Annotated in this window: 50 protein-coding genes, 1 tRNA gene and 3 pseudogenes (1 of these 54 running past the window's edge); 22 read left to right on the top strand and 32 right to left on the bottom strand. The window is 44.6% G+C overall.

Features of this window, described 5'->3' with window-relative positions:
• The 5 genes from F6K38_RS02635 to rimI form a co-directional block, all read right to left on the bottom strand.
• Positions 1–254: the 5' end (the start) of a glycoside hydrolase family 3 N-terminal domain-containing protein gene (locus F6K38_RS02635; RefSeq protein WP_008179932.1), read on the bottom strand. It extends 1,507 nt beyond the left edge of the window; only the first 254 of its 1,761 coding nucleotides appear in the window; its start codon is at positions 252–254; its stop codon lies beyond the left edge, outside the window.
• Positions 251–649, bottom strand: a complete 399-nt coding sequence (rbfA, locus tag F6K38_RS02630) for a 30S ribosome-binding factor RbfA (RefSeq protein WP_071106699.1) — start codon at positions 647–649, stop codon at positions 251–253. Before rbfA ends, F6K38_RS02635 begins: the two co-directional genes overlap by 4 nt.
• An 85-nt stretch (positions 650–734) precedes the next feature.
• Positions 735–938 carry a DUF751 family protein gene (locus F6K38_RS02625; protein ID WP_071106700.1) on the bottom strand — a complete coding sequence of 68 codons (204 nt, stop codon included), beginning with the start codon at positions 936–938 and terminating at the stop codon, positions 735–737.
• A 354-nt stretch (positions 939–1,292) separates the two neighbouring features.
• On the bottom strand, positions 1,293–3,761 hold the full coding sequence (locus tag F6K38_RS02620; RefSeq protein ID WP_287265798.1) for an ATP-dependent Clp protease ATP-binding subunit: 2,469 nt from the start codon (positions 3,759–3,761) through the stop codon (positions 1,293–1,295).
• A 140-nt stretch (positions 3,762–3,901) separates the two neighbouring features.
• On the bottom strand, positions 3,902–4,495 hold the full coding sequence (gene rimI, locus F6K38_RS02615) for a ribosomal protein S18-alanine N-acetyltransferase (RefSeq protein ID WP_229420234.1): 594 nt from the start codon (positions 4,493–4,495) through the stop codon (positions 3,902–3,904).
• A gap of 73 nt (positions 4,496–4,568) precedes the next feature.
• Here rimI and lysA point away from each other — a divergent pair, with 73 nt between their 5' ends.
• The 3 genes from lysA to uppS all read left to right on the top strand — a co-directional run bounded on the left by lysA (position 4,569) and on the right by uppS (position 7,840).
• Positions 4,569–5,990: a diaminopimelate decarboxylase gene (gene lysA, locus F6K38_RS02610; RefSeq protein ID WP_287296166.1), complete on the top strand. Its 1,422-nt coding sequence runs from the start codon at positions 4,569–4,571 to the stop codon at positions 5,988–5,990.
• A gap of 183 nt (positions 5,991–6,173) precedes the next feature.
• On the top strand, positions 6,174–7,094 hold the full coding sequence (gene cdaA, locus F6K38_RS02605; RefSeq protein ID WP_008179944.1) for a diadenylate cyclase CdaA: 921 nt from the start codon (positions 6,174–6,176) through the stop codon (positions 7,092–7,094).
• Positions 7,091–7,840, top strand: a complete 750-nt coding sequence (uppS, locus tag F6K38_RS02600; protein ID WP_044492301.1) for an undecaprenyl pyrophosphate synthase — start codon at positions 7,091–7,093, stop codon at positions 7,838–7,840. The genes cdaA and uppS overlap by 4 nt, the downstream gene beginning before the upstream one ends.
• Before the next feature lie 45 nt (positions 7,841–7,885).
• On the opposite strand, the pseudogene F6K38_RS44010 reads toward uppS, so the two are convergent.
• Positions 7,886–9,148 (bottom strand): annotated as a pseudogene (locus tag F6K38_RS44010) (RNA-guided endonuclease InsQ/TnpB family protein).
• Positions 9,149–9,697: 549 nt separating this feature from the next.
• On the opposite strand from F6K38_RS44010, the gene F6K38_RS02585 reads away from it, so the two are divergent.
• Entirely contained in the window at positions 9,698–9,895 is a 198-nt protein-coding gene (locus F6K38_RS02585) for a hypothetical protein (RefSeq protein ID WP_131827220.1), read from the top strand.
• On the opposite strand, the gene F6K38_RS02580 is transcribed toward F6K38_RS02585, so the two are convergent.
• From F6K38_RS02580 to F6K38_RS02570, 3 genes and pseudogenes are all read right to left on the bottom strand, one after another.
• Positions 9,892–10,164, bottom strand: coding sequence for a DUF3143 domain-containing protein (locus F6K38_RS02580; protein WP_008179948.1), 273 nt, complete (start codon positions 10,162–10,164; stop codon positions 9,892–9,894). The genes F6K38_RS02585 and F6K38_RS02580 overlap by 4 nt on opposite strands.
• Before the next feature lie 198 nt (positions 10,165–10,362).
• Entirely contained in the window at positions 10,363–10,977 is a 615-nt protein-coding gene (locus F6K38_RS02575) for a J domain-containing protein (protein ID WP_287356006.1), read from the bottom strand.
• 218 nt (positions 10,978–11,195) lie between these two features.
• Positions 11,196–11,573, bottom strand: a pseudogene (locus F6K38_RS02570) (O-antigen ligase family protein); the annotation flags it as partial.
• A gap of 341 nt (positions 11,574–11,914) precedes the next feature.
• Between F6K38_RS02570 and F6K38_RS02565 the strand changes: the two are divergent.
• The 6 genes from F6K38_RS02565 to F6K38_RS02540 all read left to right on the top strand — a co-directional run bounded on the left by F6K38_RS02565 (position 11,915) and on the right by F6K38_RS02540 (position 22,263).
• Positions 11,915–12,370: a DUF6335 family protein gene (locus F6K38_RS02565; RefSeq protein ID WP_008177584.1), complete on the top strand. Its 456-nt coding sequence runs from the start codon at positions 11,915–11,917 to the stop codon at positions 12,368–12,370.
• 350 nt (positions 12,371–12,720) lie between these two features.
• Positions 12,721–13,560: an excalibur calcium-binding domain-containing protein gene (locus tag F6K38_RS02560; protein WP_287250374.1), complete on the top strand. Its 840-nt coding sequence runs from the start codon at positions 12,721–12,723 to the stop codon at positions 13,558–13,560.
• Positions 13,561–13,841: 281 nt separating this feature from the next.
• Positions 13,842–15,011 (top strand): RNA-guided endonuclease InsQ/TnpB family protein, encoded by a 1,170-nt coding sequence (locus F6K38_RS02555; RefSeq protein WP_287356005.1) that lies wholly within the window; start codon positions 13,842–13,844, stop codon positions 15,009–15,011.
• 177 nt (positions 15,012–15,188) lie between these two features.
• A complete protein-coding gene (locus F6K38_RS02550; protein WP_287356003.1) occupies positions 15,189–20,945 on the top strand; it encodes an alpha-2-macroglobulin family protein in 5,757 nt (1,918 codons plus the stop codon).
• Between the two features lie 187 nt (positions 20,946–21,132).
• Positions 21,133–21,945, top strand: a complete 813-nt coding sequence (locus F6K38_RS02545; RefSeq protein ID WP_131827032.1) for a hypothetical protein — start codon at positions 21,133–21,135, stop codon at positions 21,943–21,945.
• Between the two features lie 84 nt (positions 21,946–22,029).
• Positions 22,030–22,263: a hypothetical protein gene (locus tag F6K38_RS02540; RefSeq protein ID WP_143764178.1), complete on the top strand. Its 234-nt coding sequence runs from the start codon at positions 22,030–22,032 to the stop codon at positions 22,261–22,263.
• A gap of 124 nt (positions 22,264–22,387) precedes the next feature.
• Here the strand turns inward: F6K38_RS02540 and thrC are convergent, their stop codons facing one another.
• The 6 genes and pseudogenes from thrC to F6K38_RS02510 form a co-directional block, all read right to left on the bottom strand.
• Positions 22,388–23,506, bottom strand: coding sequence for a threonine synthase (gene thrC / locus F6K38_RS02535; RefSeq protein WP_438941752.1), 1,119 nt, complete (start codon positions 23,504–23,506; stop codon positions 22,388–22,390).
• A 200-nt stretch (positions 23,507–23,706) separates the two neighbouring features.
• The gene (locus F6K38_RS02530) at positions 23,707–25,116 is read right to left on the bottom strand and encodes a DEAD/DEAH box helicase (protein ID WP_287310492.1); all 1,410 of its coding nucleotides are present in this window, start codon (positions 25,114–25,116) and stop codon (positions 23,707–23,709) included.
• Positions 25,117–25,518: 402 nt separating this feature from the next.
• Positions 25,519–25,650, bottom strand: a complete 132-nt coding sequence (locus F6K38_RS02525) for a hypothetical protein (protein ID WP_287310490.1) — start codon at positions 25,648–25,650, stop codon at positions 25,519–25,521.
• A gap of 521 nt (positions 25,651–26,171) precedes the next feature.
• A complete protein-coding gene (rimO, locus tag F6K38_RS02520; RefSeq protein ID WP_008177602.1) occupies positions 26,172–27,494 on the bottom strand; it encodes a 30S ribosomal protein S12 methylthiotransferase RimO in 1,323 nt (440 codons plus the stop codon).
• Between the two features lie 29 nt (positions 27,495–27,523).
• Positions 27,524–27,625, bottom strand: a pseudogene (locus F6K38_RS43190) (hypothetical protein); the annotation flags it as partial.
• A gap of 700 nt (positions 27,626–28,325) precedes the next feature.
• Positions 28,326–28,766 carry a hypothetical protein gene (locus F6K38_RS02510; protein ID WP_131827034.1) on the bottom strand — a complete coding sequence of 147 codons (441 nt, stop codon included), beginning with the start codon at positions 28,764–28,766 and terminating at the stop codon, positions 28,326–28,328.
• 95 nt (positions 28,767–28,861) lie between these two features.
• On the opposite strand from F6K38_RS02510, the gene btpA reads away from it, so the two are divergent.
• Positions 28,862–29,692, top strand: coding sequence for a photosystem I biogenesis protein BtpA (gene btpA, locus F6K38_RS02505; protein ID WP_008177609.1), 831 nt, complete (start codon positions 28,862–28,864; stop codon positions 29,690–29,692).
• Between the two features lie 361 nt (positions 29,693–30,053).
• Positions 30,054–31,046, top strand: a complete 993-nt coding sequence (locus F6K38_RS02500; protein WP_008177610.1) for a vitamin K epoxide reductase family protein — start codon at positions 30,054–30,056, stop codon at positions 31,044–31,046.
• On the opposite strand, the gene F6K38_RS02495 is transcribed toward F6K38_RS02500, so the two are convergent.
• Positions 31,018–31,245, bottom strand: coding sequence for a hypothetical protein (locus tag F6K38_RS02495; protein ID WP_071986764.1), 228 nt, complete (start codon positions 31,243–31,245; stop codon positions 31,018–31,020). The two genes, F6K38_RS02500 and F6K38_RS02495, sit on opposite strands and share 29 nt — an antisense overlap.
• Here F6K38_RS02495 and F6K38_RS02490 point away from each other — a divergent pair.
• Complete coding sequence (locus F6K38_RS02490; protein WP_008177613.1) at positions 31,233–32,510, top strand: BaiN/RdsA family NAD(P)/FAD-dependent oxidoreductase; 1,278 nt, start codon at positions 31,233–31,235, stop codon at positions 32,508–32,510. The genes F6K38_RS02495 and F6K38_RS02490 overlap by 13 nt on opposite strands.
• Before the next feature lie 271 nt (positions 32,511–32,781).
• On the opposite strand, the gene F6K38_RS02485 is transcribed toward F6K38_RS02490, so the two are convergent.
• On the bottom strand, positions 32,782–33,621 hold the full coding sequence (locus tag F6K38_RS02485; RefSeq protein ID WP_008177615.1) for a prephenate/arogenate dehydrogenase: 840 nt from the start codon (positions 33,619–33,621) through the stop codon (positions 32,782–32,784).
• A gap of 58 nt (positions 33,622–33,679) precedes the next feature.
• Between F6K38_RS02485 and F6K38_RS02480 the strand changes: the two genes are divergently transcribed.
• Complete coding sequence (locus F6K38_RS02480; RefSeq protein WP_287356001.1) at positions 33,680–35,242, top strand: pentapeptide repeat-containing protein; 1,563 nt, start codon at positions 33,680–33,682, stop codon at positions 35,240–35,242.
• 399 nt (positions 35,243–35,641) lie between these two features.
• Here F6K38_RS02480 and F6K38_RS02475 read toward each other — a convergent pair whose 3' ends face one another.
• The 3 genes from F6K38_RS02475 to F6K38_RS02465 all read right to left on the bottom strand — a co-directional run bounded on the left by F6K38_RS02475 (position 35,642) and on the right by F6K38_RS02465 (position 39,257).
• On the bottom strand, positions 35,642–37,324 hold the full coding sequence (locus F6K38_RS02475; RefSeq protein ID WP_008177620.1) for a trypsin-like peptidase domain-containing protein: 1,683 nt from the start codon (positions 37,322–37,324) through the stop codon (positions 35,642–35,644).
• Positions 37,325–37,385: 61 nt separating this feature from the next.
• On the bottom strand, positions 37,386–38,297 hold the full coding sequence (locus F6K38_RS02470; protein WP_287355999.1) for a sialate O-acetylesterase: 912 nt from the start codon (positions 38,295–38,297) through the stop codon (positions 37,386–37,388).
• Between the two features lie 48 nt (positions 38,298–38,345).
• On the bottom strand, positions 38,346–39,257 hold the full coding sequence (locus tag F6K38_RS02465; RefSeq protein WP_008177625.1) for a sialate O-acetylesterase: 912 nt from the start codon (positions 39,255–39,257) through the stop codon (positions 38,346–38,348).
• A gap of 196 nt (positions 39,258–39,453) precedes the next feature.
• Here F6K38_RS02465 and F6K38_RS02460 point away from each other — a divergent pair, with 196 nt between their 5' ends.
• Positions 39,454–39,729, top strand: coding sequence for an HNH endonuclease (locus F6K38_RS02460; RefSeq protein WP_008177627.1), 276 nt, complete (start codon positions 39,454–39,456; stop codon positions 39,727–39,729).
• A 478-nt stretch (positions 39,730–40,207) separates the two neighbouring features.
• On the opposite strand, the gene F6K38_RS02455 is transcribed toward F6K38_RS02460, so the two are convergent.
• On the bottom strand, positions 40,208–40,624 hold the full coding sequence (locus F6K38_RS02455) for a helix-turn-helix domain-containing protein (RefSeq protein WP_008177630.1): 417 nt from the start codon (positions 40,622–40,624) through the stop codon (positions 40,208–40,210).
• 872 nt (positions 40,625–41,496) lie between these two features.
• Between F6K38_RS02455 and F6K38_RS02450 the strand changes: the two genes are divergently transcribed.
• The gene (locus F6K38_RS02450; protein WP_287355997.1) at positions 41,497–42,840 is read left to right on the top strand and encodes a lamin tail domain-containing protein; all 1,344 of its coding nucleotides are present in this window, start codon (positions 41,497–41,499) and stop codon (positions 42,838–42,840) included.
• 154 nt (positions 42,841–42,994) lie between these two features.
• On the opposite strand, the gene F6K38_RS02445 is transcribed toward F6K38_RS02450, so the two are convergent.
• Positions 42,995–44,263, bottom strand: coding sequence for a serine/threonine-protein kinase (locus tag F6K38_RS02445; RefSeq protein ID WP_287248001.1), 1,269 nt, complete (start codon positions 44,261–44,263; stop codon positions 42,995–42,997).
• A 417-nt stretch (positions 44,264–44,680) separates the two neighbouring features.
• On the opposite strand from F6K38_RS02445, the gene F6K38_RS02440 reads away from it, so the two are divergent.
• From F6K38_RS02440 to F6K38_RS02430, 3 genes are all read left to right on the top strand, one after another.
• Positions 44,681–46,852: a protein kinase domain-containing protein gene (locus tag F6K38_RS02440; protein ID WP_287355994.1), complete on the top strand. Its 2,172-nt coding sequence runs from the start codon at positions 44,681–44,683 to the stop codon at positions 46,850–46,852.
• A 203-nt stretch (positions 46,853–47,055) separates the two neighbouring features.
• Positions 47,056–47,127: transfer RNA gene (locus tag F6K38_RS02435), tRNA-Asn, on the top strand.
• Between the two features lie 409 nt (positions 47,128–47,536).
• Positions 47,537–47,968 (top strand): NUDIX domain-containing protein, encoded by a 432-nt coding sequence (locus tag F6K38_RS02430; protein WP_044493200.1) that lies wholly within the window; start codon positions 47,537–47,539, stop codon positions 47,966–47,968.
• Positions 47,969–47,980: 12 nt separating this feature from the next.
• Here the strand turns inward: F6K38_RS02430 and F6K38_RS02425 are convergent, their stop codons facing one another.
• From F6K38_RS02425 to folK, 5 genes are all read right to left on the bottom strand, one after another.
• Positions 47,981–48,160: a hypothetical protein gene (locus tag F6K38_RS02425; protein ID WP_287247995.1), complete on the bottom strand. Its 180-nt coding sequence runs from the start codon at positions 48,158–48,160 to the stop codon at positions 47,981–47,983.
• A gap of 102 nt (positions 48,161–48,262) precedes the next feature.
• Positions 48,263–48,937: a dihydropteroate synthase gene (locus F6K38_RS02420; protein WP_287310478.1), complete on the bottom strand. Its 675-nt coding sequence runs from the start codon at positions 48,935–48,937 to the stop codon at positions 48,263–48,265.
• Positions 48,925–49,305 carry a dihydropteroate synthase gene (locus F6K38_RS02415; protein ID WP_008184318.1) on the bottom strand — a complete coding sequence of 127 codons (381 nt, stop codon included), beginning with the start codon at positions 49,303–49,305 and terminating at the stop codon, positions 48,925–48,927. Before F6K38_RS02415 ends, F6K38_RS02420 begins: the two co-directional genes overlap by 13 nt.
• Before the next feature lie 89 nt (positions 49,306–49,394).
• The gene (gene tmpR, locus F6K38_RS02410; RefSeq protein WP_008184320.1) at positions 49,395–50,126 is read right to left on the bottom strand and encodes a bifunctional dihydropteridine reductase/dihydrofolate reductase TmpR; all 732 of its coding nucleotides are present in this window, start codon (positions 50,124–50,126) and stop codon (positions 49,395–49,397) included.
• A 192-nt stretch (positions 50,127–50,318) separates the two neighbouring features.
• On the bottom strand, positions 50,319–50,831 hold the full coding sequence (gene folK, locus F6K38_RS02405) for a 2-amino-4-hydroxy-6-hydroxymethyldihydropteridine diphosphokinase (RefSeq protein ID WP_008184322.1): 513 nt from the start codon (positions 50,829–50,831) through the stop codon (positions 50,319–50,321).
• A 98-nt stretch (positions 50,832–50,929) separates the two neighbouring features.
• Between folK and F6K38_RS02400 the strand changes: the two genes are divergently transcribed.
• Positions 50,930–51,574, top strand: a complete 645-nt coding sequence (locus F6K38_RS02400; protein ID WP_008184324.1) for an L-threonylcarbamoyladenylate synthase — start codon at positions 50,930–50,932, stop codon at positions 51,572–51,574.
• Here the strand turns inward: F6K38_RS02400 and F6K38_RS02395 are convergent.
• From F6K38_RS02395 to F6K38_RS02380, 4 genes are all read right to left on the bottom strand, one after another.
• Positions 51,558–52,742 (bottom strand): TauD/TfdA family dioxygenase, encoded by a 1,185-nt coding sequence (locus F6K38_RS02395; RefSeq protein ID WP_008184327.1) that lies wholly within the window; start codon positions 52,740–52,742, stop codon positions 51,558–51,560. The two genes, F6K38_RS02400 and F6K38_RS02395, sit on opposite strands and share 17 nt — an antisense overlap.
• 16 nt (positions 52,743–52,758) lie before the next feature.
• A complete protein-coding gene (locus F6K38_RS02390) occupies positions 52,759–53,610 on the bottom strand; it encodes an NAD(P)-dependent oxidoreductase (RefSeq protein WP_287355992.1) in 852 nt (283 codons plus the stop codon).
• Positions 53,611–53,657: 47 nt separating this feature from the next.
• Entirely contained in the window at positions 53,658–55,019 is a 1,362-nt protein-coding gene (locus tag F6K38_RS02385) for an aminotransferase class III-fold pyridoxal phosphate-dependent enzyme (protein WP_287355990.1), read from the bottom strand.
• A 232-nt stretch (positions 55,020–55,251) separates the two neighbouring features.
• Positions 55,252–56,112 carry an SAM-dependent methyltransferase gene (locus tag F6K38_RS02380; protein ID WP_008184334.1) on the bottom strand — a complete coding sequence of 287 codons (861 nt, stop codon included), beginning with the start codon at positions 56,110–56,112 and terminating at the stop codon, positions 55,252–55,254.
• Between the two features lie 105 nt (positions 56,113–56,217).
• On the opposite strand from F6K38_RS02380, the gene F6K38_RS02375 reads away from it, so the two are divergent.
• A complete protein-coding gene (locus F6K38_RS02375) occupies positions 56,218–56,466 on the top strand; it encodes a hypothetical protein (RefSeq protein ID WP_287251727.1) in 249 nt (82 codons plus the stop codon).
• Between the two features lie 212 nt (positions 56,467–56,678).
• Complete coding sequence (locus tag F6K38_RS02370) at positions 56,679–56,834, top strand: hypothetical protein (protein ID WP_287251726.1); 156 nt, start codon at positions 56,679–56,681, stop codon at positions 56,832–56,834.
• 5 nt (positions 56,835–56,839) lie between these two features.
• On the opposite strand, the gene glyA is transcribed toward F6K38_RS02370, so the two are convergent.
• A complete protein-coding gene (glyA, locus tag F6K38_RS02365) occupies positions 56,840–57,538 on the bottom strand; it encodes a serine hydroxymethyltransferase (protein WP_287355989.1) in 699 nt (232 codons plus the stop codon).
• Positions 57,539–57,671 lie beyond the last annotated feature (133 nt).

Below are 57,671 nucleotides of genomic sequence, written 5' to 3'. Positions count from 1 at the left end.
GGAATTTTTGCCCACTCTTGGAGTTGTTTCGACCTAAGGGCGAGTTCCACAGCACTCCCGCCTAGTAAAATAACACCCCCAATACCCAACTCTTGCAACCAACGCTGCAATTGCTGGGCTGGGGGTTCCCAAATCGGATACTGAATTTGGTGATCAAATAGGTAGCCGGATGCTCGAACCACTACCATTTGCGCCACCTGTTCTGCTAGGGAAAGGTTATTTAGATCAGGCAGTGACTTTGGGAGAGAATTCAAGCTTGTGCTCCAGAAATATCGTCTTCGAGTTGCTTGCTCTGGCGTTCTTGAGAAAGCTGATTCAGTAAGTTCAGCATCTGATCGCCTCCTTCGAGACCACGGTCTTCAATAAACATGACCTCTGGTGTGCGGCGCAGGCGAATCCGCCGACCTAGTTCTCGGCGGACATAACCTGTAGCTGATTTTAATCCAGCCATTGTTTTAGATCTTGCCTCATCAGTGCCATAGATACTGACATAGATCTTAGCGTGCTGCAGGTCGCCAGAGACATCAACGTTGGTAATGCTAACCATCCCACTACCGACCCGGTCATCTTTGATATCGTTAAGCAACATGTGACTAACCTCCTGTTGAATTAGGGAGGAAACCCGATAAACACGGCGATTTGTAGTCATGACGTTCCCTTTGTTAAAGTATGGGCATCATCGAAAGCTGCGCGCACCTAGTCTAAACCTAGTCTAAACCTAGTCTAAACCTAATCTAAACCGGACTGAAGCCGAGCATGCCACGTAGGGTGAAAACCAAGAATAGAGAAACTCCCACGACTATGCCAATTAATGCGATCGCAGTTAGGGGGCGGTTCAGTAGTGGTTTTACCAGCAAAAACAGGGAATAGAATATCCCTAGAGTAATACTGATTAGATAGCGTGGGTAACGAGATACATTTTTAAAAAAGTCTTCCATTATCCTATAAACTATTATCGTGCCATTTTTAATACGTAAGCATTCAGCTATCAACCCTTAGCTATCATGACTCATCAACAGGAGGTAGTAAACAAGCTGGGGGGTGCTGGTATCGCTGGTTGAAAATCCCTGTTCGTTTTACTCATCCGACCCCGTGTAGTTAAAGCGCTTGCTAGCTGATAGCTGATAGCTGACGGCTGATAGCTTACTTTAATACTGGTAGCACTTTTTTAGCTTCTTCCGTACTTATTCTGGTAATTTGTAATAAACAATGCCAAAAATTTCCCCCCTCTTAGTAAGGGGGGATTAAGGGGAGTTAGCACAGGATAATTAGGGGCTTTACCCTACAATCACTTACTCAACTCCTTGAGGCAAAAGCTCTCGGTTTTCCTTACGACTGACTTGCACCTTACCTTCTTCATTGACATCAACAAAGGCAATATCTCCTTCCTTAATGCGACTGGACAGAATTTCTTCTGCCAGCACATCCTCCAACAACCGCATGATTGCTCGGCGTAATGGTCTGGCACCGTAGCTGGGGTTGTAACCCTCTTCGATCAAACGGTCTTTGAATTTATCGCTTACTTCTAGAGTAATGCCTTGTTCGTACAGACGACCAAACACTTCTTTTAACAGAATCTTGGCAATGTCCTTGACTTCTTCTTTGGTCAACTGACGGAAGACGATAATCTCATCTAAACGATTCAGAAACTCTGGGCGGAAGTACTGTTTAAGTTCTTCGTTCACTAGATTCCGAATTCGATTGTATTGGGATTCTGCTTGATTATCGCTGAACTCGAAGCCCAGTTGTCCGCCACCCTTTTCAATAACCTTGGAACCGATATTCGAGGTCATGATCAGCAGGGTGTTCTTAAAGTCTACCGTCCGACCCTTGGAGTCAGTCAACCTGCCATCCTCTAGGATTTGCAGTAGCATATTGAACACATCTGGGTGTGCCTTTTCAATTTCATCGAACAGCACTACTGTGTAAGGACGACGTCGCACTGCCTCAGTTAGTTGACCACCTTCGTTGTAGCCCACATATCCAGGAGGCGAACCTACCAACTTACTTACCGTATGGCGCTCCATGTATTCGGACATATCTAGGCGAACCATGGCTTCTTCAGACCCGAAGAAGTAAGCTGCCAATGACTTAGCTAATTCTGTCTTACCAACCCCTGTAGGTCCAGAGAAGACAAAACTGGCAATAGGACGGTTGGGATTCTTTAAGCCTACCCTTGCTCGACGAATTGCTCGGGAAACGGCTTTAACCGCATCTTCCTGACCAATCAGGCGCTGATGCAGGGTATCTTCCATGTGCAGTAGTTTCTCTGACTCTGATTCAGTCAGTTTTTGTACCGGCACACCAGTCCAAGAGGCAACGATGTGAGCAATGTCCTCTTCATCTACAACTGGGCTTTCATCAGTACCCCGAGATTCGCTCTTCTTGCTTTGGGCAATTGAGCGAATTTCCGCCTTTATTTCCATTTCGCGATCGCGCAGTTCCCCAGCTCGATCAAAGTCCTGGGAGCGTACCGCATCATCTTTTTCTTTGAGGACCTGACGCAGTTCTTTATCTAGCTCTTTTGCTGCTGGGGGCAACTGGGAGTTAATCAAACGCACTCGGCTTCCTGCTTCATCGATCAGGTCAATGGCCTTATCTGGCAGGTAACGGTCGGAAATATAACGGTCTGAGAGGTTTGCTGCTGCTTCGAGAGCCTCATCGGAAATTTTCAATTTGTGGTGTTGCTCGTAGCGCTCCCGCAAGCCGTATAGAATCTCAATAGTTTCTTCTACTGACGGTTCACCGACCATTACTGGTTGGAAACGACGTTCTAGGGCTGCATCCCGCTCAATGTGTTTGCGGTACTCATCCAAAGTTGTCGCTCCAATGCACTGCAATTCTCCCCTTGCTAAGGCTGGTTTGAGGATATTTGCCGCATCAATTGCCCCTTCAGCTGCACCTGCACCAATCAGGGTATGAACCTCGTCAATCACCAGGATTACGTTAGATGCCTGACGAATTTCATCCATAATTTTTTTCAGGCGTTCTTCAAACTCACCCCGGTATTTGGTTCCAGCAACCAGTAAGCCAATATCGAGGGTAACGACTCGCTTTTCTTCCAAAATGTCTGGAACATCATTGTTAGCGATTCGTTGGGCTAAGCCTTCTGCGATCGCAGTTTTTCCTACCCCTGGTTCTCCGATCAATACTGGGTTATTCTTGGTACGGCGTCCCAATATCTGGATTACCCGTTCTATTTCCTTTTCCCGTCCTACTACTGGATCTAGCTTGCCTTCACTAGCCATCTGGGTTAGGTTCGAGCCAAACTCATCGAGAGTAGGAGTCTTTGTACGACCTTGAGAGGCTCCTGCTGTGACTTCCGCCGTTTCACCCAACATTCTGATAACTTGGGTTCTGACTTTAGACAGGTCTACTCCTAGGTTTTCCAAAACCCTAGCCGCTACGCCTTCTCCCTCCCGTATTAGCCCAAGTAGCAGATGTTCTGTACCAATGTAGTTATGGCCTAGCTGGCGAGCTTCTTCTAGGGATAGCTCCAGAACCCGCTTTGCTCTGGGGGTAAAGGGGATTTCGACAGCAACGAAGCCGGAACCCCTGCCAATAATTTTCTCAACTTCAATCCGAGCGTCTTTGAGATTTACGCCCATAGATTTGAGGACCTTGGCAGCTACGCCAGTTCCTTCTCCAATCAAACCCAGGAGGATTTGCTCTGTGCCTACGAAATTATGACCTAGGCGACGTGCTTCTTCCTGAGCCAGCATGATCACCTTAATGGCTTTTTCTGTAAAGCGTTCAAACATGGCGTATTCCCATCACCTGTTGCATGCCCGTGTAAGCTGATTCTAGCACAGGTAAATCAGCCCACTGTTGATTTTTACACAACTCGCAGCAATTGAAACAGTTATTTACTTACTTCCCAGCCATTTCTGGCGATTAGCCATTAACCAATTTCCAGGTCAATCTCTGCCAAGCGCTGTTTAATTTCCTCGTAACAATCGGCCATTGTTTTTTCAAATTCAGGGGTTTTCAGACCCCCTCGCCATAAAATCAGAGCATCCTCCCCAGTATCTTTATAATATTTCCTACGTCGTCCAGCTTCAGTAAAGCCGAACTTTTGGTAAAGAGCCAGTGCTGCTTGATTAGATGGTTTCACCTCTAAGGTTGCCCACTCTAAATTACGCTGTTTAGCATCTTGTAGCAATGAATAAAGCAGTAATTGACCCAAACCTTGACGTTGGTAGTCAGGATGCACTGCCAGAATAATAATATGGGCTTCCTCCAAAATTGACCAAAAACAACCTAAGCCTACCAGGCAATTGGGTAATGAGGTGATGGGAACACCTGTGCCTTCAAGCAAAGTTGGTTTTTTGCCCCCTTTTGGAGGAGCTTCCAAAGCCAACAACTGACTGTTGGGGCTATCCAACTCTCGCTCGTAACCCGACCGAGTCCAAAGTCCACCAAAACACAGCTGATCTAGTGCCACTGCGGCACTTAGGTGCTCTGCTTTGAGGGGTTTAAGTTTTAAGACAGTCACAGCCTTCAATTGTACACTGATTAACGAGACGCAAGTTCCAACTGTAAAGCAAAATCAGGAAAATAATTACATAATGCTATCGACTCAACCCATTGAGGTTCACAATTCAGGGCTTCAGTATCTCGATTCATCTATCACTCCAGACTCAAACAATGGTGGATCAAACCCCTCACCGAATCAGCAACTGCTACCTCTAACCGCCAAAGTCAACAGCCGTGACTGCTTGGAAATTGGTGGTTGCGATGTGACGACTCTAGTCGAGCAATTTGGCTCCCCCCTTTACATTGTGGACGAAGTAACCTTTAGAACTGCTTGCCATCAGTATCGGGAAGCCTTTGCTAACTACTACCCCGGAGAATCCCTGGTTCTCTACGCTTCTAAAGCCTGGAATTGTTTAGCAATTTGTGCGATCGCAAACTCTGAAAGCCTCGGAATCGATGTGGTTTCTGGTGGTGAACTCTACACTGCTCTACAAGCTGGTGTTAGTGCTGACAAACTCTATTTCCATGGCAATAATAAATCTACCAGTGAACTGGAACTAGCTACCGAGAGTGGCTGCACCATCGTAGTGGATAACTGGCTGGAGTTAAAATCCCTGGCTTCTTTACCACAAGAGAATATCCGGATCATGATTCGCTTGACCCCAGGGATCGAGTGTCACACCCACGATTACATCCGCACTGGTCACCTAGACAGTAAGTTTGGCTTTGATCCCGATACCTGGGATCAAGTTTTTACCTTTATCAGCCAACACCCAACCCTCAACTTTGTTGGTTTACACGCCCACATTGGCTCTCAGATTTTTGAGAGGCAACCCCATCAAGATCTGGCGAAAGTGCTAGTGGAGTGTATTGTTAAAGCGGCTGACTACGATTTGCCAGTACAAGAGATAAATGTAGGAGGAGGCTTAGGGATTTGTTATCTAGAATCCGATGACCCCCCTAGTATTGATGATTGGGTCAAGGGAGTCTGTGACTCCGTTGTTGCTGCTTGCACTTCTCGGCAACTCGTCCTACCGAAACTGCTATCGGAACCCGGGCGTTCCATTGTTGGTCCAGCCTGTGTCACCGCCTACACTTTGGGTAGTTCTAAAGTCATCCCCGAAATCCGGACTTACTTGACAGTTGATGGAGGTATGTCAGATAATCCGCGTCCCATTACCTACCAATCCGTTTATCGCTCTGTCGTTGCCAACCGGATGTCAGCTCCCCTGACCGAAAAAATCACAATTGCTGGTAAACATTGTGAATCAGGGGACATTCTGATTAAAGATGCCACCCTACCTCAAACTCAGCCAGGAGATATTTTGGTGGTAATGGCTACTGGTGCCTACAATTACAGCATGGCATCTAATTACAATCGGTTACCCAGACCAGCAGCAGTTTTAGTCAAGGACGGAGAAGCCCAAGTGATTGTGCAGCGGGAAACTTACCAAGATTTAATTCGCCTAGATCGTTTGCCCGAACGACTCAGACCCAGAGCAGAAATTAGCTAAAAGCTAAAAGCTAAAAGCTAAAAGCTATTGGTTGTTGGTTGTTGGTGGTTGACTTTTGGGTAACCGCCAATCATTAACCATTAACCATTAACCATTAACTTTTTAAGAGCTAATCACTTGGCTGACGCTAAAATCAAGCCAGTTCGACTCCATCTCCATCCTTAATTCTTTCCTGAACGTTCAATGCCTCCGTTGCCGGGTCCTGTTACTGACCATAGCTGGGCTCAGTCATTGTTGCTTCACAGCATCGATGTTGGGTTGGTTCTAGCCCTTACTTATCTTGTGCTCCTCATCATTGGGGAGCGCCGCACATTATGGATGGTTCGAGGGCTAATTGTCCTGATGTTAGCCGCAGCAGTAAGTAATAGGTTAGGGTTGACGCTATTGAGTTTTGTGCTAGAAAAGTTGGTGGTTGGCTCAGCTGTGGCAATGGCTGTCATCTTCCAATCAGAGTTTCGTCGATTTCTTGAACAGTTAGGTAGAGGAGAGATTGTGCAGTTGTTTCAAGGACAACGACGTCCCACTCCTAAGCCTGACAGTGTAATCAATGAAATCGTAGACGCGGTCAAAGAGTTGTCTCAAAATCGAGTTGGCGCTTTGATAACTTTAGAAACTAATGGTCCAATTGATGAGCGGGATGTTTCTGTACCGGGTGTTCAGCTAAATGCTGAAATTTCTAAAGAACTACTGCAAACCATTTTCCAAACAACTACGTTGTTACACGATGGAGCGGTATTAATTCGTGGCTCTCGGGTTGTAGCTGCGGGGGTAATTTTGCCTCTTTCTGAGCGCACAGCCTCTCGGAAGCTGGGGACCCGCCATCGGGCTGCGATGGGAATTACAGAACGTGTCGAAAATTGCCTTTGTATTGTTGTATCTGAAGAGACGGGTTCAATTTCTTTGGCGGAAAAAGGAGGATTGTACCGACCACTAACTAGCACAAAACTCAAACAATTGCTAGAGGAACGATTTTCCCCAGTCGTGGATCGTGAGGTAGTTGCTCCAGGTCTACGCAACCTAGGTCGCCAATTCAAGTCCCAGGGACGGGTGCTAGTTTCACGTTTCCTCCGTCTTCCATCATCAACGTCTCAAGAGAAAAAATAACTGCTATGCAAACTATCCTAAACAAATTACCAAGCGACCTTTCACCAGACCGTTTGCCTAGGCATGTGGCAGTGATTATGGATGGCAATGGTCGCTGGGCAAAACGCCGAGGACTACCTCGGGTTATAGGACATCGGCAAGGGGTGGAGGCTCTCAAAAAACTACTTCGTTGTTGTGATGATTGGGGAATCAAAGCCCTGACCGCCTATGCATTTTCTACAGAAAACTGGGGACGCCCCTTAGAAGAGGTGGAGTTTCTGATGACCTTGTTTGAGCGGGTTTTGGCTAGAGAACTTCAAGAAATGATGGAGGAGAATGTTCGGATTCAGTTTGTGGGAAATTTGACCGCCTTACCGCAATCGTTGCAAGCACAAATTGAGCACTCTATGAATGAAACTCTCAATAATACTGGCATTCAGTTTACTGTGGCTACTAACTACGGAGCACGCCAGGAAATTATACAAGCCTGTCGAGCCATTGCTACTCAGGTACAGCTTGGTCACATCCAACCAGATGACATTGACGAAGCCCTATTTTCACGCCATCTCTACACTGCCAATGTCTGTGACCCAGACTTGCTAATTCGCACTAGTGGGGAAATGCGCTTGAGCAATTTCCTGCTTTGGCAAATGGCTTATGGGGAACTTTACATCACAGATACCCTATGGCCGGATTTTGACCGTGGACAGTTTCACCGTGCTTTGTCTACTTATCAGCAGCGCGAACGTCGGTTTGGAAAAGTCTAAGATTGACACTCCCTCACTAAATCACGCGATTATAGTGAGGGATTCTTAAGAGCATAAAACTCTTAATGGCTGAGCCAAACAGCCTCTAAACCCTCCAATAAAATCATCAGGCTTACTTGTATGTTTACGAATTATGTTTAATGCTCCGTTGCAATCGGCGTTGATCAGCCAACCTTTACTAGTCCGGTATAATCCACGCTTTATTCTTTTCCCACTGAATGTGTAACTTTTGGGGTTATCAGCATTCCATACAGGCAATTCATCTTTATCCAAGCTAGATGCTTTACTGGTGTAAGATTCCTCCTGTTCGATCAACTCAATCCCATACCGTTGACAGAGGCTTTCCAGCTTGTATTTGAACATATAAATCGGAATTTGGGTGAATTTTTGATTGTTTCGCTTGCCCATATTGACCCTCTGTTTTAGGTCAGGGTTGTACCCGATAACAATCTTGCTGATTTTGTTCTGTCTGCACCAACTTACAACATATCTAGCGGCTTTTTTGGTAAAATCTCTGATTTTGTGATTACGTTTTCTTAATAGCCTAGCCTGTCGATTGGTTAAGGTTTTAATACCTTGCAAGTCCTTAATAGACTGAAGTTTGGCGTTGCGTTTGTTATAGAACTGATTCTCAGACTTGATTCTTTTACCGTCAATAATAAATGACTTCTGAGTAGTACTAACACACGTAGCAAAATTATCAAGCCCCAAATCTATTCCTAAGACCTCACCAGTTTGCTCAACTTGGGTTTCAGGGTCATCCTCATAGCAATAGCAAACATCGAAGTACCTAGCGTTCTACTTAGGAAGAACTCGGATTTCTTTAACTGTTTTAGATCTAAGCCTTTCTGGAATAGTAAACTGAACTATTCCATAGTCTTTTTTGAACTGGCGAGACATAGGGACAGTAAATACCCAGTTTTTTTCCGGCAGTTTACTCCAGTCACGCTTCCTTATAGGGATAACAAGAATGAAGTACCCGTCTTTGGGAAGGTAATTTGGAATCTTGACTTTTTTCTGGTAACCGACCTTAGATTTAAGTTTGATCAGACCAAAGAAAGACTTAAAGGATCTATCAACAATCTTTAAGGTCTGTTGAGCAATATCAGTCGGCAATAATTTGTAGTTTTCATTATCTTTTGAGTGGTGATAATTACTTTCGTATCGTAGATGTTTCCGTTCTTGAAAAAAGTATTGACGGACATTATAAAGTCCCACATTGAACATATTTTTGCTCAAGTGACACATCTGCCTGAGAGGATCAGACTGTTGCTTGTCCAAACGAAGATTATTAACTTGAGTTATCATTCAGTATTCCCGCTCCCGACACTACTATTATAGCGGGAATCTACAGAACACGCAACAGATCCAGTCTCCAATTCCCAAGGGTCAGAAGTTACCCCAGCGAGCAATCCCTCGCTGGGGCAGCCTTTATGGTTGGGAGGCTTGGCTGAAAAGGGTTAAAACTTTGAGGCGCGACCCATGGCGAATTTAATTCGCCTATGGAAAGCGCGCCTCCATGATTAAGGCTGCCTTATTTTAAGGTTTCGTCTCCGGGCTGTTTGGGTCACCTGCGGGAGCACTTTATACGCCCCGTCTCCCGCGCATGAAGCGCGGGTATAACGGGAGTCCCCTTGGAGTTGAACGATGGTTATAGGTTTTTTAGTTGCTCGCCTTTGGCGTCCCTTGTAGGGTAGGTTTTTTCGTTAAAGGTTTTTTAGTTGTTCGCCTTTGGCGTTACCGTAGAGTAGGTTTCAGGTTCAAGGTTATAGCTGATAAAAGCTATAGCATTTCTCATAGTTATGAGGTACATTCAATTTTCATTGACCCGACTCCCTACTCCCTCAAACCCAAAGGGTGGGGTACCTCACCCCATTGAAAACTGCTATAGTTGGAACATTCAACCTTCAACCTTCTAACCTTCTAACCTTCAACATTAAACCTTCAACATTAAACCTTCAACCTTCAACCTTCAACCTTCTAACCTTCGCCTTTCGGCCACGCTACGCGAACAACCTTCTAACTTTCAACTCAAGCAGACCCTTCACCGACTAAGGACCACAGAAAACTGCATCTTCTATATCTTTGCGGCTGAGGGAATACTTGAACGATCGTTGAATATCTTGTCCATCTTCCCCAGACTTGAGGTAGCGCACGATTAACTCCTCTACCTCAAGGCAAAGTTCTGCTTTCCAGGTAGGTCGATCAACACGCCAGCAATGTAGATCCTTACTGTCTTGTTCACATCCTAGTCTTTTCAGCCACCTCTCTATTTCAGGTAGAGGGTGGTTATACAAGGGGGTATCACCTGGCGGAAGTGTCATATCGAGTCCGATTAACTATTTATAATTATTGGTGGTACATCAGTATAAAATTTAAAATTGTCAATGGTCACCTGACAATTTTAAATTAACAATTAACACAATTAAAATTTATGGTATCAACCCTATTATAAGGGATTAACCATAATTATAAGGGATTAACTATAATTAATATTCTAAGTTATTCTTGATCAGTTATTCTTAGGAATGGTTTATCTGGAGATTTTGGGCTGATTGGTTATTAACCGGTATTTGACTATCCAACTTAGCAGGTTTCGCCTGTTGAATAGAATTAATCTGGGGTACGGTAAGCAAATCATGACCACTGGGTTTAGAAATTAGCAGAGCAGATTCACCTTGGGTTAATCCAATAGCTATCGCTAGTAGTAAGCAGCCTAAAAAGGTTACTCCTAAAATGAATAAGACAAAAATCTCCCCAGCTGAAAGGGGGCGGTCAGTGGGATCAAGGTAAGCTGAGGACGAGGATCTTGGTGGCTTTTGATTAACTGGATTGTTTAAACTAGGGGGTGGCTGAATAACATTGAGGCGGGAATAACCAATTTTTTGGTCATACATTGCTCGTCGCTCTGGATTACTCAGGGTAGCATAGGCTTCGTTCAGCTTTTGGAATTTAATCGTGGCAGTTTCAGTGGGTAAGTCGGTTGTATCAGGATGATAGCGCTTACTGAGTTGCCGATAGGCACGTCGGATAGCTATGGGTGATGCACTAGGGTGCAATCCCAGTATTTCGTAATAGCTCGTGGGGTTTGAGCTTTGGGGATTCCTAATGTTTTGTCTGACCCGATCTTTTGCCACCGCAGTTTTATCCTAACTGGTTAGACAACGCTTTCGATTATTGTGACATCTGGAAGGATGCTGAGCTTTTAATCCTCACACAAAACCCGACAATTCCGGTAAACCAAGGTTAACTTCGTGTATTCTAAGGAGCATGGGAGCGGTTATCCTGACTCGTGCTTAGACGACTCCTTTTCAACTAAGGTTTAGCCAATTCCCTTATATAGAACTCAGGTAGGTTAAATGTGACATGCCACGCCACGAATTGCTGACAACAACAGCCACCCCAAGGTATTAACCCGAAAATCAAACAGAGTTACATCCAGCAGATTGAATAGAGTACAGCTGCCAAAAGCCACCAGATAACTGAACAAAATTAACTTGTCTTGATGCCAATCTTGTCTAGTGGTAGGGGTCGCAACGGTTGACCAAAGCCTTAATAGTTGGATACCTTGAACCATAATCGAGCCAACTAATCCACTCAAGATCAGTGTGCCTGGGATGCCAGTTTCAGCAGTCAACATTAGAGGTAGATTATGGGGATGACCAAGCCAGACTTCCATTTGTGACTGGTAAAGAGGAGTGAAATTGCGTAACCCCCAACCCAACCAGGATTTTAACCTAAAAAAAACTCCTAATTTTCAATGCTTAAGCTAAGCTTTAAACAAAGCGATCCATCACGTTTTTAAAACGTTAATGTTCAGGGGAAGCAGCCATGATTTCTAGGTGGCCACCATTGTAGCTAAGGGCTAAGCAGCGATAAGTTTACAATTTATTGAGTAATGTTTCATAGTTTTGCTAACTGATAGCATAGCGTTATATTCCTGATAATGCTGGGGTGAAGGGAGTGATGGTGATGGGGAGAGTGCTTGTGAATTTTAATTATTTTAGCAGTATAATTTAATTATAAGGAGAATTTTAATGAATCAAACAATGACACTAATCAGGAGTAACGATTATGAAAGATTACAAGAACAACGATGTAGTCAACTCTTATGAAATTGTCAACCGAGAGGAAGGGTATACTCACAACCGTAATACTGAAGAAGTCTTGTTAGCAGACCTGACTGGAATAGAAGACCCTGACCGGATTTTTGAGGGTGTGGTTGACCGTGACACTGGGATGGGACGCACCTTGGAGAAGTTGAGAATTAGCAAACTATCCGGTGGCAATGTGACCGGTGGCGATATTTATGATAATTGGTATCAGGCTGAAGTAGTGGGGGAAGAAGCAGTTGGAGGACAAACGCCCACTCCTGACCAAAATGTAACTGAAGACTTGCTGGAGTCCATGGGGATTTCTTCAGTTGATGGTGAAGCTGTGCAAACTCGAGACAAGTTAGAGGTTCGTGATCACCTCCGCTGGGAGCTGAACCCTGAATCTTCTGAAGATTACTCCGAGCACTCGAAATAAGGTACTGTTGGCAACGGATGGCTTAACGGATGTCAGGGATAGGGAGAGGGATTGATGTTTTTTTGGGGATTATTTTGGGAATTGATTAGTTTGGGAATATCGGGACTTAAACCATAAAAAACGTCTAAAAGAGGGGATATTTGCTGCCAACCTTAGTTTTCCCCTCTAGTTCAATCCCGATGAATCAGACAACTACCGCAAAGGAAACAATGATGATTTATACTAAAAAAAATTCTGGTAATTTCCTGGCGGTTTTTGTGTGACAAAATACTACAATTGAATTATGTAAGGGGCTTGAAAAATTAGACAAATTCACGTAAAGTCATTAAAGTAATCTCAACCATAGAATAGTGAAACAAATTTTCCTGAGAAGCTTTCAAGCTTTTGTGATGACAGTTCTGTTGATGCTTTCGATAGTAGCATCACTGACTAGTTACCCCGATATAGCCCTAGCCCAAACAGATTCTAACATCTCCAGCCCTGGTTCTCAGGTTGAAATCCTACATCCAACTGCTTTTGTTAACCTAAATAATGGCTCGTTCACACCTAATTTTGGAGCTGTAGCTAACATTTTCAATGGCAATGGACTGACTGGTAGCGGCACGGAACTGGATCAACTCCACGTAGCTGGAGGAAATTCAGCTAACTTTCTCTCAGCTAAGCTAAATCATTGTGCAACCGCAGCTGATGTCAACTTTGACTTTGACTTTGGCAGCCCAGTCCTATTCAATACACTAGCCCTCTGGAATTACAATGCTTTCAATACAACGGCAACTAATCGGGGCATCAAAGACTTTATCTTAGTTCTCTCTAACAATTCAGATTTTAGTGATCCAGTTTTTGAATCTTCAACCCTAACTCTGCCTAAAGGACCTGCAACCAATATTCCGGCTACTATCTTCTCTTTTCCTAATGTGGAAGCTCAGTTTGCCAGAATCGATGTTGTCTCCAACTATGGACCGACAAGTCTGATTGGCTTATCTGAGGTTCGTTTTGCCAAGATGGTTAGTAACACAACACCTATCTCGTCTCCTGTACAACCTGAATTGCCCAATTGCGTGAATTCAGATTGCAATTGTTCAGATTTCAGTACTCAAGCTGAAGCCCAACAGGTGCTTGATGCCTTTCCCGGCGACCCCCACCGGCTAGACCGTGATAAAGATGGTATCGCTTGTGAGTCACTGCCGTAAACAAAGTGATTGTATTTTGGGTTTTCGGGAGTTTCACAGTGACTTAATGTGATCCGGAGGCACCCCACCAAAAAGCCCTAACCTACTACACCAGCACTACCCCGACGAGTTAACTTTTGGGGGGTTTGGCGGGCTATAAGTCCGCGCGCGAAATCTTTGATTTGGCGTTGGGATACATGGACAAGCCAAGCCAATTGAAACCCTCGATGGGGTGATAATTGGCAATCGGATAAATAGTCTAACAAGACGGCAATATTTGTTAGACTATTTGTATGGAAAGCATGACTTACACATATCGCATTCATCCAGATATCGACCAAGAAGCAAAGATGCTTGATTGGCTCGAACAATGTCGGCGTGTTTATAATTACGCACTACGACAAAGAAAAGACTGGATCAATAGCCGTAAGTGTAGAGTTGACGCTTGTAGTCTCAGGCAGGAATATATTATCTCTGCTGACGAACCATATCCTGACTACTACAAACAACAGAACGCACTGACAGTCGCCAAGAAAAGCATTCGTGAATTTCAGGCTGTACATTCTCAAGTCCTTCAAGATGCTCTCAAGAGACTTGATAGAGCATTTAAGATTAGACAACAGAGACAGTTTGGGTTTCCACGCTTCAAGAAGGTTGGACGTTATCGTTCGTTTGTATTCCCTCAGTTCAAATCGAATCCGATTACTGGGTGGCAAATCAAACTCCCTAAGATTGGTAAGATGCCGATTGTTCTGCATCGAGCTATTCCAAAAGGATTTGTTATCAAGCAGGTTCGAGTCCTGATGAAAGCTTCGGGGTGGTATGCTCAACTGATTTTGCATTCTGACATATCTATCCCCGATCCGATGCCTCATGGTGAACCCTTGGGTATTGATTGGGGGATTTCCAGTTTTGTCGCTACCAGCCAAGGTGAATTGATTGATAATCCTCGGTTCTACATTCAGTCTCAAAGCAAGCTTAAATGGCTGCAACGCAGATTGAGTAAGAAACAAAAAGGAAGTAAATCTTATCAAGCTTTGACACACAAAATATCTTTGCTGCACGAAAAGATTGGTAATCAGCGAAAAGATTTTCACTACAAAGTTAGCCATCATCTTTGCCGTCAGGCAGGAAGGATCTTTGCTGAAGATTTGAACATTTTGGGATTGAGCAAAGGTATGCTTGCCAAGCACGTCTTGGATAGTGCGCCTGGTCAATTCTTGAATATCTTGGATTGGGTTTGTCGCAAGACTGGGACTTACTATCAAAAAGTTGATGCTAAAGGCAGTAGTCAACTTTGTCCTGAATGTGGGGCTGATGTGCCTAAAGACTTGAGTGTCAGAATACATAGTTGTCCAGAATGTCAGATCGTCATGCCTCGCGATGTGGCTAGTGGCAAAATTATCGTAAATAGAGGTATTGCAGCCGTTGAAGGTCTAGCGGTCAAGCTGGGTGTGGAGGAAGAATCGTAGGATTACCAATGAAGCACCAAGTTCTCGCAAGTTGAGAAGCCCAGGCTATATTACGTAGCGATAGCGAAGTAATTAGCGTTGGGAGTATGTCACGGAAACTTAGCACAATCCTGCCAAATTAAAAAATCTGAGCTTTAATCAATAGTGGAAGCTGCAAGAGGAAAATCTAGGCACGCCATGGGTAGGGTAATTAAAACAGCCATAGGGTTATTACTGGGATTATCTCTCATCCTAGGTATAATAAGCTGTGATAGCGCTAAACTAACTTCAGGGTTTGAACCCTTACCAGCAGTAGCTCCCCTACCGATGCCTCAAATCCCAGAGTGGATTGAGCAAATTAGTCCCATCGGCATAGCTGAGCCCCTCTCTCAAATTCGGATTCGCTTCAAAGACCCCTTGATTCCCGTTGAACGCTTGGGAAGTCCGAATCAGCGGGAAATATTACAGAAATTTGAAATCATACCCCCTATCCCTGGGCAATTTCGTTTCTTAACCCCACGGATGGTAGGATTCCAAGCTGACCAAGCTCTGCCTCTAGCCACTCGTGTCCAAGTTACCCTCAAAGCTGGATTAACTGACCTAAACAATCATAGTCTAGAACAAGACTTAGCCTGGACCTTCAATACTGCCCCGATCCAGTTAACCAATCTGCCAGCAACTCAGAGGAATCCAGAAGCCGAACCACAACCGATTGCCCTGGAGCCTAAGTTAGAGTTTACCTCCAATACTCAATTGGATCTCGCTTCAGTAAACGAGCACTTGACCATGACACCAAAAGGTCAGACTCAGAGTGTCAAGCTAGATGTAGCCCTTAAAGAACAAGAGGATGTTTCCTCAGAGTATAGGCAACCCGCTCAGGAATTTAACCCCTCCTTGCGGCCATGGATTTATACGATCACCCCTAAGCAACCCCTAACTAAAGCTACCGATTACAAATTAGCCTTTGCCCCTGGTGTGCGTCCCGCTCGCGGCAATATCGCGACCGAAACCCCTTTCGTTAGTCAAGTCAAAACCTTTGACCCCTTGACCTATCAGGAAACCACATTTTACGGACAGCCAGAGGCGGGAGGCGCTTATGGACGGTTTGTGAAAGGGGCAGCTCGGTTGGAATTTAATAATGGTTTGCTGGCCTCTTCCGCCATGGAGAATATTACGGTTGAGCCTGCTCCCAAGGAAGCTCCCAAATTGGTGCAAGCTTATGATGGCAATCGATTCGTTAACCTTAATCCTTGGGCATTAGAACCAGAAACTACCTATACCGTTACTCTCGGTGCTAATCTCACTGACCAATTTGGGCAAACCTTGGGTGAACCAATAACCTTTAAGTACGAAACAGGGGATTTAGCAGGGGATATCTGGGCTCCCTCGGATTTGCATATCTTTCCCTCTACCCTAAAACGCAATTCCGAGTCCCTACAGTTGAATATTTCTACAGTCAATTTACCGCAACCGGAGTATAAAGCCGCTTATCGCATTGTTCAACCTACTGACTTGGTCTATAAAGATTCCGCTTATCCGAGTGGCAAGAGCAATGATTTATTACCGAAGCCAACTCAATGGGAACGTTTCCGGGTAGCGGGAAAGAAAAATAAAACCACTAATATCGCGGTTTCCCTGAGGAAACGACTGGGAGGTCCAACGGGAATGTTGGCCTATGGGGTGCAAGCGAAAACCAATCGCTATCAGGATGGCAATGGAAACGAAAAGTGGTGGGAACCAACCTTTTATGGCATGGTGCAGCTGACCAATTTGGGAGTGTTTGCGCAATGGTTCCCTGATTCCGGTTTGGTGCAAGTGAATCATCTGTCCGATGGCTCACCAGCAGCAGCAACGGTAGAGATATATAAGTCTGAGCTCAATGCTTCCTATCGAGGCTCACCAAAACCCTGTGCGATCGCAAAAACTGACAGAACTGGCACCATCGCCCTAAACAGCCAAGCTCTACGTCAATGTATGAATGGGGCAACGCGCTTCACTAAAGGTCCGCAATTACTGGTAATTGCTAAAGAAGGCAAAGACTGGGCATTTACTCGAACCAATGAATATAGTGGGTATTATGGCTACGGGATTTATTCAGACTGGGACAATGGCAAACCAAAATCCCGAGGCACTATTTTCTCAGACAGACAGCTTTACCAACCAGGAGAAAAGGCTTGGTTCACTGCAGCAGCCTATTATCTAGAAAAAGATAACCTCACCCAAGACAAAAATGCCTCCTATCAGGTCACCCTGGTAGAACCCAATGGTAAGAAGACAGGTTTAGGCACTAAGAAAACCAATGAATTTGGTACCTTTTCCCTAGAATTACCCCTGAAAGAGAATCAACCCCTAGGTTTCTATACCGTCCAGGCCAGGGGAAGCAATGGCAGAGAAATCTCAGGTGGTTTCCGAGTAGCTGAGTTTAATCCTCCTAATTTCAAAGTTGATCTTACCCTTGCTCAAAAATTTGCTAACATGGGCGAGAAGGTGGACGCTAATGTCCAAGGAAATTATTGGTTTGGTTCAAATGTAGATGGGGGAAAGGTTGCCTATTATGTCACCCGGACCCCCGTCTACTTTTCTCCAGAAGGATGGGAAGAGTTTTCCTTTGGTCAGCAATGGTTTTGGCCCCAGGAAAGACCGCAAGTTACCAGTGATGTCCTCCAAACTAATCAAACCTTGAGTGAGTCTGGGGAAAGTAGTCTAACTATTCCGGTGACGAAAGACCTGCCCTATCCCATGACTTACCGGGTAGATTCCCAAGTTACCGATGTCTCGAATCTGTCGGTATCCGATTCTAAAACATTTACAGCTTTACCTAGCGATAAACTAATTGGATTAAAAGGGGATTGGGTGGCGGATGCCGGAAAACCATTCCCTGTAGAAGTGATTGTTACTGACCCCACCGGTAAATTAATTAAAGGACAATCAGTACGCCTGGAACTGCAAGAAATGAAATACAGCAGTGTTACCCAGGTGTTGGCAGGGAGTCAGCGAGAAAAGAATCAGGTAGAATACAAAACCGTTAAAGAGGTAACTGTCCGTTCCGGTAGTAGTCCGAAATCCATCAAGCTCACTCCTCCCTCATCCGGTTCATATCGAATTCGCGCTAATTTTGCTAAAGGTAAAAATGACTTAGCAGCAACAGACTTACAAATTTGGGCAACCGGTGGAAACTCAGTGTACTGGGGGTCTCGCTATGATAACTCTCGCCTGGATATCAAACTAGACCAGGATAGCTATAAGCCGGGGGAAACAGCTACAGCCTTGATTCAATCTCCCTATCCTGAAGGGGAATTGTATTTTTCAGTAGTTCGGAACAATACTCTCTATCGCAAAGTAGTAAAAGTTAAAGGGGGTGCGCCAGAGATTAAGTTCAAAGTCACTCCCGAGATGGTACCTAATGCAGCAGTAGAAGCAGTAGTAGTGCGCCAAGGCAAACCCCTATCCCAAGTGGAGCCAGGGAGTGTAGAAAATCTGGTGCGGATTGGTTTTGCTCCCTTTAATACCAGCTTGGATGATAACTATCTCAAGGTAACAGAGACATTGCAGTCTAAGTCCATTGAACCTGGTGCTAAGCAAACAGTGGAATTATCATTGCAAAATTCTAAGGGTAAACCAGTAAAGGGACAGTTTACCGTGATGGTTGTCAATGAAGCCATCTTGCAACTGAGTGGCTACCAAGTACCGGATTTAGTAGAGACCGTGTATGCTCAGCAAGATATTTCCACTCGCTTCAGTGATAACCGTCCTAAGGTGGTGCTAGAAAAGCTAGCGATGCGAATGATGGACAAAGGCTGGGGCTATGGTGGAGGAAGGTCTTCTGGCGCAGCTAGTACTCGGATTCGCACGGAATTTAAACCATTAGCCTACTACAATGGTTCACTGGTAACAGATGCCAATGGTAAAGCAAGGGTAACCTTTAAACTACCAGATAACTTAACCACTTGGCGGGTGATGGCAGTAGCAACGGATGGCAACCTACATTTTGGGAATGGCCAGGCTACCTTTATCACCACCAAGCGGCTGATGGCTAATCCAGTATTACCTCAATTTGCTCGTCCAGGCGATCGCTTTAAAGCTGGGATAGCGCTAATTAATAATACTGGGAAAACGGGAGATTTACAGATTAATGCACAACTGACCGGTGGGGTTCAGTTTGATGGTGGTAAAGGGCCTACGCTGAATCAAAAAACCTCAGCCAAGACCGGAACCAGTGGTTATCGTTTTCCGATGGTAGCCAATAACTTGGGTAAAGCTAAAGTCAAGTTTACGACTAAGCTCAATGGTAATCAAGATGGGTTTGAAGTGCCTTTAGCTGTCAAACCCGTTGACATTACTGAGCAAGTGGTGGAATCGGGAGTAACCAGGAATCAAGTAAAAATCCCAGTGAATATAGCTAGTAACGTGGTACCTGACAGCGGAGGGTTAGAGATTTCCCTGGCTAGTACTCTGATTCCTGAAATTACTGCTCCGGCTAAGCAAGTCTTGGGTAACGAAGACTTACCCTTCTTAGAACCGGTAGCAAGTAAATTAGCGATCGCATCCAATTTGGAAATACTCGGCAAACAATATGGTCAGACCTTTGCTGAGTTTAACCCTAGCCAAAAAGGCACTGACGCTATCAAACAGTTACAAAAACTTCAGCGACCAGATGGTGGCTTTGCCAGATGGCCCGGACAAAAATCCTCAGACCCCTTCGTCTCTCCCTATGCTGCTACTGCTCTAGCTCGGGCAAAAGCAGCAGGATTATCAGTAGATTCCGGGATGGTGAGCCGTCTCCAGAACTACTTGCAGAAAATATTGGCCAATCCTGGTCAGTATGATTATTGCAAGAGCGTAGTGTGTAAGAGTAAGGTCCGATTGGAAGCACTGATGGGATTAGCAGAACTCGGTCAAACCCGCAGTGACTTCCTAGGATACCTTTATGAACAAAGCAGTAACTTCGACCGGGTCACTCAGATTAAATTAGCGCGTTACTTATTACAGTTTCGTCAGTGGCGGAGCCAAGCCCAAACTCTAGTTAATCAGTTTCAGGAAAGCATCTATCAAACTGGGCGTTCAGCTCGGATAAATTTACCCCAAAGCTGGCGTTGGCTGGATTCGTCTACTACTGCACAAGCTCAAGCCTTGCGTCTATTTATTGCCCAAAACAGTTCAGCCGAGGTTCGCAGTAAACTATTACAAGGGTTATTAGAGTTACGGCGAGATGGCACTTGGCAAACTAGCTACGATAATGCCCAAGCCTTGAGTGCCTTAGTAGACTATAGTCGATTACAGCCTACACCCCCCAGCTTTGGAGCAACGGTGCAACTAGCAGGGAAAAAACTTGGCTCAGCCCAGTTCCAGGGGTATAAGAAACCTAGTCAATCGATTCAGGTTACCATGGATAACTTACCCCGAGGTCGCCATGACCTGATTGTCAAAAAATCTGGTTCAGGGACTCTACACTACTTAACCAGCTATCGTTATCGCTTACAAGGCAATCAACCCGGTCGGTTTAATGGATTACGAGTAAACAAGACCATACGTCCCGCTAATCAGGAAAAGGTGTTGCGAAAGATTGGACTGTATGCTCTCAAAGACCCATTAACAGTACCAGCAGGACAAGTGTTTGATATTGGCGTGGAGGTGATTACCGATCATCCAGTGGATCATGTCGTGATCGAAGATCCCTTACCAGCTGGGTTGGAAGCAGTGGATACTAGTTTCCAAACTGCTACTCCTTACTTCCAAGCTCAACAGGATAGCTGGCAAATAGATTATCAGAAAATCCATCGCGATCGCATTGTGGCTTATGCCGATCGATTGGAGGCTGGTGTCTATAATTTACATTATCTGGTGCGCTCAGTTACACCAGGAACCTATTTATGGCCCCCTGCCCAAGCACACCTCAACTATGCCCCAGAAGAATTTGGCAGGTCGGCTTCCTCTACGTTAGTGATTAATGATTAGTGATTAGTGATTAGTAATTAGTTAATTGTTAATTGTTAATTGTTAATTACCATTATGCCTTTGCCTTAAATTGACAAACGAGTAGTGATTGAATACCCTTTTAAAGTTGATGGTGCTAAATCCATATCCGAATCAAAAAACGAATCCCAATAAAAAACCAAATGTCCGCCCCTTGGAGGTCAAGCTAATGTTAGAGTTTAATAAATCTTCAGCTATCGACATCGAGAAAGGAAATTCGACAACAACTCATAATCATGAAACCATTGAAACCGTTGTCAAAACGGAGAATCAGGAAACTAATAAAATAGGCTTAACTCAGCCAAAATTTTGGTCTAAGCCACTGATTGGACATATCGCCTTAACTTCTGTATTGGTTTTACTGATTACTGTAGGAGTAATCTTTCTCTATTCCTTAGGTAACTACCAAACCCAAAAGTGGTTGTTACCCCCAAGAGCACCAGTTGCCTATACTGAGACCATCGCTGAGGCTGCTCCCCTTGAACAAGAAAGAATTAGTGACCAAATCCAAGAAATCCAAGCGCGAGACCAAAGGCATTTTAAAATGATGACATTCTTCTACAACAATTACTATATGTCTAAGTTAATGACCTATGGTACAGCGATTGTAGCAGGAATTTGTTTACTCTTTATTATTCGAGCAGGTTGGAATAGTACTCACCCTTATGTGATTAATATCTTCGTAGTGGTTTCAGCATCAGCTATTATGTTTGGAAATCTTCCTGGATTATTCCGGTATGAGGACAGTATTGTCAATAACAAACAGTTATACCTGAACTATGCATCTCTAAAGAATGAGGTAAATAGCTACTTGGTCACAGGTCAAGATATCCATGGCAATCCTAGAGAAATGAAGTACTTCATTAATCACATTGATCAGGAATTAAGTCGATTAAATCAACTACCAATTGGGTTTGAGAGAACTCGACTCTTAGATTATCCCAATTTATATAGCAGCTCTCAATTGGATCAGGGACTTTAGTCCTGGGTTATAGGGAGTAGGGAGTAGGGAGTAGGGAGTAGGGAGTAGGGATGCAGTTGCTGTTTCCGTGTTCAATTTAGTCTAATGATATTTTGGCTGAAATGGATTTTACTAGGTGTTATGCTAGCAGTGAGCATCCTACTCCTAAGGCAAGTCCTCTATGACCGTTGCTCAAGAATCTACTTAGGTCTGAAATATCCAGCACCAGGTAAATTGGTAGATGTGGGCGCTAAACCTTGGCCAATAGGCACGCGCGTCGCGTTCAACCAACCGGTTAATCTACCCTACACCGAACGCCAAAGGCGAACAAGCAAATAACCTTTAACCTAACAACTAACCTAACAACCGGTTAACCTTCAACTAAATAACCTTCAACCAAATAACCTTGGCCAATAGGCCAAGCGATCGCGTTCAACCTAACCACCGAAGTTACGACCCATCCCTAACCCTCTGTTGGCTTTAACCCGATCACCTCTGCCACAGCAGCAGTTGTCGGCTCAATCCCTTCTGTCAATGGGTTGTTGCTGTGTTCGATTGCAGTATCTGGATCTTTGAGACCATTACCTGTCAGTACACAAACCACGGTTGCTCCTGTGGGTACCTGGTCTTTTACTTTCAACAAACCAGCTACTGATGTAGCGCTCGCTGGTTCACAAAAAATTCCTTCTTGGGATGCCAATAACCGATAGGCATCTAAAATTTCTTGATCGGTAACGCTATTAAATGCCCCTTTACTAGCTTCTTGGGCTGCGATCGCTTTTTCCCAGCTAGCTGGGTTGCCCACCCGAATTGCGGTTGCAATGGTTTCGGGATGCTCTAGGACTTTGCCAGCGACAATCGGAGATGCTCCAGATGCTTGAAATCCCATCATTTGGGGTAAGCGATCGCATTTCCCGTGTTCATGGTACTCGCAAAATCCCATCCAGTAGGCACAAATATTGCCAGCATTCCCCACTGGTATGCACAGCCAATCAGGAGCATCACCTAAGTTGTCCACTATTTCAAACGCAGCTGTCTTTTGACCTTCTAAGCGATAAGGATTGACGGAATTGACCAAGGTCACGGGATACTTTGATGCCATTTTCCGGACAATTTTCAAGCAGTCATCAAAATTTCCCTTAATCGCTATTACTGTTGCTCCATATACCAACGCTTGGGCTAATTTCCCCAGAGCCACATAACCATCAGGAACAATCACAAATGCCCGCATTCCCCCCCGACTAGCGTAGGCTGCTGCTGATGCCGAGGTATTTCCGGTACTAGCACAGATTACCGCCTGGTCTCCTGCTTCCTTAGCTTTTGAAATCGCCATGGTCATTCCCCGGTCTTTAAAACTACCGGTAGGATTGAGACCGTCATATTTCACCAGTACCTTTACTCCTCTGCCAATAATTTTGGCAATAGTGGGCACAGGAATTAGGGGAGTATTACCTTCGAGTAAGGTTACCACTGGTGTGGAGTCAGTGACTGGCAAATAAGGACGGTAAGCCTCAACTAAGCCAGGCCAGTTGAGTGAAGTAGAAATGCCACCACTCACAGTAGACGAATCAGAAACAGACAGACTTGAAGCCACGTTTGGTTAGGGAAGTATTAAGGGTGAAGTATCAAGTGTGAAGTGTGAAGTATGAAGCATGAAGCATGAAGCATGAAGGTTATGAGATGTCAACCCTTCCATTGATTTTTATTGCTTACTCAGCAACTGGTATATTTGGCTACTTCATCCAATACGCCTTCATCCTTTACACTTCATCTTTGTCTATCTTATCTTGACTGATTCTGAATCACAGGCTTTCTGGGTTTTTCTGTGCGATGGCGTTTATCTGTGTTAAGCCGCAGTTTGGGACGTTCCACCATTCGTTCTTCGAGATCGTCACTAATGGGGGGTTGAGTTTTGTCATAGAACAATTGCAATGCTGCCGCTGCGATCGCATGAGCATCATATTCTTCTTCCAACTCCCGTACAACTGGCAAGAAAGAAGCCATCCGTTCCCCTGATAAAGCTTCCTGTAACTCTGCCTGAAGTCTTTCTAAGCGCCGGGCCTCAATTTGTGAGCGGGTCGGAATCCGGGTAACTTCCAACCGTTGCCGCACCTTGCGCTCAATCTGGTAGAGTTTACGGCGTTCAAAAGGTTGAATCAGGGTAATTGCTGTTCCTGTCTTACCAGCACGACCGGTACGACCAATGCGGTGAATGTAGCTTTCGACTTGATCTGGCAGGTCAAAATTGATCACGTGGGTGAGATGATCCACATCTAGACCACGAGCAGCAATATCGGTTGCTACTACCCAACGCACTTGATTTTTCCGGAACCGATATAATAACCGCTCCCGCTGACTCTGACTCAAATCACCGTGGTACTCATCTACACTGTGACCAGCCGCTTGTAATTGGTTCGTTAGTTCAGCAGCAGCTTTTCGTGTCCGCACAAAAATGATTGAAGCTTCTGGGTCTTCCAGTTCCAGAATCGGATGGAGAGCCCTGATTTTTGAGCAGCCACGGGGTACCATGTAAACTCGCTGTTCAATGCGCGCTGGTGCTGCTTTCGATTGCTGAACTTTAACAGTGACCGGGGATTTCAGGAACTTGCTGACTAGGTCCTGAATTGGCCGGGGCATAGTTGCTGAGAAGCAAGTAGTCTGACGATCTTCGGGAGTCTGTTGCAGGATTTTCTTAACATCATCGATAAAGCCCATGCTTAACATTTCATCGGCTTCATCAAGTACCACCCAGCTCAGGTTTTCCAGCTTAAGGTCTCCCCGGTCTAGCAAGTCAATCACCCGTCCGGGAGTTCCTACCACAATCTGAGCGCCTTTGTACAGCATCCGAATTTGCCGCTCAATGGACTGACCACCGCAGACGGTTAGTATATGCAATCGACGGTCCTCACTGAAGTCCCGAATCGCTTGGTTAACTTGCTGGGCTAACTCTCGGGTTGGGGTTAGAATTAAGGCTTGTACGGTTCGCTTGTCCAAGTCAATGCGATCTAGCATTGGTAGGGAAAACGCTGCTGTTTTGCCAGTACCGGTTTGAGACATACCGAGTACATCATGGCCATTGAGCAGTTCAGGAATAGCTTGGGCTTGGATAGTAGTAGGTGTAGTGAAGCCGATTTTTTCGAGTTGGCTTACACAAGATTCAGACAATCCCAGGCTTTGGAAAGAAACGGTCATAAGTTATTTTTCGATTTTTCGTTGGTTAGTTGTGGTTTTTTTTCTGGTAAGTCAGAAAGTTAAGTTAGTAGTTGAACGTGTCAGGAAACATTGTCATGGCTATAAAGACAGTGAGCCATCAAGTTTGACTCACCATGGCTTTTGCCTTGAGACACCTATGATGAGATTACATGAGTAGAAAGCGGTTTAGTTTCCACCCATTTGGTGTTGATAGGCATCAACTCCGCGCGTTGCACCTTGTCTTGATGCAGTCGCGCTTTGGGTTAACCCCCCTCAGGTCGGTAATGGTGCGTTTGACCTTGGCGAATTAAATTCGCCACGGGTCGCACCTCTGCATGGCTGTCACCATCAGCTGGGGTCTGTTGCGACCTATTTAGTGTGCCTAAAAGCTTGAGAGTAGGTTCATCCCACAAGAACACGTCTTACAGACGCAATGGTTAATGCCCTAGACACAGTGTCTTGATGCAATAGCGAGTGGGGGAAACCCCCAAGACCGCTTAGGTGCGCTTTCCGTTGGCGAATTAAATTCGCCACGGGTCGCACCTCTGCATCGCTTGTCAGGTTGAGGGTGGCTCCTTGTCTTGATGCAATAGCGAGTGGGGGAAACCACGGCAGTCGCTCATGGGGGGAACCCCCAAGACCGCGCTGCCTCCCCAAGACCGTAATGGTGCGTTTGACCTTGGCGAATTAAATTCGCCACGGGTCGCACCTCTGCATCGCTAGCTAGGTATTGCCCGTTGGATTCGGGTGGGGTAAATCATCCCAAATTTGACCCTCAAAGCTGAATTGATGCACCGCTCAGCTAGTTTTTACCCCCTAAGCAGGTCTTTTAAGTGTGCCGTTTACTGTGCCGTTTAGTCTGCCGTTTAGTCTGCCATTACTATGGGCGACAGAACTATGGGCGACAGACACCGGCTTTTCACAAGGCTAGACACCTTGTCTACAGCTCCATAATCTAAAAGACCTTGGATCAGGTCTGGTTCAGGATTGACCAGATTACTTCCCCTAGTGGTGGAGTGTTTAATTCCAGCCCCTAGTTAAAGCCTGTAGCTTTTTTAAGGAGGTAGTACTACAGAACCATACAAGTCGTAGACATCACTATCAGTAATTTCTACTGATACTATGGTTCCTAAAGAGGCATCACCTTGAACGTAGACCAATCCATCCACCTCAGGAGCAAACCTGGCACTACGACCAATTAATTCACCCGTTAAGGGATTTTCTTGTTCTATGAGAACATCAACTATCTTGCCCAGACAGTTTTGATTTTTTTTTAAGGAAATCGGTTGCTGAACTGCCATCAGGGCATCCCGTCTGGCATCCATCACCCCTTGGGGCAACTGATTAGGCAATTTGTATGCTGCTGTTCCCTCCTCCGCAGAAAAGGTAAACACTCCAACATGGTCACATTCATGATGCTGGACAAATTCCAGCAAGTGTTCAAAGTGCTGCTCTGTCTCGCCGGGAAACCCGACAATAAAGGTGGTTCGCAACACTGCATCAGGAAGTGCAGTTTTGAGTTGCTTGATGATAGCGTCATTTACTCGTCCCTGCCAAGGACGGTTCATGGAGCGGAGGATTTCTGGATGGGAGTGCTGTAGAGGCAAATCGAGATAAGGAAGAACATTATGAGTTTCCTGAATGGCTTTAATGACGGATGGGGTTAAACCGGTGGGATAGGCGTAGTGGATCCGAATCCAGGGGATGTCTACTTCACCTAATGCTCTCAACAGTTCTGCCAGTTTTGGTTCACTGTATATGTCTAAACCATAGTTGGTGGTGATTTGCGAAATTAAAATCAGCTCTTGAACCCCTTGAGATGCCAACTGCTCGGCTTCCGCAACAATGGATTCTATGGTACGCGATCGCTGCTTTCCCCGGAGGTGCGGAATGATACAGAAGGAACAGCGGTAATCACACCCTTCTGCCACCCGCAGGTAAGCAACCCCTTCAGAAGTTGTTCGGTAGCGTGGCGTTGTTTCGTCAGCAATGTAGCTTGGTTCAGTAGAAACCTCTTGAACGCGATCGCCTGTTTCTACTCTTTGGATTACATCTACTATTTTATGGTAGTCCCCGGTTCCCACCACTGCCACTGCCTCAGGCAACTCTTCCAGTAGTTGGCTTTGGAAGTGTTGAGCCATACAGCCGGTGATCACAATTTTTTGATTAGCTTCCGCCAGTTCTACCAGCGTCCGGACTGATTCTCGCCGCGCTTCTTCTATAAAACTACAGGTATTTACAATAACATAGTCAGCTAATTCTTCATTGGCATCAACCTGGTATCCTGCCTGAACCAGCAGACCCAGCATATGTTCGGTATCAATGCGATTTTTCTCGCAGCCCAAGTGAGATATTGCTACAGTTGGCTTTTTGCCCATTCATTCATCATCTTATATTGTACTACAGCTTAGTCACATAACCTACTGCCCTTTAGCAGAACCTTACACCATTGATTGAGCTTGGTGTGATTGAGCTTGGTGTGATTGAGCTTGGTGTGATTGAGCTTGGTGTGATTGAGCTTAGTGTGATTGAGCTTGGTGTGATTGAGCTTGGTGTGATTGAGTTTGGTGTGTCAGTGATGTGCTCAACTCCTAATCTGCTCTCCTAATTTACTAGTACTGATGTTCCATGTTGATTTCACTATCAAAACCTATACACTAATTGTAAATTAAATTTTATTAAAATATTCAAAAAAATATTAGGAAATCTAAAAATATTCCCCACAGCCAATCATGCCATCGTCGGGATCGTGACTCCAACAGACCCCCGTTGGTAATATTCCTCTATGGGGGAGCGGGGGAGCGCTACTACAGTTATTAAATCGAGTAGTGCTGATCTCGGCTGTTAAGCAATTGCGGTCGGAAAGCTCAAAGTTGACAGGACAAAGGTTAGTAAACAGCTAGAGAAAATGTTGCAGAGTCTACCAAAAACTCTTATTATTTGTTAGACTTGAATTAGGGTAACACCGACAGGGATTATTATGTAACTTAAATTAAAGCCGAAAACCAAGGGTTTAATAGTTGCGCTCTCGACCTACGGTGGAACCAAATTTTTTGGAATTTTTATGGCGCTCGCGGGATATTCCGTCAGAGAAGCGCGGAGATACCCCCTGGATGTGAAAGCATCTTGCATTGGCGGGCTAGGGTCTATCTTGGTAGACTTTGGTAGCTAAAAAGTATCGGTACAATCTACTGGTAATATATATAATCCTATTTTACCTTTGACCTAGAATAAGTACGCATCAAAAACAGATGCAGTAGTTTTACGGCTAACCTCTCTCTTGGTGCGCGTTCCCTTGGCGAGGGAACCTCGCGCCTTGTCTTGATGCAAAGCGCGAGTGGGGGTTCCCCCCAAGACCGCGCTACCTCGCTGCATCGCTGTCGCACCGCTGTTAACCTAGCACCACTAGAAATGGTCTTCAGGAATTTTGGTGCTTGCTTTGGGGATAGCACTGACCGATACAATTGGTTTGAGCGACTGGTTTTAGCAACCGGTCGAACTAAATCCCAGGTTTGATCAAAAGAGTAAGCACCATAGCTTTTCTCTTGGTGCGCGTTCGGTGTGGGCGTTGAACCTCGCGCCTTGTCGCACCGCACCATTAATGCCAGTGGTAGACCGATGCCAGAAACGGCATCCGACCCTACTCTCAATTCCCAAGTTTTCTACAGGGGGCGCTGGTCCGCTCTATCTGTACCTTTTCCTCCCCGCTCCCTGATGAGATGGGGCTTCCAAACATCCCAGGATTGTGAACTTAGAGCAAATTTTCCAGACACCGAATCCAATCATAGGAGTTGTGCATTTGCTGCCACTCCCTACTTCCCCGCGCTGGGGCGGTAGCCTGCAAGCTGTGATTGACCGAGCCGAGCAAGAGGTCACCGCCTTAGGCTCTGGTGGAGTGGATGGGGTGATTGTTGAGAATTTTTTCGACGCCCCATTTACCAAAAACCAGGTCGATCCAGCAGTAGTCAGTACCATGACGATCATAGTCCAGCGACTGATGAACCTGGTTCCCATACCAATAGGGATCAATATTTTACGCAATGATGCTCATAGTGCTTTGGCAATTGCTACTTGTGTAGGGGCTAAATTTATCCGCGTTAATGTTCTGACTGGGATTATGGCAACAGATCAGGGCTTAATTGAGGGACAGGCTCATACACTCTTGCGCTACCGTCGGGCACTGGGTAGTGATGTTAAGATTCTTGCTGATGTTCTGGTTAAACATGGACAACCTTTGGAATCACCGAATATCACCATAGCTGTACAAGAAACTATAGAGCGGGGGTTAGCTGATGGTGTGATTCTATCTGGCTGGGGAACCGGTACTCCTACTAATCCCCAAGACCTGGTGTTAGCCTCGGCGGCGGCTAAGGGCAAACCAGTGTTTATTGGCAGTGGCGCTAATTGGGAAAATATTTCCACCCTGATGCAATATGCTGATGGGGTAATTGTTTCTAGTTCCCTCAAGCGTCGTGGACAAATTGATCAACCTATTGACCCGATTCGGGTCAGTCAATTTGTGGAAGCAGTACGCAGTAGTGTGTCTGCTAAACAAGAACAAAAACCAATTGTTTGACCGTTGAAGGTTGAAGGTTGGCCGGTTGAAGGTTGGCCGGTTGAAGGTTGGCCGGTTGAAGGTTGGCCGGTTGAAGGTTGGCCGGTTGAAGGTTGGCCGGTTGAAGGTTGTTCGCCCTAGGCGTTCCCTTAGGGTAGGTTGTCTGTCAGAATGCAGAATGTAGAATGCAGAATGTAGAATTCTAAATTCTAAATTCTACATTCTAAATTAAAAAATGTTGTTGGCCCTTGGCGTTCCCCTAGGGTAGGTTCAAGGTTGAGCATCAACAGTATCTCACCTTGGTTTCTGTCTATTGGTTGTTTGACTTGATAACGTAGTAGTTAGAACTTTCAAGCAACCCCTATTCCTAATTATCTAGATTATGAGTGTGAGTCGCAGGCGTTCTGCCCCCTGGATTTATCGTTGGTCCCGTCAGCTGATTGCTGCGATCGCTGTCGTGGGTGCCCTGTTAACTGCTTATCTGACTGTGGTTAAACTGACAGGTGGTACTGCAGTTTGCAGCGCGGGTGCAGGTAATGCTTCTAGCTGTAATGATGTCCTTTCCAGCCCTTATGCTAGTATATTTGGTCAGCCACTAACCTTGTTTGGCTTCCTGGCATACACCAGTATGGCTACATTTGCCTTGGCTCCGTTGTTAGTCAAGGGAGACCCAAAGAAGGGACTTCGCTCAAAACTAGAAAATTGGACTTGGTTATTGCTGTTGGCAGGTGCAGCAGCTATGACAGTTTTCAGTAGCTACTTGATGTACTTGCTAGCGTTTGAGATCCAAGCAGTATGTCTATACTGCATCAGTTCAGCATTATTTGCCATTAGCCTGCTAGTCCTAACCCTTGTGGGTCGCAGTTGGGAAGATATTGGTCAAATTTTCTTTATCGGTATGATCGTGGGCATGATCACCTTGGTGGGTACCTTAGGAGTTTATGCTAATGTTGGAGAATCCGTGGCCACATCAGCAGACAATGGTGGTCCAATTCCCACAGCCTCTGGTGCGCCAAACGCAGCTATTGGTGGCTGGAAAGTTACCACAACCTCTGGTCAATCAGAAATTGATCTGGCGCGTCATTTGACTGAGGTTGGTGCTAAGAAATACGGAGCTTACTGGTGTCCACACTGCTATGAGCAGAAGCAACTGTTTGGAAAACAGGCATTCTCTCAAATAGATTATATAGAGTGTGCTCGTGATGGCAAAAATGCTCAGACAGAAGCCTGTATCGCTGCTGGAATTCAATCCTATCCTACTTGGCAAATTAATGGCGAATTACTCCCTGGTGTCCAAACTCTAGAAGAATTGGCTAATGTCACTGACTATCAAGGCTCAAGGGACTTTAAGTACTATTTGCCAGGACGATCCTAGGATTTGAAGGCAAAAGGTAAAGAGATGGAAGTATGGGGAAATGGGGAGATGGGGAGATGGGGAGATTTTGATTAAGGGTAATTATCGGTTCTGATAGTAATAAGGTAAACCAGATTTTTTCCCTGTTTCCAATTCCCGATTCCCGATTCCCGATTCCCGATTCCCGATTCCCGATTCCCGATTCCCTTGGATAATTCACAAAATCTCAATGTCGTAGTCATTGGTGGTGGAGCCGCTGGTTTTTTTGGGGCAATTACCTGTGCAACGACTCATCCCCATACCAATGTCACTCTGCTAGAAGCCTCACGCCATCCATTATCGAAGGTGCGCATCTCTGGTGGTGGACGCTGTAATGTTACTCATGCTTGCTTTGACCCAGCCCAGTTGGTGCAAGCTTACCCGAGGGGAAGCAAAGCATTGCGAGGAGCTTACACTCGCTTTCAACCGAAGGATACCATTGCTTGGTTTGGGGCTCACGGTGTTGAGCTGAAAACTGAGACGGATGGCAGGATGTTTCCGATTACTGATAGTTCTGAAACTATTGTTGATTGTCTCTTACAAGTGGCTAAGAGGGCAGGGGTGACGATTCGCACTAGTAATCCCGTTAAGTGGATCTCTCGGCAATCTTCCCAACACCCGACTCCTGACACCCCACACCAGACCCCAGGAGGATTTGAAATTGGGTTGAGGAATGGTGAGACTATAAAATGCGATCGCGTTTTGATTGCTACTGGTAGCAATCCCCTAGGCTACCGTTGGGCAAAAGCCTTAGGTCATACCATCGAAACCCCGGTTCCTTCTCTATTCACCTTTAATATCCCAGACTCTCGTTTACAGGATTTAGCTGGGGTGAGTGTTAAACAGGTCTGCCTCAAATTACCCGATGCTGGTAAAACTTTGAAGGAACAAACGGGACCATTGCTAATTACCCACTGGGGTTTAAGTGGTCCAGCGGTACTCAAGCTTTCTGCTTGGGGGGCGAGAGTGTTGCACGAACACCATTATCAAATGCCGTTGTTGGTCAATTGGCTTCCTGATTACAACCCAGACCGATTGCGTAAATTACTCCTCGATGTTAAATCCCAGTTACCTCGACGCTTCATTACTACTAGTTGTCCTATTCCTATCCCAAAGCGCCTTTGGGTGAGCTTAGTGACTAGTGTGGGAGTGGGAGCACAAAACCGTTGGGCTGAGTTATCGAAAAAAACCGTACATCAGTTAGTTCAAGAACTGACTCAAGGACGCTATTTGATTCAAGGTAAAGGAGTTTTTAAGGAAGAGTTTGTTACTTGTGGTGGTGTTAGTCTCAAACAGGTTAATTTCAAGACTATGGAAAGCCGCCAATGTCCAGGTCTTTACTTTGCTGGGGAAATTCTCGATATTGATGGAATTACCGGGGGATTTAATTTTCAGAGTGCTTGGACAACGGGTTGGTTGGGAGGTCAAGGGATTGGAAATAGTTAGGAACGAAAAGTTTGTACAACAGTTAATTGATTTGCGGTATCACTAAATTTAGAGAGCATACGCAAACCACCACTAATGTTTTGTAATGTGAGAGCTAACCTTAATCAGCGTTCTTCCAAATTCTGAACTTCTGTATTTCTATGTTATTATTACCACGGATAAATATAACATAGCAGTCAAAATATCTCCATTCCTTCTCCCAGAACTCAACCACTGAGGTTATTGTTGGTGCGATCGCTTTTTAATTACCTCAATAACAAACTAAACAAACTCAGGAAACAAATTTTTTCCGCGCTACGTGAGTAGTTTCAAAGATTGTTTCCAGACTCGACCAATCTTCCTGTTCAATCACCTCAATTATCTGGTCAAGGCGATCGCGATACCCTACAAGCGTACGCATTATCGACTCCTGATTGTAACGAGCCATCATTACTCGCAGTTCTGGATTACCACCCCCCACACGGCTAGTATCACGAAAACCAGAACTAGCTAACTGTTGGGCTAACCTCAAAACCACTGGGTCAGTCTCCTGCATACAAGCATCAATCAAACTCCCACTCACCATCACCGGTAGATGAGAAATCCATGCTACCGCTTGGTCATGGTTTTCCGGGCTTGTGATGTAAACCAATGACTTAAGCGATCGCACAATCTCCTCCACCTTCTCAAGTGCTGGTTGTGGTGTTGTCTCAATCGGGGTCAGTACATAAGGGTTTCCTACAAATAGATTCGACACCGCAGCTTCCACACCACTGTATTCCCTTCCTGACATCGGATGACCACCTACAAAATTTTCCCACAGGGGAGCTATTTCTCTAACCACTGGCATTTTGACCGAACCAATATCAGTGATTACGGTATCCTTGTAAAGATAGTTGACTAAATGCTTGACAGTAGAGGCGATCGCGGCTATTGGGGTGCAAATAAACACAACCTCTGCTGTGGCTAGGATACTTAAGTCAATACTCGCATCATCAACAATGCCGTGATCAAGTGCGAATCGACAGGTTTTTGGTTGACGAGAGACTCCCAAGACCTGATGACCTTGTGCTCTCAAGTCCAATCCCAGGGACCCACCCATCAATCCCAGTCCTACAATACCAATTTTCATTATCTCTCACCCAGATTGAGCCTATGCCATGATAAATATTAATTTTTGTTAGATTGTAATGAATGTCAGGGAAATTATCCAACAATATGCAGCAGGGGTAAGAGATTTTACAGCTGCGGATCTTACGGAACTGAACCTAAGCGGCGCTACTCTTAGTGGTGCCGACTTGAGTGAAGCTAACCTGAGTATAACTAACTTAAGTGGTGCTAACTTGAGCGGCACAAACCTCCGCCGAGCCAACTTAAACATTGCTAGACTCAGTGGTGCCAATCTCTATAAAGCCAAGTTAACACAAGCAAAGCTCAATGTCGCAAATTTGATTCGGGCTGATTTAAGAGGTGCCCAACTGATTCAGGCATCACTGATTCGTGCTGAGATGGTTCGTGGTTCCCTAAGTGGAGCAAATCTAACTGGGGCAAACCTCTCTGGTGCTGATTTACGAGAAGCCACCCTCAGACAAGCCAATCTCAGCCGCGCTACCTTCAATGAAGCCAATCTAGGGGGGGCAACCCTTAGTCAAGCCAATTTGAAGGGAGCGCACTTAAACGGAACAAATCTGCACAAAGCCGATTTCAGTGGTAGCAATCTCAAAGGGGTTGAAATCAGACAAGGAAATCTCACCTGTGCCAATTTTAGGGGAGCTGATCTCAGTGGGGCAAATCTACGCTGGGCTGATTTAAGTGGAGCAAACCTCAGTTGGGCTGATCTGAGCAACGCTAAATTAAGTGGAGCTACCTTAGTTGGGGCTGATTTGAGCAATGCCAATTTAGTTAATACCAGTTTAGTACACGCTGATCTTAGTAAGGCCAGGCTGATTAAAGCCAATTGGATTGGAGCGGATTTGACTGGTGCTACCCTGACTGGGGCAAAACTATATGCTGTTTCCCGGTTTGGTCTCAAAACCGAAGGACTGATCTGTGAATGGGTTGACTTAAGTCCCGATGGTGATCAAAGTCAAATTATCCATCTGTCTTCCGAAGCTGCCAAAACCTTTTTCAACGAGACCCTCCCAACAGTAAAGATTATCGTTGATACACCATTAGACCTCAAAGGGAATTTGGCTTTAGCCTCGATTTATAATCAGATAGCCAATGTTTCTGAAGTCCTCAATCAACCGCCCAGCATTGAGGTGGGTGTCCGCAGAACAACCATTACCTTTACGAGCAACAACGCTGACTTATTCATTATCGCTTACTTGGCCATTGTCCCCTTCAAAGATGGAGGTCAAACTCATCGCAATATTGTGACCCTATTAAATAGCCTACCCTCACGATCAATATACACTTTAAGTAATCAAAACAAACAGCAAATCAATAAATTAATTACAAATATTGGCCAAGCTATTGAGCAGATTAAACCAATTAAAACCGTTAAGTTAGCACCAGAAATTAAATCATCGGCTAACTTTTTTATTGCTCCGACTCAGACAATTATTACTAACTCTAGAGACTACTCATTAAGTATTTATTCTAATCAAGATTTTGGGAAGTATCTGATGAATCAATCAAGCTGGAGCGAGCAATCTGAAGACACTACAACACCATCAAGACCAGTATCAACCCTGCCTCCAGTGAGCCAAATTGTTGAATTTATTAAAGCCTGGGATTATTTGACCGGTTAATGGTTTAGACAACACCTAAATCTATTATAGCAATTTTTTATAGCAATTATCAGCAACGTTTGAGCGACATTGCTTATCCTTTTAAGGCAATAGGCAATAGGCAATAGGCAATAGTCAAGAGGGTTTTAAGGGAATCAGCGTCAAAAAAGACTCTACTTCATAAGTGCGATCAACCCTATCAATTAACAGAACCCAATTTTAACCAGATATCTAGCAATCCGTGTAGGAATTGTGATAATTTTTGTTCCCTACTCCCTACTCCCTACTGCCTGCTCCCTGTTCCCAGATCCGCTGTTCCCTTTGCTATCAATTACTGCTTTAGGAGTGCGTTCGCGTTCGCCTTTGGCGTGGCCTACGGCCAAGCGTCGGCTTTGCCGAATCGCTTATCTTGAACTCAGGTTAATTAGATATTTGCTTGCTCCAAATTCTAATCTGCTGATCCCAACCACCACTAACTAGGGTTTGACCATCCTGGCTCAAAGCAACAGCAACAACATAGCCCGAATGACCATTTAAGGTGCTTTTCAACTGAGCGCTCCTCATATCCCACAACTTAATGGTCTTATCCCAACTACCGCTAATCAGGGTGCTTCCATCTCTAGTCATCGTTACTGACCACACCCCATCTGTGTGACCCGTCAAGGTCCTAGTCAATTTACCAGTGTTAAGGTTCCACAAGCGAATCGTGCCGTCTCCTCCACCACTGGCTAAGGTCTTCCCATCCAGACTAATCGCTACAGACGACACCGATCGAGAATGTCCCTTGAAGATACGCACTAACTTACCTGTAGCTAGATTCCACAGCCGAATAGTTGTATCTTGAGAACCACTGACTAAGGTTTTGCCATCAGGAGAGATTTCAACAGAATTCACCGAACCTAAATGTCCGGTAAGGGTATGCAACAGTTTACCCTTAGGCAGCTGCCAAATCTTAATAGTGTTGTCCCAGCTACCACTAACTAAGGTTTTGCTATCGCCACTGAAGGCTAAAGTCGCCACTGTATCTTGATGTCCAGTCAGGGTACTTAAAGGTTTACCCGTGTTAAGATTCCAGGTCTTGATCATACGGTCATCACCGCCACTGACTAAAGTTTGACCATCCGGACTAATCGCCACAGCATTCACTGCACCACCGTGACCTCGCCAGGTACGAATTAATTGACCAGTGGACAGATTCCACAGGGAGATAGTGCCATCACTATGACCACTAGCGGCCATCAATTTTTGTACTGATTTTTGTATTGATCTCCCTTGAGCAACGGTGCCAATCGCCACAGAACTCACTGAGCCAGTCCCTACTTTGAGAGTATTCGTCAACTTGTAGAAAACTGTTCCGGTCTTGGCAGACGCAGCTGTAGGAGAAACACCGACTTGAGGAGTCTTTACAGGAGTTGGCAGTTTCAGCTGAGAGCGCCAGGTTAAATAGGTGTCAATGCTAATCCCAGATGCCACAATTGTGTCAGAATCGCCCACTAATCTGACCATACCATTAATGCCAATTACCCGCCCCTGATCGTCTAATACTGGTCCACCACTCATCCCAATTCTCACCAAATTGGTATAACTCAGAGCATATCCCCTAGGAAGTTTAGAACTAGCATCCGTGAGCAGTCCTTCGCTATTAATAAACCGCCGTTGTTGAGAAGCACCTCCAGAACGGGGCCATCCAGCCACATAAACCCTTTGACCTGCACTGATTTGCTGGGAATTCCCTAACCTAGCCACTGGGTAGTTAGAGGTGCTAGTGAAAGGTAAGATCGCTAAATCTACCCCTGGCATCCGTCTGATGTAGCGGGAGTCTACAGGATAACGATTGCCATCAGGGGTTTGAATCCTGTAGATGCCAGCTTTTTGTAGCACATGAGCACTGGTCAGGATATAATATATATTTGCTTGGCGTTCAACAATTATCCCACTCCCTCCCTGTTTTGGGCCATCAATCCGGACAGTAATCTGTTGCGCAATATTTTTAGCAGCTGGTGTTGATATCACCACTGTGGGAATTGCGGCAATGATGGCGATGCTCCCAATTAAAAACCCTGGAACTAAAAACCCTGGAACTGTTTTAGATAAGATGTTCATCAAGCTTGACCGGAATCAATGGCTACGTCTCCTCTAGTTTTCCCTGTCTTGATATACCCTTTTATCTTTGAACAAGTTTCCAAAATGCTTTAGCAAATCGTTTTCCAACAATCAAATAACTTTCCGTTGTTAAGTGGACATAGTCTTGCAAAGCCAAGTCATCTGTAGTAATCATCCTCGTAGCTGGTAACTGGACTGTTTCCTGTTGCGCTTTCACGGTTTCCCAGTTCGGGAGCTTTTCTGGATCAGTAGTGGTGCCAATTTGAGCAAAAACTACTGGTAACTCAGGTTTCCCTAAGTCTTGACGGAAATCTTTTACCAAGGTAACAAATTTATCAGCCCACTGATTGGGGAAAAACGTTATCTCATCGTCTTGAGAAGGCTTTTGAGCATCTTTTTCCCCTTGAAAGAAAAGTATACCGGTGATTTCTCCCATCACAGAAGCAGCACCTACTCGCTTTAAGCAAGAGCCATAAAGGGTATCCTCACTCAGGCTTCTTTGCCACTGTTGAATGGCAGTGCCAGACTTGGCACAAGGAATCAAACCGATGATTAGCTCAGGATTGTATTTCAATAATTCAGTAGCAAACGCCATCCCCGGACCTACCCCAGCTGACTTATCTTCCGAGACTTTATCAACTTGTCCACTTGGTGAATCAATCGGTTCTTTGCCTAGATGCCAGCGGTAATCGTTTCCAAAGACAAAAACGTTGGGGTGAGTAACGGAACTAGCAGGTGTTAGCTTACCTGTTCCGGACATATTCGACTGTCCTGCCAAAATAAACAGGGACATCTTGCCTTGAAAATCTGGTGGAATCACATTGATTTCCCGAGACTCAGATTTCCGCTTAACTAAGAAGCGACTAATCATACCGTAGCGTCTGATCAACTTACCGACTGGATAATACTTCTGGAGAATAATACCAAGAAAAAGACCGATAGCTAGAACGAAAATAACTGTCCAGGTTTCCATTAATTAATTGATGCCATAATCCTCGAATAGTAAATTCAAAACATGATGTCACTGATCAGTAAGTTTCCAAAACGCTTTAGCAAATCTTTTTCCAAGAATCAAATAACTTTCCGTTGTCAAGTGGACATGGTCTTGCAAAGCCAAGTCATCTGTGGTAATCATCCCAGTAGCTGGTAACTGGACTGTTTCCTGTTGCGCTTTCACGGTTTCCCAGTTCGGGAGCTTTTCTGGATCAGTAGTGGTGCCAATTTGAGCAAAAACTACTGGTAACTCAGGTTTCCCTAGGTCTTGACGGAAATCTTTTACTAACCTAACAAATTTATCAGCCCACTGATTAGGGAAGAATCTTCGACTTGGGTAGGCTTGAGGATTAAGGGCATCACTTTCTCCCTGAAAGAATAGTAAACCTTGAATTTCTCCCATTGGTGAAGCAGCATAGGCTCGCTTTAAGCAAGAGCCATACAAAGTATCTTCACTTAGATTTTTTTGCCACTGTTGAATAGTAGTGTCCCATTTAGCACAGGGAATTAAACCAACAATCAGCTCAGGATCGTATTTGAGCAATTCAGTAGCAAATGCTATACCTGGACTGACTCCAGCTGACTTATCTTCCGAGACGTGATCAACTTGTCCACTTGGTGAATCAATCGGTTCTTTGCCTAGATGCCAGCGGTAATCGTTTCCAAAGACAAAAACTCTGGGGTGAGTAATGGAACTAGCAGGTGTCAGCTTACCACTTCCTGACATATTCGACTGTCCTGCCAAAATAAATAAGGAGATATTGCCTTGAAAATTGGCAGGAACTGGTTTGCTTTGATTATCCTTAATGGTAGAAGTGCTGAGGATACCGTAGCGTCTGAACAACTGGTCTACTTGAGCAGACTTTTGTAGTATAATACCTAAAAAAGCACCGATAAGTATACCGATAACTAGATAGGAAATTATTGACCAAGCTTTCATGATATAGCATTTTTATTTGAGATGTTAAACACTTAGGATTTTACAGTTCTCGTAGTAATGAGGTCTACAGGATTTTTTCCTTATTCCGAAGTTCCCTAGTCTGACTTTACTACTCCCTACTCCCTGCTCCCTACTCCCTACTCCCTACTCCCTAAGACTTTGGAGCTCACCAAACTAATAATTGCTATCATTATCAATGACTTGTGAACTTTGTGGAAGAGATGTAGAGCGATTGACAGTTCATCACTTGATTCCTAGACAAAACACTAAGCGAAAAAAGATGAAACCTGGTCCAACGATTACTATTTGCCCTGCTTGTCATCGACAAATACATGCTTTATTCCCAAATACTCGTTTAGCTCTGGAATTGAATACCTGTGAAGCTTTGAAAAATGACCCTCAGATGCAGAAGTTTTTAGCCTGGGTCAGAAAGCAAAAGCCTGATAAGCGGGTGAGGGTTCATCGTTCTTAAGCGTTCGCGTAGCGTGACCAAAGGTCAATCGCATAAGCGCGTTTGTATCTGGGTTGTAAACACACGTATTCCATAAAAAGGCAAAAGGCAAGAGGAATCCCCCCTAACCCCCCTTAGTAAGATACTGCTGGCGAATTTAACATTTAGAAATATCAGCCTGAAGACAGCAGTCTTTATAGCCCCCCAACCCCCAATTCTGGGGGAGCATGAACTTAAAGTTACCCATCTGCTACCCTTGTGTAAACAAATATTAATTTCGCCAACGGTATCTAGTAAGGGGGGCAGGCAAGAGGGGAAAGATATACGGAGTTTTATTGGATAAAAAAATACCTCTTAGGTTTACATCTCAAATAAAAATGCTATACCTGCCATTTTTATGAAAATGATCAAAAAAATCGCTTTTTACTCTTGGTCGATGTGATTCAAACCTCGCTGGTTCATGCTTTCAAGCTGCTTGTCACCCCGTGAAAGTCTTGGCTCAGATAACTTGAAAATCCGAGATAGTCTCAATCCACACCCTTGCGCCACAATGTAACGGATTATCAGGGCGATACATCACCCGACAAGGGCCATTGACTTCTACCGTATGACCGTAAATGTTTTTAGAGCCTCGTTTTACCGTAATCACTGGATTGCGTTCCCCGGTGTTGTGATTTTGGCGAATGACTTTCTGATTAACGTGGATCACAGCCTTCGTGTAATTTGTACGCTTTGACCAATTCCGCTTTGGTCCACGAGTGCCAGGGGTGACCACTGGCATGCCATCAAACAGAGGAATCACCCAAGTTCTACCCACCTTATACGCTCCTTTGACTCTGCCCTTGCCCAGAAGGAAACGAACCCGAGTGGCAGAAACACCCAGTAATTCAGCGGCTTGTGCGGTAGAAATCATCATGAGGCAATAACCATTGCTTTAACGATACTATTATTATAACCACATTTTGGAGAAGATTCAAGGGATTAGAAAAACTATTGCATTGTCGCAAGGAGCTGGAGTGGGTGGAGTAGGTTAAGTGAGCTAAATATGTGGTGTGGGCGCTTTGAAACTATTGCATTGTCGCCATCTTAAGGAGTATCGGGGGAAGGATGGGTGGAGTGCTAGCAATAGGAGTAGTAGACTAAATAGGAGTAATGGGTTTAGTGGGTGCTGTAAAACTATTGCATTGTGGTAACAAAAAGTAGCCGGAGTGGGTGTAGTGGGTTAAGCGAGTTTAATCGGTGGTGTAGGTGTTGTAAAACTATTGCATTGTCGCCATCTCAATCAGGATCGGGCGCGGGGAGATGGGGGAAATGGGGAGACGAAATTGATGTGTAGCTGTAATTTACAGAATTGGTATAACTACAAATCAGATTTGAAACTACCCCCTGCTTCAGTCATTAATCGTAGTGGGCAGGCAGTAGGGTGGGCAGTGCCTACCAAAGCGCTTTGCAAGCTTGATTATCTGTCTGGTGCACTGCCCACCCTACATGAACCAAGGGTGGGCAGTGCCTACCAAAGCGCTTTGCAAGCTTGATTATCTGTCTGGTGCACTGCCCACCCTACATGAACCAAGCTTATTGATAATGGTGCAAGATTTGAGTATAATTACAAATCAGATTTGAAACTACCCCGCAGGAGCAAGAAAAAAGTACCCTCAAGGGTACTGTCTCCTGAAAATAGTGAGCCTAGGATAGATTTATTGACCGTTGACCGTTGACCGTCAATCATTTAACTTGGCATAGATATCCTCAACAACCTTTACATCATTTGACTTAAAAAATAGAGACATGAGCGAAACCAATATTTATCAACAAATTTGGGAAAGTGACGAAAACCAATTCTCGGTTAGCACTCGCACTAGCTCCGGAGAATGGGAAGACGAAACTGCTGACATTCTATTAGATGAGCAGGTCAAAGCTAGCGGTCAACGTGAAATCGACTTAGCTACCCGACCCTTATTCTATAAAGTTAATGAAGACAAATTGTTCGATGAAACCCGCACCTATAGCAGTTTCATTAAACTCTTAGATAACTACGCCATCCGCTCTCTTGACCCAGAATTTACTCCTGAGGAAGAAGAACATGAGCAATTAGATTTTATTTCTCTGATTCTCTCTACCAAACCGATCCAAATTGCCCGAAACTATATTAACGAAGAGTTAGGTGAAAATCTTTCGGAGCAGCAATTTAGAATCAAGCTACAGCGAATCTGGTTTGAACACTACACCAATTACTACAAGGGCAAATCAACTCACTTCGCTTCTGGCTTTGAGCATGTATTTGTTGGGGAAGGAAAATACAATATCCGCTCTGGAGATAAACGAGAAACTCTTGGCACCATTTCTGGTTACCATTCATGGGTAAAATTCTACCTAGATGAAAAAAATCAGCGAGTAAATTTTCTCGGCTACAAGTATGACTTACGAGGGAATGAAGGACCGAATAATCCCAACGTTGTCACGTTACAAATGAACCAAAACGTGACTGATATGGGAGGCAATGTTATTGCTAAATTGTTCAAGAAGAAAGGGGGATTTTTTGTTGGACCAAGCCCTGAATGTGAAATCGCGATCGCAACCGTTGCCTATTATGAAAGTATCTATGGCAAAATTCGTGACAAGCGTCGAATTACTATCAATGATGCCACTTACGATTTAGTCCTCTACCGCAGTACCAATCCCAATGGTAGCCGTGGCGAGTTTATTCGTTCCTTCTTTCCCATCTTCCTGAGCAAGGATGGCACAAAAGAACCGGATATGGATCGTCCAGTAGTTGTGCCAGTAGATGATATCATCAAGAATGATGGTGCTGTGATAATCGTAGCCGCATTACCTAATCCAGAAGGCTCCGATGAAGGCGGAAGCGAATGGGTTGAGTTGAAGAATGTGACCAGTGAAGCCATTGACCTCACTGGCTGGGAGATGGCAGATAAACTAGGTCGTCCCCAACTCCTGAGTGGGATTCTTCAGCCCTTAGAAGTTAAGCGCTTCCCAATCACCCGTTTAACTCAATCCTCAATGCAGTTGAGCAATAAATCAGGATTGATCACAGTACGCGATCGCTCCTCCAACCAGATAGCAACAGTTAAATACTCTCGTGCTCGTTCTGGTCACATCTTTCAATTTAATTAGTCATCTCGAGTCAGGTTAATCACTTACTATTTAGGTTCATCGATAATTGTTAATTGTTAATTGTTAATTGTTAATTTTCAATTTCAATTTCAATTATCGATTTTCAATTGACGAAAAACCCAGAATGATAAGTATTCAACCAGACAGGATCGGACTACTTATGTACAGAGCCATCAGGCATAGTTGCGCCCTTGAGGTTAATGCCCTGGCGCTTAGCCCTCCTGATGTCAAAGTTAGCGTCCTTGAGGTTAGCCCCGCCCAGGTTAGCACCATGCAAGCGAGCACCGTTTAGGTTAGCCCCCTCTAGGTTAGCTCCCCACAGGTTAGCCCCCCTAAGGTTAGCTCTCCACAGGTTAGCCCCCTCTAGGTCGGCACCACTAAGATTCGCCCCCTCCAGCTTAGCTTGCTTGAGGTTCTTATCCTGTAGGTTGATATTTGGGAGATTGCAGCCTGGGCATTCTCCACTGGTTAGCAACTGTCTGGCTGGACTGGTGAGCCAGGCATAGGTTATAGCCGATGAAGAAGCAGCCACAAGGCTGAGGGTGGCAAGTTTTACTACTGCCTTTGTTGGTTGTATAGCCCGCAACAGTGTTTTTAGAGGAGTGACATCATTCACTACATCAATCGGCTTCAGGGCTTTTAGGGCAGTTGCTGCATCGGGATAGCGATGTTTGAGGTTAGGTGCCACCATTTTGTCGAGCCAATGAATAAACTGAGGATTTAACTTGGGCAACAGTGGTTTGAAATTAATCCGATAATTATCATCAACTAAGGTGTTGATTTCGCTAGATTTTGTCCCTGTCAGCAAGCAAATCAGGGTTGTCCCTAAGCTATACAGATCAGATGCTTTGGTCAATTGCCGATTAAACATCTGCTCTGGTGGCATAAACCCTACACTACCTTTAACAACGCTACTAAGCGTCACATCCCCACCTGCTATCCGGGCAAAACCGAAATCTACTAGATACACCTTCAAGTTGCCCTGTCTATCAACCAAAATATTTTCTGGTTTAATATCTCGATGAATCACAGGAGGTTGCCGCCGTTGCAAGTAAACCAAGACTTCCAAAACAGCGATCGCAATTTGCTTAACTTCTTCTGGTGTCCAGTGGTAATCTTCCGCGAGGGAAGGTGCTGGTTTATATTCTTGGACTAAGCAAAATCCAGTGGGAGTGTCAAAAGAATCGATATAGCGAGGAATGCTAGGATGATTGAGCTGCTGCAGGAGTTTAATTTCTCGTTCATAAGTGTCATATTCTGCCCAGCTAGTGCCTAATTGGGAAAACTGCAACTGCTTAATCACAACATTTTGCTGAGTCTCCAGTTGTGTCGCCAGGTAGGTGACTCTACCCCCAGCGTGATTTTGTCCTAACTCTTGTTTAATTTCATAGCCCTGGGGGCTAAAGTCTAGATCCTTGCTCATAGTGCTAATTTCAACTTTCCATGTTTGAGAAGCGGATATGATGACCACCGAAGAACACACATCTAATATCTATCCTGGCATATAGTTTTTATACCCAGTTGCTTTCTGTTGTAGCAAATGAGGACAAAATCGGGAGGGGGGAGAGGGGTGAAGAGTGGAAGCTTTGGGGTTGTCAACAATTGTCAGATCATCCCGCAACGGGAGTAAGGCCGATCATTACAATGGCTGATCACTGATAGCTGATTTAATATATATGATTTAATATAGCTGATTTAATATAGCTGATTGCTTACATCCGATTTCCTACCGGGTGACACTACAGCAAATCCAATTACTTCTGTAAACCACTAATTCCGGAAACACTGTTGGTTTCTTGAAAAAAACTAAATAGAAGTGATTCTGGTAGGAAAAAATTCTTTGAAAATTAATCCAAATCATTCCCTATGGGGAAAGCTCCTAAATGGGCGTTATAAAATCATTGAATCTCTAAGTGCTGGGGCATTTGGCAAAACCTATATCGCAGAGGATACCAGACAACAGGGCCATCCCCGCTATGTGATTAAGTATCTTCAGCCCAAAAGCGATGATCCTCAAAAATGGCAATTTCTTAAGCGTCTCTGGCTCAATGAAGCTCAAACCTTGATCAAACTGGGTAGCCATAACCAAATTCCTCGTCTAGTTGATTATTTTGAAGATCACCACGGATTTTACTTAGTTCAAAAGTTAATTATCGGAGAAACTCTTAGTACTGAACTGCCGATCAGCCAAAACAGTAATAAACGCTTTAGGGAAAACCAGTGCATTGAACTATTACAAGATGTTTTAGGCATCCTAGAATTTATTCACCGCCAAGGGATAATTCATAGGGACCTCAAACCCAATAACCTAATCAGACGAGGGTCAGACCGTAGGCTAGTTTTGATTGACTTTGGTGCTGCTGAGCTGATTAATTCAAAGTCAATCAAACTCCATCTGACCAAGATCCCATCGTCTGATCCATCCAGCACAATTCGTCCCTTCGCCTACATACCCCCAGAGCAACTTGCTGGTCAATCCTTTCCTAACAGTGACATTTATTCCCTAGGAATGATTGCGATTCACGCCCTCACAGGCATGACCCCAATGCAATTGGCTGACCCTGAGACTGGTGAGATTGATTGGCGAAAACATGTATCGGTTAGCGATAAAATGGCGTTTGTACTCAACCATATGGTGTCTTACAACAGCGAAGCACGCTATCAGTCAGCAACTGATGCCTTAATCGTACTTAAGACACTGATGTGTACTCAAAGTCCTGAGTTAAAAGTATCTATTGCTAAGTCTGACTCAGAACTGATAACGGAGCACTCACCACTCAGTATCAAGTTTAGTGACAATGACACTCTTGAATTAAACGTGCTAGATACTCAGTCTGACTCAATGGTTACCATTGAACACTCAGCACTGACTAGGGAGTCTAGCTCACAACAATTAAAACAGGCAACGCCATTGTCTGACTCAGGAGTCAAAAATGAGCAGAAAACACTCCTGGAAAAACACTCAAAAAGTAGTAATAACGAATCAAAATTTATTATTCAAGAATCAAAAAGTAGTAATAACGAATCAATAAATAACACTAAAGAATCAAAAAATATTAATAATAACTTAGCACTTAGCACTGATGAGCCGCCATTAGATTGGAAAGTGTATGTCCGTGAATTCGCCCTGTATAGCTGGCCAAAATTGCCACCTTTACTGAAAGGAATCGGAGTGGGAGCAGCAAGCTCCAATGCTATAGCCATTTTAATCGGACTTTATGCTTTACTGAATGCTTCTGCGTCTCGTTCTGAATTTGATATTCTACAAAAGGCAATCAAACACTATCAAGCCGGTGATTTGGAGGAAGCGATCGCACTAGCAGAATCGATTCCTAGCGATAGCCTGATCTATGAACAATCCCTAAATACGGTTCAACAGTGGCAGCAACAATGGCAAAGTGCTGAAGCTCTGTTTAAGGCTACAGAGCAAGCCTTTGATCAAGGAAGATGGTCAGATGTGCTTGAGGGATACCATAAAATGCCCTCAATTGGCTTTTGGCAAAAGAAGATGGAGCCCTTAGTCAAGAAGACAAAACCTCGCCTTGAGGCAGAAGCCCAAGGGTTATTAAAGGAAGCCTACAAACAAGCATTAGCCCAAGAGTTTACCAATGCGATCGCACTACTCGAACAAATCCATCCAGAAACCCGCACCGGTGCTAAAGTCCAACCAAAGCTGAAGGAATATCAGCAAAAGCAACAGATTCGAGCAGAGTACTTGTTACAAGAAGCCTATGAACAAGGAGGACAGGGTAACTTTATTAAAGCGCTAGTGTATTTGTCTCAAATCCCTAAAGAAACCCCCACCTACCAGAAAGCGAGAATCAAGATAGCTGAGTATTCCCGTAAGCAGCATTTAAAGGAAGAAGTGGAACGACAAGCTGCATTAGCTAGAGCAGTGTTAGAAAAACAAAGGCAATCAGGGGTTAACCAAAAACCGTTGCTCAACGTCAACGTTGAATCAAGCCGTTCCCCACTCAAGCATGGGTTACAGTGGCAAGAAGTCAACCATTAGGATATTATTGCTGACTACTGACTGTTGACTACCGACTGGCTTATATTTACTGGACTGATTATTGTTAACTATTTATTGTTGACTGTAACCTGTACTCAAAACTCCCGACACAACAGTGATTTCAAAAAAATTTGCGAAAGTACTTGCCAGACTTTGTACTTTATGATTATAATCAGTAGATGTGAAGAGCAATTGTTTGGCAATCCTCAGTAGCTCAGCGGTAGAGCGGTCGGCTGTTAACCGATTGGTCGCAAGTTCGAATCTTGCCTGGGGAGTTTAAATTTTCAATATAACACCTCCTGATAGCCTGGAAGTTATTCAAGGTCTAGAGAGTTAGCGTATCAGACTTCCCCTGAAATGCCTTGCCAGTGGATACAAGATTTTTCACTAAGGGGTGGTTCATTGTTGCTCAACCGGACGATAAGCGCGTTTGGGCATGGTAGATTATTGGGACAATCAAGTTTTATACAGGAAATAGCTTCGACCTGATCCCTGAAATTGACATAATCGTGATTTACTGGCCACTAGCCCAGAAATCACGATTAGTGATTGGTGATATCAGATGGTGATCCTTAAAGATTGAAAACTGCGCTCACCTATGCCAAGTAGGTCTGTGAACAAAAAATTCGACAAAACAAGCTAAGCAATGGGATTCCAAAGAAAATCATAAATGGAGGGCTATCTGTGCAGGGGCAGTTTCCTTTGACTACGGTAGGGGCACTTGCCTTAACTACAAGTGGACGAATTTTGATTGTGAAAACCACTAAATGGCGGGGTCAATGGGGTGTACCAGGAGGTAAAGTAGAATGGGGTGAAACCCTCGAAGAGGCACTGCTCAGAGAGTTTCGGGAAGAAGTTGGTCTAGATTTAACTCAGGTACGCTTTGGGTTGCTACAGGAAGCAGTGTTGGACTCACAGTTTGTGCGAGAAGCCCATTTCATCATGGTTAATTACTATGCCTTTTCTGCCAGGGAAACCATCACTCCCAACGAAGAAATTGAGCAATGGGTATGGGTGACTCCCCAAAAAGCTCTGGAGTATCCTCTCAATAGCTACACTCGCCTGTTAATTGAGGAGTATCTGGAAAATAAAATTTATAATCACTATGATATATAACTTTTCTCATAGCTATGAGGTACAGAGATTTTTTTTCTTATTACCTATTCCCTGCTCCGTTCGCGTTTGGCCTACGGCCAAACGCGAACGCGCAGCGTCGGCAAAGCCTAAAGCGTGGCTCACGGCCTTAGCTACCCGATCCGCTGTTCCGGTGATCCGCTGTTTCCTAAAACCCGGAAATTTGTAGCTCACTCGTGAAGAGAATTTCTATATATTATATATTATATAATATAGTAATATTTTAACAATTAAAAATCAAATAATTTAAAAAAAATGTTACATAAAAACAAATATTTAAAATAAACTAAGAGTATCTAAAACAGCTTTAATCTTAGGAACTTCATGAGTTCTAAACAAATCGGTTTTTCCTAATGCTGCTAGCACTGCAAAAAAAGGTTCAGCACTTCTGAATTCTTCTCCAAAACATTCAAAAGCATGGGGGAGGGCATGACACACGGGAAACCCTAATTTCCGAAGACGAAAAGTATTTAAAAAGGTTTTCATTTTAAAACGGATGCGTAGGGCGCTATCTTCGAGATTTTTGTAGTAAAAACCTAACCCGGCATCAACAAAAATTTTCCTAACACCAAGTTGAGTAGCTATTTCAATTTTCTTGGCAAAATAATCATACATTAAGTCGGTTGGGTCGTTGCCAAAATTAAAGTCATCAACTTCTCTGACGTTTTTTCCTTGAACGTAACAAATGATAACCCCAGCATCGAACTCGGATACCTGTTTATAAATTTCCTGATTGTCTTGGGAACCAGTTAAATTGATGATATTTGCTCCAACTTTTAAACATTCCCTAGCCACTTGAGGATAATAGGTTTCAATAGAAGTTAATACACCTTCTTGATGGAGGGCTTCCAGCACAGGCAAAATTTTACTTTGTTGCCTCACATCTTCTACTCTCTCAGAGGTTGTCTGAGAAGTCTCATTTGCTACATCAAAGCCCCCTAAATCCCCCAATTTTGGGGGACTTTTACCAGCAAATAAATTCTTTTTCCCCCCAGAATTGGGGGGATAGGGGGGCAAAATTCAGTATCAAACAACTTTTCAGATATCCTCTCAGCATGGGGCAAAGTAGATTCAGCACCAATATCTACAAAATCCGCTCCTTGGGCTGTTAACATTATGCCACGACGAATCGCTTGTTCTGAACTTAAACAGACACTTTCCCTGTACCAAGAATCACTAGAAAGATTAACTACTCCTAAGATAGCTTTTTGAGAATTAAAATTCAAATGTTTGTTGCCAATGGTAAATTCTTCAACTTTTACGTTTAAGGAATCCTTATACTGTTCATTAATTTCGTATAGATGTTCTATAGTAAGCATGTTTATCCTATTAAAAATGTTTTTATCTTCTCTTGATGCAGTCGCTCATGGGGGAAACCCCCAAGACCCCGCTGCATCGCTTGGTAATACTATAAACTCCAGCCGCCAGAAACTTCTACTACTTGTCCTGTGATGTAATCAGCCTCAGGACTGATAAAAAACCAAGCAGCATGGGCTATTTCTGACAATGTAGCAGGGCGTTTTGCTGGTAATTTAGGCATAGCATCCTGCCAATCATCATCGTATTCAAAGGAATTCTCTGCTATTCCTGGAGATACCACGTTGGCAGTAATCTTATCTGTAATTAGCTCTTTAGCAAGGGACTTAGTATAAATAATGATGCCAGTTTTAGCGATCATATAAGCTGTATTAGTACCACGGGCAGTGACATTATGGGCACTGGCAGCACCAATATTAACAATGCGACCCCAACCTGCGGACTTCAGGTAGGGAATTGCGGCTCCAGTGACATAAAAAGTAGTATTGAGGTTGGAATCAATTACAGAATGCCACTCTTCTACTGAGATTTGGCTAGTAGGTTTACTCAAATAGTTGCCCACATTATTAACAACTACCGATAAACCCCCTAGTTGTGCTGCTGCATTTTCTACCAACGACTTGGCTTGATCAGGTTTGGTGATATCTGCTTGTAGGGCGATCCCTTTTACTCCGTGAGTCGCTGCTTCCTGAGAAGCTTGCTTGGCTGCTTGTTCACTGCGGTTATAGTGAAATGCAACATCAAATCCCTTACTAGCTAAATCAATAGCGATCGCTTTTCCAATTCCCACTGCTGATCCGGTCACTAAAGCTTTTTTCAGCATTGTCTTTGTTCACCATTGTTTTTCAGTTTATACTGCTTGATTTACTCCATCAGCATTGTTTTTGTATTGGTTTTAAACCAAATCTATATACAAATCTATAGACTATCATTCATCGGCATTAGGTTAGGTTGCCTTGCCTTATTTTTTTCGGTTGTTATTATAGTCTATCAACCGGATTTGATATCCTAAAAATTAATACCGAGTAACTCCGTAAATATCTAACCTTTCGAGAAGTTGGGATACTTTCATTCCCCAGACTGGTTCTACCCAATCAGGAGCAATTTCGGCCAACGGCACTAACACAAAGGCTCTCTCTCTCATGCGTGGGTGAGGTATTGTTATATCAGGAGTATCTAGAATCAGGTTACCAAACAAGATTAAATCCAAATCTAAGGTTCTTGCTCCCCAATGTTCCACACGAACTCTACCAAACTTTTGCTCTGTTTCTAGCATAGTCTCTAGCAACTTTTGGGGACTTAGTTGTGTGTCCACTAGGGCGCAACCATTGATATAATCTGGTTGCACAGGTCCAATAGGTTTAGTTTTGTACCAACTGGAGCGGGTTTTGACAGTAATGCCTGGAGTTTGATCGAGTTCGATCAGAGCAGCTTCTAATGTGGCTTGAGAATCACCGAGGTTACTACCTAGTGCGATCGCGCTAAGGGTACTTTTCGTAGTTGATAATATTTCGGGATTAGATACCATACAGCTCCTCAAAGAAGAATTTGTGGCAAGCTAATCTTGTACAATATTTTATAATACCATAGAAACATTCAATAGCTCGACAAAAATTTGAAGATCCTATGACAGAGATTTTACCTGCTGATGATCAAGCGGCACGAAATAAAGCAGTTGATTTGCTCAAAAAGGGCGATGTAGTGGTTTTCTCAACCGATACTATTTATGGCATTGGAGCCAGCATTGCTAAGGAATCAGGTATTAAAAAGATCTTCGAGGTGAAATCGCGATCGCCAGATAAACCCCTGATCATTTATGTCGCCAGTTTTGAACAACTGCAACAAGTGACTCAAGAAATTCCTGAAAGTACCATCGAGTCACTCCGTAAAATTTGGCCGGGGGCAATGTCTGGCATCTTCCCCAAGACTGACATTGTGCCACCATTTGTGACATCAGGTAAAGACACAGTAGCAGTCCGAATCCCTAACCATCCCCTTTGTTTGGAATTGGTGCGTCAGGTTGGGGCTCCCCTAGCGGTAACCAGTGCTAACGTTTCAGGGATGGAGACTCAGAAAACAGCCCCTGAAGTAGCTGCACAATTGGGAGAGCGAGTTCCACTGGTTCTGGATGGAGGGCCAAACCCCGAACAACAACCTTCTACCCTGGTTGATTTTACAGGGTCACCGGCTCAGCTATTGCGCGAGGGTGCCTGGTCTTTCTCGAAACTCCGCCAAGCCATTCCTGATTTGCAACCTATCCCTGAAAGCTGAGATTTTTCTCAAGAAGCCGTCGCCAGCTTTGGAAATAATCCCGGTCTACTGAACAGTAGCGCAAATGGCGGCGCTGGTTTTGTATTCCGATTGCATTGCGTCCGTGTAGGATACGGTGGTTGTCAAACATCACCAGATCTCCTGGTTGTAGACCTTGTTTGAGGCAGTATTTCGGATGGGTATAGAGCTGCATTAGCTTTCTGTATGCGGCATAAAATGGCTCGATAATCTCCTCTGGTAAGTCCAAGGGAGCAGGAAATAAATTGCTAATCCGAACTTCCTTCAAATTACCACCACTATCGAGGCAAAAAACTGGACTGCTGAACCGCATATCAATGCGATTGCTATAATATTTTCGGAAGGGAACTTCGTAACGACAGAGTAGATCGAATGCCTCCCTATCTTCCTGACGCAGCACCTCTGCTATTTGGAAACCATCCACAAAGGTAGACTGACCGCTGCCATCGTTGTTTGCCATTAAACAGTGGAAGAAAATAATTCCAGGTGGTGCATATTGATAGGCATCATCTGTGTGGGGAATCAGGTTAATTTGGGAGTTAGCAACACTTTTCTGGCTTTCCTCCGGGTCTACAACAATCTCGAAAACACGCCCGTAATTGGTTTCCAATAAAGGACCAAAGGACTGAGCCAAAGATTCGAGTTCTCCCTTCTGAGTAGGCACGTTTCGCACAAAGCAAATCCCGTAATCTCTCAGGTGTTTTAGTAGTTGTAGCCGATGTTTATCCCCAGTTTGGACTTCTTCATAAGCAATCTGGGGCAGGTTAGTAACAATATTGCTATCCCAAAGAATAGGTCGATGCTGACGATGCTCTCTCTCGGTAGCAGAATAGCAGTGCTGTCGCAACCACTGAGCATCATAGATGCTTTTGTGACCGTCCGGTTTCCATACTATTTCCAGTGCGTTGCCACTATCCCAACGAACTGACAGGGGTTTTATATCTAAGGGAACATCAACGAGCCGAAAACGCTTTTCGCCATGTTTGGGATCCCCACAACCAGAGCAATAACAGTTATCCCGAAGCCAAATATAGTGAAAAGTACTTCGATGACCGTCGCCCCAATCAACGAACAGTTTTCTGTGGTCTTGTTGGACTTTGGAGATTTGATATTGTTGGGAAAGGTCAATCGCCAAGTTACTATAACTCATCGCTTTCTTCTTGCTACTACAAATCCATCATCCGAGTAAAACTTTTATCCCCACCATAGGTTGTACAAGCCTGTTGTAAGACCTCACATAGACGTTCTGAAAATTCTAGAGAGGTTTTAAAGGTTTGATTGAGTTCATTAACTAAACAGGCATCCTTGTGAGCTAAGTTCAAGGTAAATGCTGGACCTGGATTTCCTGCTAATATAGAGGGAAGCAATTTTTCCGCGACCCAGCTACTACCCGAACCTGCTTGAATCATGTTCGTGAGTTGTTTGGGATCAATTCCTGCTTCTTGTCCTAAAGACAGCACCTCCCCTAGGGCTTTAGTATTGATGAAGCAAAGATAATTAATCAGCAATTTGGAAAGGATGGCATGGGGAAGTGGCCCCACATAATAAATTTGGGAACCAATGGCTTCTAATATGCCTTTGATTTTGTCAAACGTTGCTTCATTTCCCCCCACATACATTGACATTGTTCCTTTCTGAGCTGCTGGTGCGCCTCCAGAAACAGGGGCTGCAATGGAGTCAATTGTTTGCTCGGATGCCAAGGTAGAAATCTTGTTCATAATTTCTATGGAATTGGTTCCAGTATCGAGCCAAATCGTTCCAGGACGGGCATGGGCAATAACTCCAGCATCCCCTAACATCACCGCTTCCAACTGTTTTGGACCCGGAAGACTTGTCATGACGACATCAGCATCACTTGCTACTTCTGGGATGGAATTGCGCCAAATTGCTCCCGCTGCGATTAAGGCTTCTGCTTTTGACCGTTGGATGTCGTACACCGAAACATCAAATCCTTTCTTGAGCAGATTGGCAACCATACCACCGCCCATATTACCCAGACCAATAAATCCAATTTGCATGGGGATTTTCTCCTATTTCAAATATCAATGGTACGATCAAACGCTAATTAACCTTCGTAGGCTTCATCAGCAATTTTCAAGGCATCATCAATGATGGCAAACCCTTCTTCAAGCTGCTCTTCATTAATACAAAGTGGGGGAGACATAAACACCCAATTCCAACGCATCAGACCGTGCAAACCAAGCTCTCGAAGACGGGCAGCCATTTTACCCATGACCACCATTTCGTGGGGTTTAGCATTCCAAGGAGCCAAAGGTTCCCTTGTTTCTCGGTTCTTGACGCACTCAATCAATCCATACAGTCCCAAACTACGGACATCCCCCACTGATGGATGTTTTGCCTTCATTTCCTGTAACTTTTCTGCCATGCGATCGCCCATAATCCGGCTGTTTTCCACCAGATTTTCTTCTTCATAAACCTTCATGGTCGCCAGGGCTGTAGCGCAACCAATGGGATTACCGCTGAATGTTAGCCCACAGACGAAGGGGTTGGTTTCAAAGTGGTCGGCGATATGCTGCCGTACTATCACTGCACCCATGGGAACATAGCCACAGGTGAGTCCCTTAGCCATTGCCATAATATCGGGAACCACTCCGTAATGCTCGATCGCAAACATTTTCCCAGTGCGACCAAAGCCTGCAATAACTTCGTCGCAAATCAGTAAGATGCCGTGCTGGTCAGCATATTCCCTTAGGGCTTGCCAATAGCCATCAGGGGGAATAATACAACCATTGAAACCAGTAATAGTTTCCATCAGGATTGCTGCCACGTTTTCTGGCCCCTCAAACTCAATGGTTTGAATCACGTGATCGATGTAAACTTGGGGATTTCCTTCTGGTGCGTAGCCAAAAGGGCAACGGTAGGCATAGGGGTCGTGAACCCGAACAATCCCGCTAATAGTTGGTTCGTGAGCCAAGCGTCTGGGGTCTCCTCCTGCGATCGCTGCACCGAGGGTAGCGCCATGATAACTGCGATATCGGGTGACAATTTTATGCCTACCCGTGTACAGTCGTGCTATTTTGATGGCATTTTCAATGGCTTCAGCCCCACTCAGGGTGAAGAAAGTCTTGGTGAGATCCCCTGGTGTAATTTCTGCTAACTTAGCTGCTGTTGCGGCACGAATTTCCGTAGCAGTACCGGGATGGGCAAACACAAGCTGATCGGCTTGGTCTTTTATGGCTGCGATCACCTTGGGGTGGCTGTGGCCAATATTCATATTGACGTACTGACTGGAAAAATCCAGGTAGCGTTTGCCATCTTTATCCCAGAAGTAAACGCCCTCAGCACGATCCATAACGATGGGATTTTGGATGTTTTTCTGAGGTACCCAGGAAAAAAAGACGTGGTCGCGATGGGTTTTAACAATTTCTTGAGGGTTCATTACTTGAATCTTTCTATTTTGCAACACTTATCATTACCTATTGAAAAACGCCTAATAATTTATTGGGCGTAACTCCAACAAGTGGGCTTTAGGTTTTGAGTGCAGGGGAAGGTACACAAGGAATAAGTAACAAGTAATAAGTAATTAAGTGTGGATAAAATCAACTATTACCCATTACCTATTACCCATTACCTATTACCTATTACCTATTATCTATTACCTATTACCTATTACCTATTACCTGCCAACAGTGCTATAACTAGGCATTTGGACGGCGATAATGAAATAAGCCCCAGGTAAACAGACCTTTCTCAGCAGATTCAACCCATTGACATAAGCCATTCTTAGAAGATTCTAAAAATTCTGGGGTACATTTTTGGCTGAGTTCGTCGTAATGGGCAATTACCGAATCCCTCAATTTAGTGTAGTGAACCAGCAACTGATAGGATTTGTCGATCACGTTGATAGTCTCAAAACCCAGGCTTTCGGCTTTACTAGTATAGGAATGGAAAGAACCCAAACGCCCGTGATGGATATTAACCCGTTGGAGTGAATCCTTTAACACTCCATCTGGACAATCATCTGCTTGCAGAATATCCATAAACATTAACTGTCCCCCTGGTTTAAGCACCCGATAGGCTTCTTCTAGGACGCGATCTTGCCCGTCAGAGTGGAACAAGGCATCTTGAGACCAAACTAGGTCAAAGCTGGCATCGTCAAATGGAATGTCTTTAAAATTGCCGTACACAATGTCAATCAGATTGTCAAGACCCTGTTCACGATTGCGCCGCTCATTTTCCTGATTTTGCTCCTCGCTAATGTTGAGACAGGTGACATGACAGCCATATTTGCCAGCTAAATGCCGTGCGGCTGGCCCATATCCAGAACCCAGGTCAAGCACACGGAAATCGGGATTGAGGTTCTGTACTTGTGCCCCCATCCACTCAGTGGTTTTCGCCATCCCTTCAGCGATGGGGCGGTCTGGATCGTCCTCGTACATCCCTAAATTTAAGGTGTCGCTGCCAATGGCAATTTCATACAAATTACGAGCATTTTCACTGTTGTAATGTACTCTGGCGCGTTCTGTGGCTTGTTCAGAGTTTGCTGTTGTTGTGGTCATGATATGGATCTATAGCTGATGTTTTCAGAGTTTGATGTGCAGGAAATTCAGAGAAACTTTGGGTAAAGCCCCCGTTGGTCCCCCAATGCTGGGGGACTTTGAAAGATGGGGGGACTTGGGGGAGTTGAACTGTATTTCTGTGTATTTCTCCCCCAGAATTGGGGGTCGGGGGGCGAAATCACAGAAGTTGGTATTGGGATTCGAGGGCAAACTTGTCCCGATCTTGCTCGTAAATCGAATCGATGTGGGGATGAAGGCGACTTGACACTCCCCGCCCTGGAAGAGCGGGGATTCCCAGATCAACGAGCTGCCTTAAACCATCATGTCCTAATCTTTGACGCCGCCAAAAAGTAGGCAATACCTAAACCGGAAACCCGTCAAGACAAAGATTCTAGTTCAGTTCATGATAGACCCAGCGGGCAATTCTCGCGATCGCGTTTGGCTACTTACTAGGAGTGCCTTAAAAAGTCTGTTCCCTCCTTTTCACCTGGTTCCGGCGTGCCCCGCCGTACCGTTTGCATTCTCTAATTTCGCAAAGCTCAGGTTCACACACCAACGGTTAATTGATGGTTGGGTTTTTAAGGAGGACTTTCCCTTCCCTCCGGGCATTACTTCTTTTAGGTCTAGCAGTGGCGGGTCTCTCTCCCGGTTGCGCCAAGGCCAAAGGCCACGCTACGCGAACGGTTTTTCAGCCTGTACCCTATGTTCAAATCATACTCTAGCGCTATTAAAATGTCAACTTAAAAGCCGTCCTAGAAGGACGGGGTTTTAGACCCAAATTCTTTGATAACCGACTGACTTCATCTTGAACCTTTGCAATGGTATTAACTGTCGGTTCGCTGCTCAGCATTTTATCTATTAGTTCGGCAATGCAATGGATTTCCTCAAAACCAAATCCCCGGCTTGTGATTGCGGATGTTCCTACCCGGATACCGCTACAGACGGTAGGCTTCTGGGAATCGTAGGGAAGCAGGTTTTTGTTGACAGTAATCCTGACGCTAGCTAAGCGATCTTCGGCTTCTTTACCTGTGATACCTTTCTCAGTGAGATCGAGAAGCATCAGATGGTTATCAGTGCCGCCAGAAACCAGGCGAAATCCCCTTGACTTCAAATCTTCTGCTAATATCCTGGAATTTTCGAGGTTTTGACGTTGATAGGCAGCAAAGCTGTCAGACATGGCTTCTTTGAGCATCACAGCTTTTGCAGCGATCGCATGGACGTGAACAGCGCCTTGTACCCCAGGAAAGACTGCACTATCAATCTTGCGAGCAAATTCTGGTGCGGAATGTTCTCCCAGCAAGATCATGCCACTACGGGGTCCACGCATGGTTTTCTGAGTGCTGGTGGTGACGAAATGAGCATGGGGAACGGGAGAAGGATGTAATCCGGCTGCAACTAATCCTGAGATGTGGGCGATATCAGCCAATAAATAGGGATACTCTTAAACCGTAATAAATCGTGATAATCCGGTACAAAACGGTCAAGGTTCAATCTATTGTGGTCCGAGTGAGAAGTGGTCATTCAGCAATTGGAGTCAAGCCTGCCACTTATCTTTCTGG

The sequence above is a fragment of the Moorena sp. SIO3B2 genome (genome assembly GCF_010692525.1).
Classification (GTDB): domain Bacteria; phylum Cyanobacteriota; class Cyanobacteriia; order Cyanobacteriales; family Coleofasciculaceae; genus Moorena; species Moorena producens.
The sequence above is the reverse complement of the archived record's forward strand: the minus strand, read 5'-3'. Positions and strand labels throughout refer to the sequence as shown.

What these genes read in the sequence shown, in the direction of transcription:
- folK (WP_008184322.1), bottom strand. Translation starts at nt 50,831, where the DNA reads ATGGTATCTAATCCCGAAATATTATCAACTACGAAAAGTACCCTTAGC.
- F6K38_RS02380 (WP_008184334.1), bottom strand. Translation starts at nt 56,112, where the DNA reads ATGACCACAACAACAGCAAACTCTGAACAAGCCACAGAACGCGCCAGA.
- F6K38_RS02400 (WP_008184324.1), top strand. Translation starts at nt 50,930, where the DNA reads ATGACAGAGATTTTACCTGCTGATGATCAAGCGGCACGAAATAAAGCA.
- F6K38_RS02480 (WP_287356001.1), top strand. Translation starts at nt 33,680, where the DNA reads ATGAATGTCAGGGAAATTATCCAACAATATGCAGCAGGGGTAAGAGAT.
- F6K38_RS02485 (WP_008177615.1), bottom strand. Translation starts at nt 33,621, where the DNA reads ATGAAAATTGGTATTGTAGGACTGGGATTGATGGGTGGGTCCCTGGGA.
- F6K38_RS02415 (WP_008184318.1), bottom strand. Translation starts at nt 49,305, where the DNA reads ATGCTTACTATAGAACATCTATACGAAATTAATGAACAGTATAAGGAT.
- F6K38_RS02620 (WP_287265798.1), bottom strand. Translation starts at nt 3,761, where the DNA reads ATGTTTGAACGCTTTACAGAAAAAGCCATTAAGGTGATCATGCTGGCT.
- F6K38_RS02395 (WP_008184327.1), bottom strand. Translation starts at nt 52,742, where the DNA reads ATGAGTTATAGTAACTTGGCGATTGACCTTTCCCAACAATATCAAATC.
- F6K38_RS02465 (WP_008177625.1), bottom strand. Translation starts at nt 39,257, where the DNA reads ATGAAAGCTTGGTCAATAATTTCCTATCTAGTTATCGGTATACTTATC.
- F6K38_RS02555 (WP_287356005.1), top strand. Translation starts at nt 13,842, where the DNA reads ATGACTTACACATATCGCATTCATCCAGATATCGACCAAGAAGCAAAG.
- F6K38_RS02445 (WP_287248001.1), bottom strand. Translation starts at nt 44,263, where the DNA reads ATGAGCAAGGATCTAGACTTTAGCCCCCAGGGCTATGAAATTAAACAA.
- F6K38_RS02390 (WP_287355992.1), bottom strand. Translation starts at nt 53,610, where the DNA reads ATGCAAATTGGATTTATTGGTCTGGGTAATATGGGCGGTGGTATGGTT.
- F6K38_RS02550 (WP_287356003.1), top strand. Translation starts at nt 15,189, where the DNA reads ATGGGTAGGGTAATTAAAACAGCCATAGGGTTATTACTGGGATTATCT.
- F6K38_RS02470 (WP_287355999.1), bottom strand. Translation starts at nt 38,297, where the DNA reads ATGGAAACCTGGACAGTTATTTTCGTTCTAGCTATCGGTCTTTTTCTT.
- F6K38_RS02545 (WP_131827032.1), top strand. Translation starts at nt 21,133, where the DNA reads ATGTTAGAGTTTAATAAATCTTCAGCTATCGACATCGAGAAAGGAAAT.
- F6K38_RS02500 (WP_008177610.1), top strand. Translation starts at nt 30,054, where the DNA reads ATGAGTGTGAGTCGCAGGCGTTCTGCCCCCTGGATTTATCGTTGGTCC.
- F6K38_RS02475 (WP_008177620.1), bottom strand. Translation starts at nt 37,324, where the DNA reads ATGAACATCTTATCTAAAACAGTTCCAGGGTTTTTAGTTCCAGGGTTT.
- rbfA (WP_071106699.1), bottom strand. Translation starts at nt 649, where the DNA reads ATGACTACAAATCGCCGTGTTTATCGGGTTTCCTCCCTAATTCAACAG.
- cdaA (WP_008179944.1), top strand. Translation starts at nt 6,174, where the DNA reads ATGCCTCCGTTGCCGGGTCCTGTTACTGACCATAGCTGGGCTCAGTCA.
- F6K38_RS02450 (WP_287355997.1), top strand. Translation starts at nt 41,497, where the DNA reads ATGAGCGAAACCAATATTTATCAACAAATTTGGGAAAGTGACGAAAAC.
- F6K38_RS02530 (WP_287310492.1), bottom strand. Translation starts at nt 25,116, where the DNA reads ATGACCGTTTCTTTCCAAAGCCTGGGATTGTCTGAATCTTGTGTAAGC.
- F6K38_RS02540 (WP_143764178.1), top strand. Translation starts at nt 22,030, where the DNA reads ATGATATTTTGGCTGAAATGGATTTTACTAGGTGTTATGCTAGCAGTG.
- F6K38_RS02370 (WP_287251726.1), top strand. Translation starts at nt 56,679, where the DNA reads ATGGTTGGGTTTTTAAGGAGGACTTTCCCTTCCCTCCGGGCATTACTT.
- F6K38_RS02455 (WP_008177630.1), bottom strand. Translation starts at nt 40,624, where the DNA reads ATGATGATTTCTACCGCACAAGCCGCTGAATTACTGGGTGTTTCTGCC.
- F6K38_RS02375 (WP_287251727.1), top strand. Translation starts at nt 56,218, where the DNA reads ATGGGGGGACTTGGGGGAGTTGAACTGTATTTCTGTGTATTTCTCCCC.
- F6K38_RS02460 (WP_008177627.1), top strand. Translation starts at nt 39,454, where the DNA reads ATGACTTGTGAACTTTGTGGAAGAGATGTAGAGCGATTGACAGTTCAT.
- F6K38_RS02565 (WP_008177584.1), top strand. Translation starts at nt 11,915, where the DNA reads ATGAAAGATTACAAGAACAACGATGTAGTCAACTCTTATGAAATTGTC.
- rimO (WP_008177602.1), bottom strand. Translation starts at nt 27,494, where the DNA reads ATGGGCAAAAAGCCAACTGTAGCAATATCTCACTTGGGCTGCGAGAAA.
- F6K38_RS02625 (WP_071106700.1), bottom strand. Translation starts at nt 938, where the DNA reads ATGGAAGACTTTTTTAAAAATGTATCTCGTTACCCACGCTATCTAATC.
- lysA (WP_287296166.1), top strand. Translation starts at nt 4,569, where the DNA reads ATGCTATCGACTCAACCCATTGAGGTTCACAATTCAGGGCTTCAGTAT.
- tmpR (WP_008184320.1), bottom strand. Translation starts at nt 50,126, where the DNA reads ATGCTGAAAAAAGCTTTAGTGACCGGATCAGCAGTGGGAATTGGAAAA.
- F6K38_RS02580 (WP_008179948.1), bottom strand. Translation starts at nt 10,164, where the DNA reads ATGACACTTCCGCCAGGTGATACCCCCTTGTATAACCACCCTCTACCT.